General features: G+C 68.8%; 52 protein-coding genes (2 of these 52 running past the window's edge). 27 read left to right on the top strand and 25 right to left on the bottom strand.

The features are described from left to right. A protein-coding gene (gene soxR / locus ACIBK9_RS04705; RefSeq protein ID WP_352362238.1) for a redox-sensitive transcriptional activator SoxR crosses the window boundary here: on the top strand, positions 1–391 show its 3' portion. Its footprint begins 116 nt before the window's first position; the window shows 391 of its 507 coding nt (coding positions 117–507); its start codon lies off the left edge, out of view; the stop codon is at positions 389–391. Here the strand turns inward: soxR and ACIBK9_RS04700 are convergent. Both ACIBK9_RS04700 and ACIBK9_RS04695 read right to left on the bottom strand, forming a co-directional pair. After that, complete coding sequence (locus ACIBK9_RS04700) at positions 357–812, bottom strand: universal stress protein (protein WP_387671756.1); 456 nt, start codon at positions 810–812, stop codon at positions 357–359. The genes soxR and ACIBK9_RS04700 overlap by 35 nt on opposite strands. A 105-nt stretch (positions 813–917) precedes the next feature. Beyond that, on the bottom strand, positions 918–5,048 hold the full coding sequence (locus tag ACIBK9_RS04695; RefSeq protein WP_397155155.1) for a replicative DNA helicase: 4,131 nt from the start codon (positions 5,046–5,048) through the stop codon (positions 918–920). A 284-nt stretch (positions 5,049–5,332) separates the two neighbouring features. On the opposite strand from ACIBK9_RS04695, the gene ACIBK9_RS04690 reads away from it, so the two are divergent. Both ACIBK9_RS04690 and ACIBK9_RS04685 read left to right on the top strand, forming a co-directional pair. Further along, positions 5,333–6,634, top strand: coding sequence for an MATE family efflux transporter (locus ACIBK9_RS04690; protein ID WP_397155153.1), 1,302 nt, complete (start codon positions 5,333–5,335; stop codon positions 6,632–6,634). Positions 6,635–6,756: 122 nt separating this feature from the next. Further along, positions 6,757–8,226 (top strand): APC family permease, encoded by a 1,470-nt coding sequence (locus ACIBK9_RS04685; protein ID WP_397155151.1) that lies wholly within the window; start codon positions 6,757–6,759, stop codon positions 8,224–8,226. On the opposite strand, the gene ACIBK9_RS04680 is transcribed toward ACIBK9_RS04685, so the two are convergent. The 7 genes from ACIBK9_RS04680 to rpsF all read right to left on the bottom strand — a co-directional run bounded on the left by ACIBK9_RS04680 (position 8,223) and on the right by rpsF (position 12,638). After that, the gene (locus ACIBK9_RS04680) at positions 8,223–8,966 is read right to left on the bottom strand and encodes an amino acid ABC transporter ATP-binding protein (protein WP_397155149.1); all 744 of its coding nucleotides are present in this window, start codon (positions 8,964–8,966) and stop codon (positions 8,223–8,225) included. The two genes, ACIBK9_RS04685 and ACIBK9_RS04680, sit on opposite strands and share 4 nt — an antisense overlap. Then, positions 8,963–9,802 carry an amino acid ABC transporter permease gene (locus ACIBK9_RS04675; RefSeq protein WP_397155147.1) on the bottom strand — a complete coding sequence of 280 codons (840 nt, stop codon included), beginning with the start codon at positions 9,800–9,802 and terminating at the stop codon, positions 8,963–8,965. Before ACIBK9_RS04675 ends, ACIBK9_RS04680 begins: the two co-directional genes overlap by 4 nt. Before the next feature lie 17 nt (positions 9,803–9,819). Next, positions 9,820–10,698, bottom strand: a complete 879-nt coding sequence (locus ACIBK9_RS04670) for an ABC transporter substrate-binding protein (RefSeq protein WP_397155145.1) — start codon at positions 10,696–10,698, stop codon at positions 9,820–9,822. A gap of 182 nt (positions 10,699–10,880) precedes the next feature. Further along, positions 10,881–11,327, bottom strand: coding sequence for a 50S ribosomal protein L9 (gene rplI, locus ACIBK9_RS04665; RefSeq protein ID WP_352322940.1), 447 nt, complete (start codon positions 11,325–11,327; stop codon positions 10,881–10,883). Positions 11,328–11,341: 14 nt separating this feature from the next. Continuing rightward, positions 11,342–11,578: a 30S ribosomal protein S18 gene (rpsR, locus tag ACIBK9_RS04660; RefSeq protein ID WP_020543048.1), complete on the bottom strand. Its 237-nt coding sequence runs from the start codon at positions 11,576–11,578 to the stop codon at positions 11,342–11,344. A gap of 63 nt (positions 11,579–11,641) precedes the next feature. Next, on the bottom strand, positions 11,642–12,199 hold the full coding sequence (locus ACIBK9_RS04655; protein WP_352322941.1) for a single-stranded DNA-binding protein: 558 nt from the start codon (positions 12,197–12,199) through the stop codon (positions 11,642–11,644). Positions 12,200–12,347: 148 nt separating this feature from the next. Beyond that, a complete protein-coding gene (gene rpsF / locus ACIBK9_RS04650) occupies positions 12,348–12,638 on the bottom strand; it encodes a 30S ribosomal protein S6 (RefSeq protein WP_026214314.1) in 291 nt (96 codons plus the stop codon). A gap of 266 nt (positions 12,639–12,904) precedes the next feature. Here rpsF and ACIBK9_RS04645 point away from each other — a divergent pair, with 266 nt between their 5' ends. Then, positions 12,905–13,147, top strand: coding sequence for a hypothetical protein (locus tag ACIBK9_RS04645; protein WP_358291234.1), 243 nt, complete (start codon positions 12,905–12,907; stop codon positions 13,145–13,147). 58 nt (positions 13,148–13,205) lie between these two features. Here the strand turns inward: ACIBK9_RS04645 and ACIBK9_RS04640 are convergent, their stop codons facing one another. Next, on the bottom strand, positions 13,206–13,385 hold the full coding sequence (locus ACIBK9_RS04640) for a hypothetical protein (protein ID WP_357973985.1): 180 nt from the start codon (positions 13,383–13,385) through the stop codon (positions 13,206–13,208). 76 nt (positions 13,386–13,461) lie between these two features. Here ACIBK9_RS04640 and ACIBK9_RS04635 point away from each other — a divergent pair, with 76 nt between their 5' ends. Beyond that, the gene (locus ACIBK9_RS04635; RefSeq protein WP_357973988.1) at positions 13,462–14,205 is read left to right on the top strand and encodes a deoxyribonuclease IV; all 744 of its coding nucleotides are present in this window, start codon (positions 13,462–13,464) and stop codon (positions 14,203–14,205) included. Positions 14,206–14,280: 75 nt separating this feature from the next. On the opposite strand, the gene ACIBK9_RS04630 is transcribed toward ACIBK9_RS04635, so the two are convergent. From ACIBK9_RS04630 to ACIBK9_RS04615, 4 genes are all read right to left on the bottom strand, one after another. Next, complete coding sequence (locus ACIBK9_RS04630; RefSeq protein ID WP_397155142.1) at positions 14,281–15,345, bottom strand: mannosyltransferase family protein; 1,065 nt, start codon at positions 15,343–15,345, stop codon at positions 14,281–14,283. Continuing rightward, positions 15,342–16,658 carry a glycosyltransferase family 87 protein gene (locus tag ACIBK9_RS04625; RefSeq protein WP_397155140.1) on the bottom strand — a complete coding sequence of 439 codons (1,317 nt, stop codon included), beginning with the start codon at positions 16,656–16,658 and terminating at the stop codon, positions 15,342–15,344. The genes ACIBK9_RS04630 and ACIBK9_RS04625 overlap by 4 nt, the downstream gene beginning before the upstream one ends. Beyond that, positions 16,655–19,117, bottom strand: a complete 2,463-nt coding sequence (locus tag ACIBK9_RS04620; protein ID WP_397155138.1) for a transglycosylase domain-containing protein — start codon at positions 19,115–19,117, stop codon at positions 16,655–16,657. The genes ACIBK9_RS04625 and ACIBK9_RS04620 overlap by 4 nt, the downstream gene beginning before the upstream one ends. A 228-nt stretch (positions 19,118–19,345) precedes the next feature. Next, entirely contained in the window at positions 19,346–19,732 is a 387-nt protein-coding gene (locus ACIBK9_RS04615; protein WP_352322948.1) for a DUF5318 family protein, read from the bottom strand. 133 nt (positions 19,733–19,865) lie between these two features. Here ACIBK9_RS04615 and ACIBK9_RS04610 point away from each other — a divergent pair, with 133 nt between their 5' ends. After that, a complete protein-coding gene (locus ACIBK9_RS04610) occupies positions 19,866–20,450 on the top strand; it encodes a PadR family transcriptional regulator (RefSeq protein WP_352322949.1) in 585 nt (194 codons plus the stop codon). A 13-nt stretch (positions 20,451–20,463) separates the two neighbouring features. Further along, complete coding sequence (locus ACIBK9_RS04605; protein ID WP_352362269.1) at positions 20,464–21,543, top strand: inositol-3-phosphate synthase; 1,080 nt, start codon at positions 20,464–20,466, stop codon at positions 21,541–21,543. Between the two features lie 26 nt (positions 21,544–21,569). Here the strand turns inward: ACIBK9_RS04605 and idi are convergent, their stop codons facing one another. Next, a complete protein-coding gene (gene idi, locus ACIBK9_RS04600; protein ID WP_387671771.1) occupies positions 21,570–22,154 on the bottom strand; it encodes an isopentenyl-diphosphate Delta-isomerase in 585 nt (194 codons plus the stop codon). Between the two features lie 95 nt (positions 22,155–22,249). Between idi and ACIBK9_RS04595 the strand changes: the two genes are divergently transcribed. Next, on the top strand, positions 22,250–23,539 hold the full coding sequence (locus ACIBK9_RS04595; protein ID WP_397155134.1) for an MFS transporter: 1,290 nt from the start codon (positions 22,250–22,252) through the stop codon (positions 23,537–23,539). Here ACIBK9_RS04595 and ACIBK9_RS04590 read toward each other — a convergent pair. Beyond that, the gene (locus ACIBK9_RS04590) at positions 23,519–24,943 is read right to left on the bottom strand and encodes a CCA tRNA nucleotidyltransferase (RefSeq protein ID WP_397155897.1); all 1,425 of its coding nucleotides are present in this window, start codon (positions 24,941–24,943) and stop codon (positions 23,519–23,521) included. The two genes, ACIBK9_RS04595 and ACIBK9_RS04590, sit on opposite strands and share 21 nt — an antisense overlap. Before the next feature lie 130 nt (positions 24,944–25,073). Here ACIBK9_RS04590 and ACIBK9_RS04585 point away from each other — a divergent pair, with 130 nt between their 5' ends. The 8 genes from ACIBK9_RS04585 (at position 25,074) to trxA (ending at position 33,996) form a co-directional block, all read left to right on the top strand. Next, on the top strand, positions 25,074–25,598 hold the full coding sequence (locus tag ACIBK9_RS04585) for a YbaK/EbsC family protein (RefSeq protein WP_397155132.1): 525 nt from the start codon (positions 25,074–25,076) through the stop codon (positions 25,596–25,598). A gap of 44 nt (positions 25,599–25,642) precedes the next feature. After that, complete coding sequence (locus tag ACIBK9_RS04580; RefSeq protein WP_397155130.1) at positions 25,643–27,751, top strand: DUF6049 family protein; 2,109 nt, start codon at positions 25,643–25,645, stop codon at positions 27,749–27,751. After that, positions 27,748–29,352 carry a murein biosynthesis integral membrane protein MurJ gene (murJ, locus tag ACIBK9_RS04575; RefSeq protein WP_397155128.1) on the top strand — a complete coding sequence of 535 codons (1,605 nt, stop codon included), beginning with the start codon at positions 27,748–27,750 and terminating at the stop codon, positions 29,350–29,352. Before ACIBK9_RS04580 ends, murJ begins: the two co-directional genes overlap by 4 nt. A gap of 230 nt (positions 29,353–29,582) precedes the next feature. Next, the gene (locus ACIBK9_RS04570; RefSeq protein WP_397155126.1) at positions 29,583–31,100 is read left to right on the top strand and encodes a serine/threonine protein kinase; all 1,518 of its coding nucleotides are present in this window, start codon (positions 29,583–29,585) and stop codon (positions 31,098–31,100) included. A 16-nt stretch (positions 31,101–31,116) separates the two neighbouring features. Further along, complete coding sequence (sigM, locus tag ACIBK9_RS04565) at positions 31,117–31,752, top strand: RNA polymerase sigma factor SigM (RefSeq protein WP_352322958.1); 636 nt, start codon at positions 31,117–31,119, stop codon at positions 31,750–31,752. Then, on the top strand, positions 31,742–32,614 hold the full coding sequence (locus tag ACIBK9_RS04560) for an anti-sigma factor family protein (protein WP_397155124.1): 873 nt from the start codon (positions 31,742–31,744) through the stop codon (positions 32,612–32,614). The genes sigM and ACIBK9_RS04560 overlap by 11 nt, the downstream gene beginning before the upstream one ends. A 124-nt stretch (positions 32,615–32,738) precedes the next feature. After that, entirely contained in the window at positions 32,739–33,671 is a 933-nt protein-coding gene (gene trxB, locus ACIBK9_RS04555) for a thioredoxin-disulfide reductase (RefSeq protein ID WP_387671785.1), read from the top strand. A gap of 10 nt (positions 33,672–33,681) precedes the next feature. Then, the gene (trxA, locus tag ACIBK9_RS04550; protein WP_352322961.1) at positions 33,682–33,996 is read left to right on the top strand and encodes a thioredoxin; all 315 of its coding nucleotides are present in this window, start codon (positions 33,682–33,684) and stop codon (positions 33,994–33,996) included. Between the two features lie 77 nt (positions 33,997–34,073). Here the strand turns inward: trxA and ACIBK9_RS04545 are convergent, their stop codons facing one another. Next, positions 34,074–34,691: a GNAT family N-acetyltransferase gene (locus ACIBK9_RS04545; protein WP_364333084.1), complete on the bottom strand. Its 618-nt coding sequence runs from the start codon at positions 34,689–34,691 to the stop codon at positions 34,074–34,076. Between the two features lie 176 nt (positions 34,692–34,867). Here ACIBK9_RS04545 and ACIBK9_RS04540 point away from each other — a divergent pair, with 176 nt between their 5' ends. The 3 genes from ACIBK9_RS04540 to ACIBK9_RS04530 all read left to right on the top strand — a co-directional run bounded on the left by ACIBK9_RS04540 (position 34,868) and on the right by ACIBK9_RS04530 (position 39,478). Further along, positions 34,868–36,193, top strand: coding sequence for a PLP-dependent aminotransferase family protein (locus tag ACIBK9_RS04540; protein ID WP_397155121.1), 1,326 nt, complete (start codon positions 34,868–34,870; stop codon positions 36,191–36,193). Positions 36,194–36,322: 129 nt separating this feature from the next. Next, positions 36,323–37,279, top strand: a complete 957-nt coding sequence (locus ACIBK9_RS04535) for a D-alanine--D-alanine ligase (RefSeq protein WP_352362290.1) — start codon at positions 36,323–36,325, stop codon at positions 37,277–37,279. A 1,152-nt stretch (positions 37,280–38,431) separates the two neighbouring features. Beyond that, positions 38,432–39,478, top strand: a complete 1,047-nt coding sequence (locus ACIBK9_RS04530; RefSeq protein ID WP_397155119.1) for a threonine aldolase family protein — start codon at positions 38,432–38,434, stop codon at positions 39,476–39,478. Between the two features lie 607 nt (positions 39,479–40,085). On the opposite strand, the gene ACIBK9_RS04525 is transcribed toward ACIBK9_RS04530, so the two are convergent. The 8 genes from ACIBK9_RS04525 to rpmH form a co-directional block, all read right to left on the bottom strand. Beyond that, a complete protein-coding gene (locus ACIBK9_RS04525; RefSeq protein ID WP_397155117.1) occupies positions 40,086–41,048 on the bottom strand; it encodes a ParB/RepB/Spo0J family partition protein in 963 nt (320 codons plus the stop codon). A 276-nt stretch (positions 41,049–41,324) separates the two neighbouring features. Further along, entirely contained in the window at positions 41,325–42,293 is a 969-nt protein-coding gene (locus ACIBK9_RS04520; protein ID WP_387671793.1) for a ParA family protein, read from the bottom strand. A gap of 137 nt (positions 42,294–42,430) precedes the next feature. Then, positions 42,431–43,102, bottom strand: a complete 672-nt coding sequence (rsmG, locus tag ACIBK9_RS04515) for a 16S rRNA (guanine(527)-N(7))-methyltransferase RsmG (RefSeq protein WP_352322967.1) — start codon at positions 43,100–43,102, stop codon at positions 42,431–42,433. Positions 43,103–43,647: 545 nt separating this feature from the next. Further along, a complete protein-coding gene (locus ACIBK9_RS04510) occupies positions 43,648–44,136 on the bottom strand; it encodes a R3H domain-containing nucleic acid-binding protein (protein WP_352362298.1) in 489 nt (162 codons plus the stop codon). Positions 44,137–44,156: 20 nt separating this feature from the next. Next, positions 44,157–45,080: a membrane protein insertase YidC gene (yidC, locus tag ACIBK9_RS04505; protein WP_352362300.1), complete on the bottom strand. Its 924-nt coding sequence runs from the start codon at positions 45,078–45,080 to the stop codon at positions 44,157–44,159. Between the two features lie 4 nt (positions 45,081–45,084). Next, the gene (gene yidD, locus ACIBK9_RS04500; RefSeq protein ID WP_352322972.1) at positions 45,085–45,342 is read right to left on the bottom strand and encodes a membrane protein insertion efficiency factor YidD; all 258 of its coding nucleotides are present in this window, start codon (positions 45,340–45,342) and stop codon (positions 45,085–45,087) included. Between the two features lie 17 nt (positions 45,343–45,359). Then, on the bottom strand, positions 45,360–45,701 hold the full coding sequence (gene rnpA, locus ACIBK9_RS04495) for a ribonuclease P protein component (RefSeq protein WP_387671795.1): 342 nt from the start codon (positions 45,699–45,701) through the stop codon (positions 45,360–45,362). Positions 45,702–45,784: 83 nt separating this feature from the next. After that, complete coding sequence (rpmH, locus tag ACIBK9_RS04490) at positions 45,785–45,922, bottom strand: 50S ribosomal protein L34 (RefSeq protein WP_043614899.1); 138 nt, start codon at positions 45,920–45,922, stop codon at positions 45,785–45,787. A gap of 448 nt (positions 45,923–46,370) precedes the next feature. Here rpmH and dnaA point away from each other — a divergent pair, with 448 nt between their 5' ends. The 8 genes from dnaA to ACIBK9_RS04450 all read left to right on the top strand — a co-directional run. Further along, the gene (gene dnaA / locus ACIBK9_RS04485; RefSeq protein WP_357974053.1) at positions 46,371–47,951 is read left to right on the top strand and encodes a chromosomal replication initiator protein DnaA; all 1,581 of its coding nucleotides are present in this window, start codon (positions 46,371–46,373) and stop codon (positions 47,949–47,951) included. Positions 47,952–48,476: 525 nt separating this feature from the next. Then, the gene (dnaN, locus tag ACIBK9_RS04480) at positions 48,477–49,616 is read left to right on the top strand and encodes a DNA polymerase III subunit beta (protein WP_387659418.1); all 1,140 of its coding nucleotides are present in this window, start codon (positions 48,477–48,479) and stop codon (positions 49,614–49,616) included. A 49-nt stretch (positions 49,617–49,665) separates the two neighbouring features. Continuing rightward, on the top strand, positions 49,666–50,607 hold the full coding sequence (gnd, locus tag ACIBK9_RS04475) for a phosphogluconate dehydrogenase (NAD(+)-dependent, decarboxylating) (protein WP_397155112.1): 942 nt from the start codon (positions 49,666–49,668) through the stop codon (positions 50,605–50,607). A 139-nt stretch (positions 50,608–50,746) separates the two neighbouring features. Beyond that, positions 50,747–51,979, top strand: coding sequence for a DNA replication/repair protein RecF (gene recF, locus ACIBK9_RS04470; RefSeq protein WP_358291201.1), 1,233 nt, complete (start codon positions 50,747–50,749; stop codon positions 51,977–51,979). Next, positions 51,969–52,469 (top strand): DciA family protein, encoded by a 501-nt coding sequence (locus ACIBK9_RS04465; RefSeq protein WP_352324557.1) that lies wholly within the window; start codon positions 51,969–51,971, stop codon positions 52,467–52,469. Before recF ends, ACIBK9_RS04465 begins: the two co-directional genes overlap by 11 nt. 302 nt (positions 52,470–52,771) lie before the next feature. Beyond that, positions 52,772–54,715 (top strand): DNA topoisomerase (ATP-hydrolyzing) subunit B, encoded by a 1,944-nt coding sequence (gene gyrB, locus ACIBK9_RS04460; protein WP_387671800.1) that lies wholly within the window; start codon positions 52,772–52,774, stop codon positions 54,713–54,715. Positions 54,716–54,730: 15 nt separating this feature from the next. Beyond that, positions 54,731–57,229, top strand: a complete 2,499-nt coding sequence (gene gyrA, locus ACIBK9_RS04455) for a DNA gyrase subunit A (RefSeq protein WP_358291198.1) — start codon at positions 54,731–54,733, stop codon at positions 57,227–57,229. 3 nt (positions 57,230–57,232) lie between these two features. After that, positions 57,233–57,671: the 5' portion of a DUF3566 domain-containing protein gene (locus ACIBK9_RS04450; protein ID WP_387671803.1), read on the top strand. The gene runs 212 nt beyond the window's last position; only the first 439 of its 651 coding nucleotides appear in the window; its start codon is at positions 57,233–57,235; its stop codon lies off the right edge, out of view.

The raw sequence follows: 57,671 nt of genomic DNA, 5'->3' as shown, positions 1-57,671 counted from the left end.
GGCCGGCAACCAGCGCCGCTACCACCGCGACACGCTGCGCAGAGTCGCCTTCATCCGGCTCTCCCAACGCCTCGGCATCCCCCTCGCCACCATCAAGGACGCGCTCTCCGAGCTGCCCGACGGGCGCACCCCCAACCGGGAGGACTGGGCCAGGCTGTCGGCCGCCTGGCGCGGCGAGCTCGACGACCGCATCGAACAGCTTCAGCGGCTGCGCGACGACCTGACCGACTGCATCGGCTGCGGCTGCCTGTCGCTCGACCGGTGCCCGGTGGCCAACCCCCGCGACCGGCTCGGCGAGGAGGGACCGGGCGCCCGTCGCATGGACACCCGGCTGTCCCCGCCCAAGGTCTGCTGCGTCACGCCTTCGGCTGCGCAACCGGCGGAACGATGAGCGTCGGCCGGTGGGCGTGGTGCAGCACATGGTTGGACACGCTGCCGAGCAGCACCGACCTGACCCCCGCCAGGCCACGCGAACCGGTCACGATGAGCGAGGCGTCCAGCTCGTCGGCCACGTCGACGATCGTCTTCCAGATCGACTCGTTGTCGGCGACCGCGCGGTAGCTCACCTCGGGCAGCCCGGCGGCGGTGGCCAGCTCGGCGCCTTCCTTGGCGTAGTACTCGGCCTGGGCCTGCCCCTCGGTCTCGGTCTCGGGGGAGATCGCCCCCGCCGCCAGCGGGTGCTTCCTGAGCTGCACGAGCAGCGGCTCCCACACGGTGACGACGACGGTCGGCTGGGCGGCCAGGTGCTTGGCGGCGAACTCGATGGCGCTGCGCGAGTCGGCCGAGCCGTCGTAGGCGATCAGGATGGTCATGGCGTTCTCCCCTTTGCTTCAGTCATCGGGTAAAGCGCCCCGATGATCGATCGCCATCCCTTCCGCGCTGTCTGGTTTGTCACACCTTGACCGGGCTTTCACGTCTTAGTGCTGGGCCATGTCCACGAAACGGCTGTAGTGACCCTGGAAGGCCACGGTCACCGTGGCGGTGGGGCCGTTACGGTGCTTGGCCACGATCAGGTCGGCCTCACCGGCCCGGGGGGACTCCCGCTCATAGGCGTCCTCGCGGTGCAACAGGATGACCATGTCGGCGTCCTGTTCGATGCTGTTGTGCACCGCGATGCCGTTGGCGACGAAGTTGTGGGTGCCGAGGACCGTGGCGTCGAACACCGGCTGATCGCCCAGGCTCTCGATCGATGCGACCTCGTCCCAGAACACGTCGTTCGTCGCCAGCATCTCCATGTCGGCGTCGTCGAGGATCGAAGCCACCTTGCCCAGACGTTCCCGGCTCGGCGCGTGCTTCCACAACGTGCTGCCGCAGAACTGGGTGCCGAGCCGGGCGGAGAACTCCCGGTGAGTCATGCCGCGCTCCGACAGCACGCCGCGCACGCGGTCCCAGATCTCGCGGGGAACCGTGTCCAGATTGGTGTTGCCCTTGATCTCCCGCAGCCGGCCCGCGGACGCATCCGCCTGCGCCGACCGCTCGCCGTGCACGCCCACCTCGTCCAGGAACCGCAGCTGGTTCTCGGCACCGTAGACGACCAACTGGTATCCGGGCCTGTGGCCGTCCTTTGGCACCTCCTTCACGCGGGTCATCACGTTGAACCGGAGGAGCAGCCGAGCCACGTCGTCGACCAGCCTGCGGCTCGTCGAGGCGTAGTAGATCCTCGACTGACCGCTCTTCGCGTCCCACCACACACAGCCATCGGTGGCCCACAGGTGCCGCAGGAACAGCGCGATCTGCTTCTTGGACAGGGAGAAGACTCCATCAGGGACGAACTTCTCATGGCTCCGCAACCCGAAGAGCCCCAAGCCGTCCAGCCAGGCGGCGACGGGGTTGCGCCTGCCGTGAGTCAGCCGGTGGGGAGCCGGCAACCTCAAGGTGGTGACCCGTGCGGCAACGTACTCATCGCGGACGGCACTGATCCCGAAGTGCTCGGCCGCCCGCGTCACCGCTGTCAGGCAGGCCTCGTCCGTGCTCGCGTAGCGGATCGGCTGACGCTTGACGAAGGAGCCGTCGCCGATCATGTGCGCGAGCAGCACGATCTCCGCCTCCGGCCACTCCTGGAGGCCCTGCGGGGCCGGAACGTGGCGTGGGACCGCCAGCCGGGACCCGGTGGTCAGCTCACCCAGCGGCCGCCAGCCGTCGTAGGTCAGGAAGGGGTGGTTCGCGGTGGCCTCGATCTCACGTCCGGAGCGCAGACGCAGGCGGAAGACCTCCTTGACCCCGCTCGGGAAGGCGTGTGTCATCGTGCGCGGCACGAGCCGCAGCCGTTCGTCGAGCGACCACACCGGGATGTCGCGCGCGCCGCTCTCCAGCAGTTCGCCGATCGACACCTCGGCGCCGGTGTCGGCGCGCATGACGCGGGTGGCGGCGGTCAGGCAGCCCGACTCGCGAAGGTCGCTGACCGCCGGGCGCTTGTCCGTGCGCTGCTCAGGGCCTCGGTTGAGCTGGGAGATCGCGATGACCGGCACCTCCAGCTCCTTGGCCAGCAGCTTGATCGCACGGGAGATCTCCGAGACCTCGTTCTGGCGGCTCTCGGTCTTCTTCGGCGAGCTCATGAGCTGGAGGTAGTCGATGACCACGAACCGCAGGTCGTTGCGCTGTTTGAGGCGCCGGCACTTGGCCCGGATCTCCATCATCGACATGTTGGGCGAGTCGTCGATGAACAGCGGCGCCTCGGCCACCTCGCTCATCCTGCGCGCGAGGCGGGTCCAGTCGTCGTCGCCCATCATGCCCGAGCGCATCGCGTGCAGGGCGACCCTGGCCTCGGCGGACAGCAGACGCATGGTGATCTCGTTACGGGACATCTCCAGCGAGAAGATGACGGTGGTCATCCCATGCTTGATCGCCGCAGAACGTGCGAAGTCGAGGCCCAACGTGCTGTTGTGGGTGGGAATGCAGGCCCGGCCGGCCAGGTACATGTGATCCGCGTTGTCGACCTCGACGCAGCGCACCGGACGGCTCTCGATCTTCCGCACATCGACGATGTAGCGGACCAGAGTCTTGGGATGGGTGGCGTCGACCTGCCTGGCCGCCTTCCTCGGCAGCCGGAAGAGCTTGTCGGAGGTCGTGAAATTGATCATGTAGCAGGTCGAGCTCTCCTCGGACCTGCCTCTGACCGGCTTGGTACGCATGGTCGCCTTGTAGCCGAGGCTCAGCACCAGCTCGTGCACGTCGGCGGCGAGACTCTTGCTGGTGACGGCGAACTGGATCTGCCCCGCGGCGCTGACGTAACCGTCGGAGTCGAGCAGTCCGGCCAGCAGGGCTCGTCGCTGCCCCTCGGAGGCCCGCAGGTAGCTCGCGGGGATGCGCTTGTCGCCGAGAACGCCCAGAGTACGAAGGATGCCCTGGACGGTGCCGTGTTCGAGATGGCAGGCCTGACACCGCCGCAGCCCGCTTGAGCGGCCGCCGCAGTCGGGACACGTGGGCGCGGCAACCGGCTCGGAGAGCGAACGGGCCCTCGCTCCGCAGTTCCTTCCACAAGTGCGGACCTGCGAGGTCTTGGGCACGAACCCGGCGCCGCACACCACGCATGTCCGCCGGGACGGCGGCGGCTCCGGAAGGGTCAGCTGGTAGGAGATCGAGGAGCCCACGCGGGTGACCCGGACGCCCTCGGCTTCGATGTTCTCGATGATCTCCGGGTCGATGGTCGAGAACCGCGCGGCCGCGCTGTGGCCGTCGCCCAGCCACACGCCGAGCACGTACGGGGACAGCGGAAGCTCGCGCTCCTCCAGCGCGAACGGCGCGGCCACCGCCACCGCGTGGTTGGGCCGCCGGTCGGCGGTCGCGCAGCGGAGGGTGGCGGCGATCTCCTCCGTCGTCACGACGTGCTGGTGCTCCGCGGTGGTGGCGGCGTTCTTCGGCGTGGTGATCCGCGTGTGCAGAGCGCTGTGGAGCTCGCCCGCCCGGTAGGCGGGGGCATGCCAGGAGTAGCTCCTGATCGGGCCGCCCACGGCGGTGAGAACCTTCTCCATGGGGCCCACCTGACGCTGGACGGTGTGGAGGACGTTGCGGAACTCCTCCCCCACGGTCTCAAGGGCCTCGCGATGCGTCACCAGCCTGTCCGGATGTGCGGACGCCGCGTCGCGGGCCTCTTCGACCCGCCGGACCGCCTCCGCCGTCCAGTGGAAGGACGGCAGCGTGCCGGCCGCCTTCCTGGCCGCGCGCGTGGACGTACGCCACTGGTGCTGGGCGTCCGCGACGATCACCGTGCCGTCGCTGAACTCCACCTCGTAACACGGCCTGTCGTGCATCACGTCGGTCGCCGCGACCACCCTGGTCGGCCTGCCGTCGGCTCCGATCAGCTCATCGCCGACCTCGACCTCGCCCATCGTCGTCCAGCCGGTCGGCGTGGGCAGCGGGGTGTCCAGGGCCAGCGCCTTGCCGATGGCCGGGCGGGCGGCCACGACGATCATCTGGCCTGGGTGGAGGCCGTTGGTGAGCTGGTCGAGGTCCTGGAAGCCGGTCGGGACGCCGACCATCTGGCCGCCGCGGCTGCCGATGGCCTCCAGCTCGTCGAGGGCGCCCGGCATGATGTCGGCCAGCGGCGCGTAGTCCTCCGACGTGCGGCGCTCGGTGACCTTGTAGATCTCCGCCTGGGCGCGGTCGACGAGGTCGTCGACCTCCTCGTTCTGGCCGCCGTAGCCGAAGGAGACGATGCGGGTGCCGGCCTCGATGAGGCGGCGCAGGATCGCCTGCTCGCGCACGATCTTGGCGTAGTAGCCGGCGTTGGCGGCCGTGGGGACGACCGCCGTGAGCGTGTGCAGGTAGGCGGCGCCGCCCACCCGGGCCATCTCGCCGCGTTTCTGCAGCTCGTCGAAGACGGTGACGGCGTCGGCGGGCTCGCCGCGGCCGTAGAGGTCGGTGATGACGTCGTAGACCATCTGGTGGGCGGGCCGGTAGAAGTCGTCGGACCGCAGGATCTCGACGACGTCGGCGATGGCGTCCTTCGACAGCAGCATGCCGCCGAGCACCGACTGCTCGGCCTCGATGTTGTGCGGCGGGGTGCGCTCGAAACCGGGGCCTCCGCCGCCCTCTTCGTCAATGCTCACCGCGCCCCCTCGAACAACCTCGCAGGCGGTCGCACCACCCCCACTTGTAGCCGACCGGTGTGACAGTTTCGCTCGTTCGGCGCGTGAGGGCAACGCGGCCTGTGGACAACCCTGTGGGTGAGCTGTGCACTATCGCGCCCAGGGTGTGAAAGCTCTGTGGACGAGCCTGGGGATAACTCTTTCGGATATGCACCGATCATCGTCTGACCTGGGCAAACAGTGTCCACCGACTGTGGAGGAAAGAAAGTTGGCCCGACACGCCGTGTAATGGCCATAATAGACAAATGCCCATTACACCCCGAGACCGGGAGATTCTGCGGCTCGCGCTGCCCGCGTTCGGCGCGCTGGTCGCCGAGCCGCTCTTCCTGCTCGCCGACTACGCCATCGTCGGCCACGGCCTCGGCACCACGGCGGTGGGCGCGCTGGGCGTGGCGGGGGCCGTCCTGGCGACGCTGGTGAACCTCTGCGTCTTCCTGGCGTACGGCACGACGGCGTCCGTGGCGCGGCAGAGCGGCGCCGGCAACCACGGGCGGGCCATGCGCAACGGCGTGGACGGCATCTGGCTCGCCCTGGCCATCGGCGTCGCGCTCATCGCCCTGGGCTGGCCGCTCGCGCCGGCCATGGTGGACCTGTTCGGCGCCGGTCCCGACCAGGCCGCGCTGGCCGTGACGTACCTGCGGATCAGCCTGCTCGGCGCGCCCGGCATGCTGGTCGTGCTGGCCGGCACCGGGGTGCTGCGCGGCCTTCAGGACACCGTCACGCCGCTGGTGGTGGCCGTGGGCTCGTTCGCGCTGAACGCGGCGCTGAACGCCTGGTTCGTGCTCGGGCTGGATTGGGGCATCGCCGGGTCCGCCTGGGGCACCACGCTGGCCCAGACGCTGGGCGCGGCCGTCTACCTGGTCGTGGTGGTCCGGGGCGCGCGACGGCTCGGCACGCCGCTCATGCCCGACCTGGCGGGCGTCCGGCAGGCCGGTACGGCCGGTTTCGCCCTGCTCATCCGTACGGTGTGCCTGCGGATCGTGCTCATCGTGGGCACGGTGGTCGCCACCAGGATGGGCCAGGCCGAACTGGCCGCGTACGCCATCGCCGGCCAGGTGTGGAACCTGATGGCCTTCGCCCTGGACGCGATCGCGATCGCCGGCCAGGCCATCACCGGACGCTCGCTGGGCGCCGGTGACACGGTCGCCACCAGGGCCGCGACCAGGCGGATGATGCAGTGGGGCCTGTGGTCGGGCCTGGCGCTCGGCGTGGTGGTCGTGGCGGCCAGGCCGCTGCTGCCCGGCCTGTTCGGCGCCGACCCGGCCGTGACCGGCGAGCTGCTGGCCGTGTTGTGGCCGGTCGCGCTGTTCCAGCCGATCTGCGGGGTGGTGTTCGTGCTCGACGGCGTGCTCATCGGCGCGGGCGACCAGCGCTACCTGGCCTGGGCCGGGGTGTGGACGACGCTGGCGTACCTGCCGGCGGCGTTCCTGGCCGCCAGGTTCGGCGTGGTCGCGCTCTGGTGCGCGCTCGGGGTGTGGATGATCGCCCGGTTGATCACCCTCGGGCGGCGCGCGGCCGGCACGGCCTGGCTGGTGACCGGCGCGTAGCCGATCCGACCAGCCGCATTACCGCTTCGGACGTTTGGACGCCGGGTCACCGTAATCGTCCTGTGCTTGCCGTTGTCCAAGTGGTGAGACAGAGTGGGCGAGTTCCCTGAGCGGGGTGTTCCGTGTCCACGATTCTTCGACGACTGCCACCGTCAGAGGCGACCGGGTTACGCACCGGCGCCCGGCACAGCCTGTCCGAGGTCTACCGCCCGGCCGACCTCGTCGTTCTCGGTCTCGGTGTGATCATCGGCGCCGGCATCTTCAGCATCGCCGGCGAGCAGGCCCACACCATGGCCGGTCCCGGCGTGATCCTCTCGTTCATGATCGCCGGTATCGCGTGCCTGCTCGCCTGCCTGTGCTACGCCGAGCTGTCGTCCACGATGCCGACGTCGGGCAGCGCCTACACCTTCACGTACGTCATCTTCGGCGAGGTCTGGGCCTGGATCATCGGCTGGGCGCTGATCCTGGAGCTGCAGTTCGCCGCCGCGGTGGTGGCCAGGGCGTGGGCGTCCATCGCGGTCAAGGCGGTCGCCGACTTCGGCGTACGAGTGCCGCAAGGCGTGGACGACGTGCTCGTCCTGGTCATCCTGGTGCTGCTGACGGGCATCGTGGCCCTCGGCGCGCGGGTGGGGCTCCGGGCGCTGTGGATCATGGTGTCGGCCAAGCTGCTGGCCATCGGCGCGGTCATCGTCGTGGGCCTGACCCACATCGACGTGGCCAACTACGGCGACTTCTACGTCGAGCCCAGGGCCCTGCCCGTCCGCCCGCAGACCGTGATCGAGCTCTTCGCCGGGCACGGCATGGCCTTCGGCTGGTTCGGGGTCTTCGCCGCGGCCTCGGCGATCGCGTTCGCCTACATCGGCTTCGACATCGTCGCGACCTCGGCCGAGGAGAGCGTCAACGCGCCGAAGTCCGTGCCCAAGGGCATGATCCGCAGCCTGGTGATCGCCACGGTCATCTATCTGGCGGTCGCGCTGGTCATGGTGGGCATGGTGTCGTACACGAAGATCAGCGGGGACGCGCCGCTGTCCAGCGCGTTCCGGGCCGTGGGCGTGGACTGGATGGTGCACGTCATCGACGCGGGGGCGGTGCTCGGGCTGACCACCGTGATCCTGGTGCTGATCGTGGGTCAGACCCGGGTGCTGTTCTCGATGGCCCGCGACGGGCTGATCCCGCGCGGCCTGGCCACGGTCAGCCGCAGGTACCACACGCCGTCGCGGGTGACGCTGGTGATCGGGTTCATCGCGATCGTGCTGGCCGAGTTCGTCCCGGTGCTCACCATGCAGGAACTGGTCGTCATCGGGACGTTGTTCGCGTTCCTGTTCGTGGCGGCGGGCGTGATCGTGATGCGGCGGCGCATGCCGCACCTGGAACGCGGCTTCCGCGTGCCGCTCTCGCCGCTGCTGCCCGCGCTCTCGCTGGTCGCCACGCTGTGGCTGATGCTCAACCTGCGCCTGCTCACCTGGGCGTGGTTCGTCCTGTGGATGGCCTTCGGCCTGCTGGTCTACCTGCTGTACGGCCGCCGCAACAGCCTGCTGGCCGCCCCGCGGGAGGCCCCGGCCGAACCCGGCCGGGGCCGCCACCGCCGCTAGAGGCGTCCGGATTCGAGCACGCTGCGCAGGAACTCCCTGGTCCGCGGCTGCTCCGGCGCGGCGAAGATCTTCTCCGGCGGACCCTTCTCCACCAGCACCCCGCCGTCGAGGAAGCACACGGTGTCGGAGATGTCGCGGCAGAAGCTCATCTCGTGGGTCGTGAGGATCATCGTCATCCCCGCCTCCTTGAGCTCCCTGACGATCCCCAGCACCTCCACCACCAGCTGGGGGTCGAGCGCCGAGGTGACCTCGTCGAGCAGCATCAGCCTGGGCTGCATGGCCAGCGCCCGGATGACCGCCACCCGCTGCTGCTGCCCGCCCGACAGCTGGTCGGGGTACGCGCCGGCCTTGGCCGCCAGCCCGAACCTGGCCAGCAGCTCGTGCGCCTGCTCCTCGGCCTGTTCCTTGGACGTCCTGAGCACCCGCCGGGGCGCGAGCGTGATGTTGTCGAGCACGCTCATGTGCGGGAACAGGTTGAACGCCTGGAAGACGATGCCGAGCCGCTTGCGCACGTCGTCGACGTCCACGCGGGGGTCGGTGATCTCCTGGCCGTCGAGGTGGATGGCGCCGTCGTCCACGGTCTCCAGCAGGTTCACGCAGCGCAGGAGGGTGGACTTGCCCGACCCGGACGCGCCGATCAGGCTGACGACCTCGTGCGGCTGCACCTCCAGGTCGATCCCGCGCAGCACGCTGTGGCCGTGGAAGTTCTTCCACACCCCTTCGATGGTCAGCAGGCTCATGCGCCCCGCCTCCTGCGCGTACGGGCGGCCAGATGGTCGGTGAACCTGGCCATCGGGATCGTGAGCAGGATGAACACCAGCGAGGCGACCAGGTAGGGGGTGTAGTTGAACTTGCTGGTGGCGATGATCTGGGCCTGCCTGAGCGCCTCCAGCGGCCCGATGGTGGCCACCAGCGCGGTGTCCTTCTGCAGCGAGACGAAGTCGTTGAGCAGCGGCGGCACTACCCGGCGGGTGGCCTGCGGAAGCACCACGAAGCGCATGGCCTTGAAGTGGCTCAGGCCCAGCGAGCGGGCGGCGGCGATCTGGCTCGGATGCACCGACTCGATGCCGGAGCGGAACACCTCGGCCACGTACGCGCCGTACGACAGCGTCAGCGCGATCACGCCCAGCGTCGCCAGATCGGTCGGGATGCCCTGCAACCGCAGCGCGGGCAGCCCGAACCCGACGAGGTAGATGACCAGGATCGTCGGCACGCCGCGGAAGACGTCGGTGTAGAGCGTGGCCAGGGCCCTGATCGGGAAGAACGCGGGCGCGGTGATGCCCCTGGCCAGCGCCACCAGCAGCCCGATGATCAGGATCAGCGGCTCGGCGATCAGGAACATCTTGACGTTGAGCAGGAACCCTTCCAGCACCTTGGGCAGCGCGGCGACGAACCACTCGGGAGAGAAGAACGCCTCCTGGACCCGGGGCCAGCCGGGCGAGTTCGTGACCAGGACGACGACCAGGACGATGAACACGATCGTCGAGGCCGTCGCGATCGAGGCCGAGCGGCGCGCCCGCGACCTGCGGACGCGCTCGCGCTCAAGCTGACGTTGCGAGGGGACGTGCTCGCTCACGGGCTTACTGGTCGGGCTCACGACAGTTCGGGCGCGCCCGCCGCCGAGCCCAGCCACTCCTGCTCGATCTTCGCCAGCTCACCCTTCGACTTCAACGAGTCGACGGCCTTGTCGACGCAGGGCTTGAGCGCGCTGCCCTTCTCCATGACCAGCCCGAACTCCTCCGGCGTGCCGCCGGTCGAGCTGAACTGGCCGACGATCTTGGAGTTCTCCACCTGGGCGGCCGTCACGTAGAACGCGGTGGGCACGTCGACGACGATCGCGTCCACCTGCTTGTTCTTCAGCGCGTTCACGGCGTCGACCTGGTCGTTGTAGACGTTGGGCTCGGCGGACGGCTTGATCACGTCCTTGACGCCGGCCAGCGACGTGGTGCCCACCTGGACGCCGAACTTGGCGTCCTTGAGCTCGGCCACGCTCTTGGCCTCGGCGAACTTGCTGCCCTTGATCGCCACGACGGCCTGCTTGACCGTGTAGTAGCCCTTGCTGAAGTCGACCGCCTTGGCACGGTCGGGGTTGATCGAGACCTGGTTGACGTCGAAGTCGAACTGCTTGGCGCCGGGCGCGAACGCGGAGTCGAACTTGACCGTGCTCCACTCCACCTCGGTCCGGTCGAAGCCGAGCTCACCGGCCACCGCGAACGCCACCGCGCTCTCGAACCCCTGGCCGTTGCTGGGGTCGTCGTCCTTGAACCACGGCTCGTAGGCCGGCTTGTCGGTGCCGACGGTCAGCTTGCCGCCGTTGACGAGCTTGAGCTGGTCCTTGGCGCAGGCGTCGGCCGCCGCGGAGCCGGTCGGGGCGGAACCGGTCGCCGTGGCGGCCGGTTGGTCGGCAGGGGCACATGCGACGGCCCCTACCGCGAGCACACCGATCGCAAGCAGCATCGTGGAACGGGCCATGGCAGAGCCTCCAGGGGGAAACACACACAAAGAACGCAGGCATTCTACGCGGCCCCGATAGGAATTAAGTGCGCAGGTCACCAGGGCAGCCGGTCCCGCAGGGGAACGCGCCACCGTGGCAGCCGGCCCCCGGAACGCGAAAAAGCCCCCCTCCTGACGGAGAGGGGCTTGATCAGCAGTCGTCAGCCGGCCACGACGTCGACGTCGACGGACGCCGACACCTCGGGGTGGAGCTTGACGGTGATCTTGTGCGACCCGACGCTCTTGATCGGGTTGCGGATCTCGATGCGACGGCGGTCGAGGATCGGGCCACCGGCCGCCTTGACGGCGTCGGCGATGTCGCCCGTGGTGATCGAGCCGAACAGCCGGCCCGACTCGCCCGCGCGAGTGGACAGCCGCACGCGCAGGGCGCCGAGCTGGCCAGCGACCTCCTTGGCGGTGCCGAGGTCGCGGATCTCGCGAGCGTCGCGAGCCTTCTTGATGGTCTCGATCTGGCGCTCGGCGCCACGCGTCCAGCGCATGGCGTAGCCGCGCGGGATGAGGTAGTTACGGCCGTAGCCGTCCTTGACCTCGACGACGTCGCCAGGGGCGCCGAGGCCGGAGACCTCGTTGGTGAGGATGAGCTTCATGTCGACAGACCTCCTTAGCGCGCGGTGCTCGTGTAAGGCAGCAGAGCCACCTCACGGGCGTTCTTGATCGCGGTCGCCACGTCGCGCTGGTGCTGGGTGCAGTTGCCCGTCACCCGGCGCGCACGGATCTTGCCGCGGTCGGAGATGAACTTCCGCAGCAGCGCCGTGTCCTTGTAGTCGACGTATGAGATCTTGTCGTGGCAGAACAGGCAAACCTTCTTCTTGGGCTTGCGCAGTGCCGGCTTAGCCATCGTGGTGCTCCTCTCAGAGCCCCGCCTTTCGGGCGGGAATGGACTCGGGCTTATGGACAGGTGTTAGAAAGGCGGTTCGTCGCTGAAGTCGTTGCCGCCGCCGAAGCCGCCGCCCTGGTTGCCGCCACCGCCGCCGCCGAAGCCGCCGCCACCGCCCTGGTAGCCGCCGCCCTGGGGCGGGGCGGGCGAGGCAGAGGCCCACGGGTCGTCGGCGGGACCGCCGCCGAAGCCGCCGCCACCGCCGCCACCCTGGCGGGTGGTGCGGTTGACCTTGGCCGTGGCGTTGCGCAGGGACGGGCCGACCTCGTCGACCTCGACCTCATAGACCGTGCGCTTCTCGCCTTCCTTGGTCTCGTAAGACCGTTGCTTGAGCCGCCCCTGCACGATGACCCGCATGCCGCGCTGGAGGCTCTCGGCGGCGTTCTCCGCCGCCTGCCGCCACACGTTGCAGGTCAGGAAGAGGCTTTCGCCATCCTTCCACTCGTTGGTCTGGCGATCCATGAACCGCGGAGTGGACGCGATGCGGAATCGAGCCACCGCTTGACCCGTCGGGGTGAAGCGCAGCTCCGGGTCGTCGACAAGATTGCCGACGATGGTGATTACGGTGTCGCCTGCTGCCATGGCTAGCGCTCGCCTTCCTGCACGCCTTCGCTTGGGTTACGGCTCAGAGTACGGGTGCTCTCCGACAAAAAGCCGGTGGTCGTCAACAAGAAACCCGCTCGTTGAGCCGCCTCCCGGAGGGACGGCCCGCTTCGCGGCTTTCCTGTGGCTAGTGCACGTCCGGGCGCAGGACCTTGGTGCGCAGAATGCCCTCGTTGAGGTTCATCTGGCGGTCGAGCTCCTTGACCGTCGCGGGCTCCGCGGACAGGTCGATGACGGCGTAGATGCCTTCCGACTTCTTGTCGATGTCGTAGGCGAGACGGCGACGGCCCCAGACGTCGACCTTCTCCACGGTGCCGCCGTCGTTGCGGACCACGGTGAGGAACTGGTCGAGGGACGGCGCGACAGTGCGCTCATCGAGCGAAGGGTCCAGAATGACCATTACTTCGTAACGACGCATGCGGGACTCCAACCTCCTCTGGACTTTTGCGGTCACGACACTCTGCCGTGACAGGAGGACGCTGACGTCAGGCCGCGGCGCCCCATTTCGGCGCCCCGGGGCGATGGGTCACCCATCACAACGCAGCGCTGCCCAGGTTACCAGCCACGAGTAGGTGGGAAGGCCTCTAGGAAACCAAGGGGGTGGCGGCTGTGCCACATGTGCTTCATCCCTCAGAGAGGGAGCGGTTCAGGCTCACGCTCAACACCGACGGACGCTCTCACCCGGTGGAGAACGGCCTGGCGATCGCGACACTGGTGTGCGGGCTCGTGGCGTTCGTCGCCGCGTTCTTCCCCGCCGCCCACGTGATCTCGTCCTGGATCGGCACGCTCGGTTTCGGGACCGGGCTCTACTCGCAGTACATCTCGGTGACCACGCCGCAGCGCTCGGTCAACATCGTCGGCCTGGTGGCCTCGTTCGTGGGGGCCGTGCTCGGCATCGCCCACGGCGGCTTCCTGCCGCATCCTTGACGGGCCTCGTGCCCGGCGAACGGCCCCGGTGACGCCGGGGCCGTCGGGCATATGCGACTCACCTGCCGATGTGCAGGTCGATGCCGAGCAGCACCAGGAACCAGAGGAACACCGCGAGCAGAGCCTCGGCGACGTCCCGGAGGAGACCCGGGGTGATGTAGTCGTAGATCCAGGCGACGTAGATTCCGACGATCACGTAGACCAATAAGATCAGCGCCCGCAGCCGCCAGCGTGTCATGTGCGCTCTCCTCGGGGGTAGGGGGTGCCGGGCGTCTTCCCGGAGGCGGTTCCGCCAAACGGATAAGCTCCTTGACATGGTGCGTATCGGAGCTCACGTCGACCAGGACGATCCCGCCGCTCACGCCGAACGGGTCGGGGCGGAGGTCGTGCAGTTCTTCCTCGGCGACCCGCAGGGCTACGCCAAGCCGGTGCTGCCGGACAAGCCGGTCGAGGGCGTCGACGTCTACATCCACGCCCCCTACCTGATCAACGTCGCCACGACGAACAACCGCATCAGGATCCCCAGCCGCAAGCTGCTCGAACAGCACCTCAAGGCGGCCGCGGGGCTCGGCGCCAAGGGCCTGGTCGTGCACGGCGGCCACGTCAACAAGAGCGACGACCCGCAGGTGGGCTTCGACAACTGGCGCAAGGTGTTCGAGCGCATGGAGTGCCCGATCCCCGTGCTCATCGAGAACACCGCGGGCGGCGGCAATGCCATGGCCCGCAAGCTGGAGCGCATCGCCCGTCTGTGGGACGCGCTCGACGGCTTCGACGTGGGCTTCTGCCTCGACACCTGTCACGCGCACGCAGGCGGCGAGGAGCTGGTCGACCTGGTCGAGCGGGTCAAGGCGATCACCGGCCGGATCGACCTCGTCCACTGCAACGACTCGCGCGACGACTTCGACTCCGGCGCCGACCGGCACGCGAACCTGGGTCAGGGGAAGATCGACCCGGAGCTGATCCTGGCGGTCTGCCGCGCGGCGGGCGCCCCGGTCGTGGTGGAGACGCCGGGCGAGGGCCAGGCCGACGACATCGCGTTCCTGCGCAAGAACCTCTGAACGTCTCCCGGCCGAAAACACACAGCCTGTGGATAACTTCCCTGGATTACCGAGGCGAAGAAACGGGTAGAGATTTCAGCCCGCCCAGGCGCCCGTGAGGAAGCGGGCCGCGTTCAGGTACATGAGCGGCCCGCAGATCACCGCGTACAGCACGATCACCCACGGCTTCCTGGTCGCGACCTTGGCGACCAGGACCCACAGCGGGAACCACAGCAGCAGCGAGCGCGGGATCGACAGGTAGTACGCCGAGGTCATCAGCGCCGCCGCCTGCAACCCGCAGTAGACGGCCTCGCTCCACCTGCGCAGCGCCAGCAGCCACACCAGCACGCCCACCGCCAGCACGGCCCCGGCGATCTCCATGCGGAAGGCCACCGCGAAGTCGTCGGCGCCCATGGCCGAGTTCCACGTCGTGCGCCACGCCTCCCAGGGCCAGACGAAGTCGCGTCCCCAGCCGGCCTCCTGCGCGTGCTTCCACGCCAGCCAGTCGCCCGACCGCCGGTAGTGGTAGAAGGAGTACGCCGCCAGCGGAAGGAACGGCACCGCCAGCCAGCCGGCCCGCCGCCACGACTCCCTGCTCCTGACGAACTCCGCCGCCAGCGCGACCGCCAGGAACAGGCCGGTGATCCGCACGCACGACGCCCCCGCCGCCAGCAGGACGGCCTGCGGCCAGCGTCCGAGCCGGGCGGCCAGCCAGGCGGGGATCGCGAAGGCCAGGAACAGCGACTCGCTGTAGCCCGCCGCCAGGAACACGGCCATCGGGAACAGCAGCAGCGCCAGCACCGCCATCCAGCCGGTCGCGCCCTCGAACTCGGCCAGCCGGGCCAGCGCGACCATGGCCACCGCCCCGGCGACCAGCGAGATCAGCAGCCCGCAGATCGCCCAGTCGGGCACCACGAGATGCACCGCCCGCAGCACGACCGGCAGGCCGGGAAAGAACGCGGGCAGGCCGTCGTCGGGTGGTTTGCCCGGTTCGCCGTCGTAGCCGTACTGGGCGATGGTGACGAACAGGCCGGCGTCCCATTGGCGCCACTTGCCGGCGTACTCGGCCAGGGTCAGGCCGAGCAGCGTCGACACCAGGAGCCCGGCCCGCGATCCGAGCCACAGCAGCAGCGCGTCCCGAGCGGTCGAGCGGGTGATCATCTTGTCTTCAGCACGAACCGGTCGGGGGCGTGGTCGAACACCCCGCCCGCCTGGTCGTCGACGCCGTCCTGGCGCACCACGTCCCGGTCCGGACGCAGGATGTCACGGACGACGAACGCCATCATGATCCCGATGGTGATGACCCGTCCCCAGACGGCGGTGAAGTACGTGTCGTCCCCGATGCCCAGGTCGTCCCTGCTGAGCGGGGGCTGGGCGAGCAGGTAGAGCCAGATCGCCGCGAAGTACCAGACCTCGGCGAACTGCCACAACGCCAGCGGCTTCCACCTGGGCCTGGCCAGCACCGCGAACGGCACCAGCCACAACACGAACTGCGGCGACCACACCTTGTTCGTCATCATGAAAGCGGCCAGGGCGAGGAAGCAGAGCTGCGCCAGCCGGGGCCGGCGCGGCGCGGTGAGCGCGAGCACGGCGATGCCCAGGCAGAGCGCGGCCAGCGTCACCATGCCGAGCGTGCTGACGTCGGCCTCGCCCAGGACCCCCCAGCCCTTGCGCTGGAAGAACAGCCACGGCGAGCCCCAGTCGATCCCGCGTTCCTGGGAGAAGACGTAGAACCGGCGCCAGCCGTCCCAGGCGAAGACCATGAAGGGCACGTTCACAACGAGCCAGGCCCCCGCGGCCGCCCCCGCTGTCACCAGGAACGGCCGCCAGCGCGCGGTCCGCAACGTCAGCAGGAACAGCGCGCCGAGGAACATCAGCGGGTAGAACTTGGTCGCGATCGCCAGCCCGAGCAGCACGCCCGCGAGCACCTGCCGCCTGCGCGCCCAGGCCAGCAGCATGCCCATCGACAGCGCGCCGGCGACCAGGTCCCAGTTGATGTACGCGGCCAGGATCACGGCGGGCGAGATCGCGTACCACAACGCGTCCCACCGGCGGGTGGGCCCGGCCACCGCCGCCATCAGCAGGACGCCGGCCACCAGGCAGACGCCGAGCAGCAGGACCGTGAGGTCGTAGAACCGGACCGCCTGCGCGACCTGGTCGAGCTCCAGCTTCCGCGAGATCCAGGCGATGACCTGCATCACCTCACCGAGCACCACGGGGTACTCGACCTGCTTGTCGAACGGCACGTCGGCGAAGTACGGGTTCTGGGTCGCGAGCTGCCGGTCGAAGTACAGCGGGTAGATGTCGGTGTAACAGAAGTTCGTGTACGTCTGGACCTGGTCGTTCCATCCGCCGGTCCGGCACGGCAGCCGCACGACGTAGCCGAGGACGGCCCCCAGGGCGGCGATCAGCCCCAGGGGCAGGTACGGCACGGCACGCGCCGCCAGCGGGACGCGTGCCTCGGTCGTGGTCACCACTCCTCGTGTCGGGCGTTCATCTGAGATGTGCCGAACGGGCGGGAGTCGGGCGCCTTGCCGCCTCCGCCGCCGCTCAGGATGCCGTGGTCATCGGCCTCGGGGATGCCGGTGTCCTGCTGGGAGTCGTCGGTGACGTCACCGCTGTCGTCGTTGCAGGGCGCGACCTGGCAGTTCTGGTTGCCGTCGTCGAAGGGGTTGCCCGAGCCGTCGTCGAACGGGTTCGTGGCGGTCGGCGTCGGCGTCGGCACCGGGCGCTCCACGATGTTCTCCGGCAGGCCGATGTCGGCCTTCTGCGGGAACTGCTCGATCGGCTTGCCCTCGTGGGCGGCGAGCATGAACCGCCGCCAGGTCGCGGTGGGCGGGCCGGCGCCCTCGAAGCCGAGCGGGGCCTCCGCGGCCGTGGTGTACGGGTGTTCCCGGTTGTACTTCTTGTGCGGCTTGCCGCCGGGAGTCTCCGGGCAGTTGGAGTGCAGAGGCTGGACGGTCTTGCCCGTCTTGGTCACGCACCGCTCGCGGTAGAACCCCACAGCAGCGGAGATCTGCGGCGTGTAACCGACGAACCAGGCTTCCTTCTCGTTGTTGTTGGTGCCGGTCTTGCCGGCCGCGGGCCGGTTGCCGAGCCCCTGGCCGGCGGCAGTGCCGCTCCTCAGCACCTCCTGCATGGCGGTCGTCGCGTCGGCGGCCACCTCCGCGTCGATGACCCTGGTCGAGGTCCGCTGCTCGGGGTAGACGACCTGGCCGTTGAGCTTGACGTCCTGCACCACGTGGTACTTGGTGTACTTGCCGCCGTTGGCGAAGATCGAGTAACCGGCGGCCTGCTCGATCGGCGTCACCAGGGCGCTGCCGATGGCGAACTGGAACTGGTGGTCCTTGACGTCCGCTTCCATGCGCCCCTTGTCGAACCCGGCGCTCTCCACGAGCTCCTTCACATCGTCGAGCTTCCCGGGCAGCTTGTACGCCATCGACACGTACGCGGTGTTGACGGACTGCGCCGTGGCCTTGATCACGTCGACGGCCTGGCCGACGTTGTGGCTGTTGCGGAAACCGCCCTTCTGCTCGCCCGGGATGACCTTCGGCACGGTCTGGTTGCCCGGCACGTAGCTCTTGAGCGAGTAACCGGCCTGCAGCCAGGCCGCCAGCACGTACGGCTTGAACGCCGACGCGGCCTGCTTCGGGGCGTCGAAGGGCTCGTTGAACGGGTCGGTGAGGAAGTTCGAGCCGCCGTAGAAGGCCAGGACGCGGCCGTTCCTCGGGTCGACGGCGGCCAGACCGGCGTGGAACTCCTTCGACATGTTCGCCGTCGTGGCCTCGACGGCCGTCTTGGCGGCCTTCATGAGGTTCTCGTCGAAGGTGGAGGTGATCTGGTAGCCGCCGCTCCTGACCATGTCGGGGGTGAGCTTGCGCTGCTTCAGCTCCTCCAGCACCTGCGTGATCATGTAGCCGCGCAGGCCCGCGTACACTTCCTTGACCTCGCCCTTGTAGACCTTGGGGAACTTCGCCTTCGCCGGCAGGTCGCCGTACTTCTGCGGCCACTGCTCGGCCATGTACTTGATGGTCGTGCTCCACCGATCGCGCAGGCCGGGGTCGTCGGGGCCCCAGCTCGGGCGCTGGATGCGGGCGGCCAGGTAGGCGCCCTGCTCGGGGGTCAGGTCCTTGGCGTGCACGTTCTTGCCGAAGTACGCCTGCGAGGCGGCCTCGACGCCGTAGGCGAGGCCGAAGTTCACGGTGTTGAGGTAGCGGGCGAGGATCTCTTCCTTGGACAGCGACTGGTTGAGCTTGACCGCGACGAAGATCTCCTTGAGCTTGCGCTTGACGGAGACCTCCTGGCTGAGGCCGTCGTAGTAGCCGCGGGCCATCTGCTGGGTGATGGTCGAGGCGCCCTGGAGCTGCTGGCCGGTCGCGGTCATCCACACCGAACGGGCCATGCCCGAGAGGGAGACGCCGGAGTCCTCGTAGAACGTCTTGTTCTCGATGGCGACCGTGGCGTCCTTGACGGTTTGGGCCATCTTGTCGATGGTGACGGTCTGCCGGGGCACGCCGAGCTTGGCGAGGACCTTGCCGTTGCGGTAGTAGAGCGTGCTCTGCTGCGCCACCGCCGACGCCTGCGTGCCCTCGGGCACCGGCGTGAGGTTGTACGCGACCATGATCATGCCGAAGATGCCGGCCGCCAGCACGACCACGCTGGCCACGACGATCTTCCAGCTCGGCACGAACCGGCGCCAGCCGCCGCGCTTCCTGTCCGGCGGGCCGGGCGGCTCGGGCGGCTCGCCCTGCCCGCTCGCCCGGCGCGAGCGCCTGGGCGGCGCGTCGCTGACCATGGTCTCCTGGTTGCTCAGCGAACGCGTGTCCTGCCGGGCCCGGGAGCGGCCGCGCGGCGTCGGCTCCTCGCGCCCCTGGGGTGCCCCGCGCTGGGGCTGCGGCCCGGAGGCGGGGTCGCCGTACGGCTGCGCGGACATCGCGCCCGTCTGCTCGTACGCGGCTTCAGGACGACGCTGCTGCGAGGCACCCCAATCGGAATCGCCGGTTTGGGGAGGAGAACCTGGGGGCACAGAACGGGATGAGTTGGAGCGACGGCGCCTTCCCGGGCGGGCCGTCCCCTCATTCATGCTGTTACTCACACGTCCTCGCATCGTCGTCGGATAAAAACGGCGTATGGGCGTGAGGTGACTCGCCGCCCTCGGTGTTCACGGTTGGCCGACGAGGTCTGGCGGTCCGTTGCCGAGGACGAACGAGACCGTCAGGTGGTTCCAGGAACAACCTTGGCAGACCTCGACGACGTACACCCGGAACTCATCGTAATCATGGGCCATTTCGACAAGCTCTGACGTGGCCTTTGCCTGACCGGCATGCCGTCCCAGCGAATCGCCGAAGACATAGGTCACGTTGGTGACGTTCTCCCTCTCGCACACCGGGCAGAGACGTTCGGTCGGCTCGCCGAACACGCGGGCCGCGCGAAGGAGGTACGGCTGTGCGTCACAGAGGTCCCCGCGCGAGGCACGGCCCACCTCCAGGGAACGGACCGCTGCCCGCTTGGCGAGGCCGTAGTCCACCACCCTCCGCTGTGACCACATGAGCGCCAGACTACGGCGTTTTACCGAATCATCCCAACGGCTTGGCAAATCCTTTGATTGCGGCCTTATAGCGAATCGACGTATCCTCTGGATGTATCGACTCGATACATCGACGCGAGAGGGGGCGGTTCCAGTGGCCAGCGGACAAGGCAGAGTTCTGGAGCTAGCCGTGCTCGGGTCGCTGCACGAACAGCCGCTACACGGCTATGAGCTGCGCAAACGGCTCAACGCCCTGTTGGGCATGTTCCGTGCGTTCTCCTATGGATCGCTGTACCCCTGTCTGCGATCACTACTGGCCCAGGGCCTCATCGTGGAGGAGCAGCCCGCTCCCGCCACGATCGTCGGCGGCCGGTCGAAAATCGTCTACAAGCTCACCGCGGAGGGCAAGGAACGCCTCCAGGAGCTGCTGACCCAGGCCGGCCCGTCAGCCTGGGAGGACGAGAGCTTCGGTGTGCACTTCGCCTTCTTCAGGCACACGGAGGCCGAGGTGCGCCTGCGCATCCTCGAAGGCCGCCGCAGCCGCCTGGAGGAGCGCCTCGACAGCGTGCGCACGGCGCTGGCCCGTACCAGGGAGCGGCTCGACAGCTACACGCTGGAGCTGCAGCGCCATGGGCTCGAGTCGGTCGAACGCGAGGTGCGTTGGCTGAACGAGCTGATCGCCACGGAGCGGCGGGCCTCGGAAGGGCCCGAGAGAGATACCACGTCAACTGATGAGTAAGGGAGCGAGTGCGATGGGTTCGGTTCGCGTGGCCATTGTCGGCGTCGGCAACTGCGCGTCTTCGCTGGTCCAGGGCGTCCACTACTACAAGGATGCGGACCCGGCCGCACGAGTGCCGGGCCTGATGCACGTGAAGTTCGGTGAGTACCACGTAGGTGACGTCGAGTTCGTCGCCGCCTTCGACGTGGACGCCAAGAAGGTCGGCCGCGACCTGTCCGAGGCGATCGTCGCCAGCGAGAACAACACCGTGAAGATCACCGATGTGCCGCCCACGGGGGTGACCGTGCTGCGCGGCCACACCTTCGACGGTCTGGGCGAGTTCTACCGCGAGATCATCGAGGAGTCCGACGAGGAACCCGTCGACGTGGTCAAGGTGCTCCGCGACAACCAGGTCGACGTGCTGGTGTCGTACCTGCCGGTGGGCTCGGAGGAGGCCGACCGTTTCTACGCGCAGTGCGCCATCGACGCCAAGGTGGCGTTCGTCAACGCGCTGCCGGTCTTCATCGCCTCCGACCCCGAGTGGGCCGAGAAGTTCACCGAGGCCGGGGTGCCGATCGTCGGCGACGACATCAAGTCGCAGGTCGGCGCCACCATCACGCACCGCGTGCTGGCCAAGCTGTTCGAGGACCGCGGTGTCGAGCTGCTGCGCACGTACCAGCTCAACTTCGGCGGCAACATGGACTTCATGAACATGCTGGAGCGCAGCCGGCTCCAGTCGAAGAAGATCTCCAAGACGCAGTCGGTCACCTCGCAGATCCCGCACGAGATGGGCAAGGCCGACGTGCACATCGGCCCGTCGGACCACGTGCCGTGGCTCGACGACCGCAAGTGGGCGTACGTGCGCCTGGAGGGCCGCTCGTTCGGCGACACCCCGCTGAACCTGGAGTACAAGCTGGAGGTCTGGGACTCCCCCAACTCGGCCGGCATCATCATCGACGCCGTGCGCGCGGCCAAGATCGCTCTTGACCGGGGCATCGGCGGCCCGATCCTGTCGGCGTCGTCGTACTTCATGAAGTCGCCGCCGGAGCAGTACTCCGACGACGAGGCCCGCGAGTACGTCGAGAAGTTCATCAGGGGCGAGGTCGAGCGCTGACCTGTGGGCCCCTCGCGGCCGCGGCTTCAGCCGCGCGCGGCGGGGGGCAGTTCGTCGTCGGAGGCGGGAGACCAGGTCATCGGGTCGGCGCCCAGCTCGCTGAGCAGCGGCACCTGTTCCCTGCACCACGGTGAGATCGCCAGCAGGCCGCTGCGCACGCCCTCGGCGAACTCCTTCCACGGCATCCAGCGCACCTCGCCCACCTCGTCGGGGTTGGGCGCCACCGGGGTGTCGACCGTGACGCGGTAGACCGGGCACAGCTCGTGCTCGACGATGCCGTTGCCCATGACGGCGCGGTAGGAGAAGCCGGGCAGCATGAGATCGGCGCCGCCGGCGTGCAGGCCCAGCTCGTAGGAGAGCCTGCGGATGACCGCCCGGCCGAGCGGCTCGCCCGGCAGCGGGTGGCCGCAGCAGCTGTTGGTCCAGACGCCGGGCCAGGTGATCTTGTGGCTGGCCCGCCTGGTGAGCAGCACGCGGCCCTCGGGGTCGAAGACGTAGCTGGAGAAGGCTAGATGGAGCGGGGTCTCCCGGCCGTGCACCGACGTCTTGGGCGCGGTGCCGAGCGCGTGCCCCTCGCGGTCGACCAGCACAACGTGTTCCTCAGTGGTCACGCTTTGAAGCGTACGAGATCGCCATGCACGTTCGGAACCCGCCCGGCCACCTCCGGCGCATCCTATGCCGCGGTGCGCCCGGCTAGGCTGACGGGGTGTCATTCGTCGCCGATCTCCGCGTCGTCCTCCAAGGCCGTGACTTCCGACGGCTGTTCGGCACGCGGCTGGTCTCCCAGTTCTCCGACGGGATCTTCCAGTTCGGCGTCACGAACTTCGCCTTCTTCAGCCCCGAGAAGCAGACGACGGCCCTGGCGGTGGCCGCCGGTCTGGCCGTGCTGTTCCTGCCGTACAGCGTGCTCGGGCCGTTCGTCGGGGTGTTCATCGACCGGTGGTCGCGGCGGCAGATCCTGGTCATAGCGCCGTTCGTGCGCGGTGGGCTGCTGCTGGTCGCGGCGGCGCTGGTCGCCTCCGACGCGCCCGATCCCGTCTTCTACGCGGCCGCGCTCGGCGTGCTCGGGGTCAACCGGTTCTTCCTGGCCGCGCTCGGCGCCTCGCTGCCGCACGTGGTGCCGTCCGACCGGCTGATGGCGGCCAACGCGGTGACGCCGACCTGCGGCACCGTGGTCACGTTCGTCGGCGCGGGCGTCGGGTTCCTGCTGCGCGAGGTGCTCGGCGACGGCGACCGGGGCATCGGGCTGCTGCTGGCCGCGTCCGGCGTGATGTTCGGGCTGAGCGCGCTGGTCGCCCGCACGATGGACCGCGCGCTGCTCGGCCCCTCCTACGACCCCGACCAGCCCCAGGCCCGCGAGGCCCTGCGCAACGTGGTCGTGGGCCTGGTCGACGGCGCCCGGCACCTGGCGCGCCACCGCGAGGCGGCCGCGACCATGGGCGCGATGGCCGCCCACCGCTTCCTGTACGGCATGGCCACCGCCCTCGGCATCATCCTCTACCGCTACTACTTCACCGACGGCGACCCCGACGCCGCCCTGCGCGGGATCGGCCTGGTGGTGGCCGCCTCCGGCTTCGGCTACTTCCTCGCGGTGATCATCACCCCGTACGCGACCGAGCGGTTCGGCATCGGCCCCTGGGTGGTCATCGCGTTGTCCTCGGCCGGCGTGCTGGCGGGCGCGCTGGTCCTGCCGTTCCAGACGTGGGGGCTGCCGGTGGCCGGCTTCGTGCTGGGCGTGGCCGGTCAGAGCGTCAAGATCTGCGCCGACACGACCGTCCAGCGCGACGTCGAGGACGCCTATCTCGGCCGTGCCTTCTCGCTCTACGACATGCTCTTCAACGGCATGTACGTGCTGGCCGCCGCGCTCTCGGCGGCGATCCTGCCGCCCAACGGCAAGTCGTACCTGGCCGTCGTGATCATCACGGTGGGCTACCCCCTTGCGGCGCTGGCCTACCGGATGGTCACGACGTCGTCGTCACGCTCCCAGGCCGTTTGACCGCGCCCAGTCGAGCAGCGCCTCGGTGGCCGCCTCCTTGCCGAGCACGCCCTTGTCCAGCCTGAGGTCGAGCAGGAACTTGTACGCCCGGCCCACCACGGGCCCGGGGCCCACGCCGAGCACGGCCTGGATCTCGTTGCCGTCGAGCTCGGGCCGGATCTTGGCCAGCTCCTCCTCCTCGGCGAGCCGGGCGATGCGCTCTTCGAGCTGGTCGTAGGTGCGCGACAGCGCCGCCGCCTTGCGCTTGTTGCGGGTGGTGCAGTCGGCCCTGGTCAGCTTGTGCAGGCGGCCGAGCAGGTGGCCGGCGTCGCGCACGTAGCGGCGCACGGCGCTGTCGGTCCACTCCCCCGTGCCGTAGCCGTGGAAGCGCAGGTGGAGCTCGACCAGCTGGGAGACGTCGGCCACGACGTCCTTGGGGAACCTCAGCTCGGTCATGCGCTTCTTGGTCATCTGCGCGCCGACGACCTCGTGGTGGTGGAACGACACCCGCCCGCCGGCCTCGTGGCGCCGGGTCTTGGGCTTGCCGATGTCGTGCATGATCGCGGCCCAGCGCAGGATCCGGTCGGGCTTGCCGTCCTCCTCCTGGGCGATGGCCTGGTCGAGGACGGTCAGGCTGTGCTCGTAGACGTCCTTGTGCCGGTGGTGCTCGTCGATCTCCAGGCGCAGCTTGGGCAGCTCGGGCAGCACGTGCGCGGCCAGGCCCGTCTCCACCAGCAGGCGCAGGCCCTCGCGCGGGTTGGCGCCGCAGAGCAGCTTGTCGAGCTCGTCGCGGATGCGCTCGGCCGAGACGATCTCGATGCGCTCGGCCATCGCGGTCATCGCCGCCAGGGCGGCCCGGTCGACGCCGAAGCCGAGCTGGGAGGCGAACCGGGCGGCCCTGAGCATGCGCAGCGGGTCGTCGGCGAACGAGCGCTCGGGGGTGCCGGGCGTGCGCAGCCGCTTGGCGCGCAGGTCGTCGAGGCCGCCGTAGGGGTCGACGAACTCGTGGCCGGGCAGGCGCACCGCCATCGCGTTGACCGCGAAGTCGCGCCGCTCCAGGTCGGCCTCCAGCGTCTCGCCGTAGGCGACCTCGGGCTTGCGCGACTTGGGGTCGTAGGACTCGCTCCGGTACGTGGTGATCTCGATCAGCCAGTTGCCCTTGCGCAGGCCGACGGTGCCGAAGTCGATGCCGATCGTCCACACGGAGTCGGCCCAGTCCCTGACGACGTCGAGCACCCTGTGGGGGTTGGCGTCGGTGGTCAGGTCGAGGTCGTTGCCGACGCGGCCCAGCAGGATGTCGCGCACGGGGCCGCCGACGAGGGCCAGCTCGTGGCCGTGGTCGGCGAACAGGCGGCCGAGCTCGTCGGCCACCGGTGCGATCTTGCGGAACAGGTCGTGCATCGCCCGCTGCTGGCTGTCGGTCATTGTTGAGTCGGACAAACCCTGTCGGTCCTTCGATTCCGGAACATATCCCCCGAGCCACATCAGGTCCGGGTTACCTTCGGTCTGGGGACCGTCGGGGGCCATGGAACAGGGCGAGACGGAGGAGGACTTCATGAAGGACGCCCTCGCGATCCACCGCTGGCTCCTCGCACACCAGGTCCATCATGAGATCGTACGCCTTCCGCGCCCCATGACTTGCGCGGAGGAACTGCCGGAGACGGTCCGCGCGGAGCCCGGGCGGTGCGTCGTGGTCACCGTGTTCGACGTCGCCACCAGGATCGGCAGCGAGGTCGTCGTCGCCGTCGTCGCCACCGCGGCGAACCCGCCCCAGCCCGGCGTCGTCGGGGGCCTGCTGGGCGCCCGCCAGGTGCGGCCGGCGCCGGCCTTCCTGGTCAACTCGGCCACCGACTACACCGACGGGCTCGTCTGCCCGCTGCTGCTGCCGGAGTCGCTTCCGGTGCTCATCGACGACCGGCTCGTCGCCGACGACATGGCGGTCTTCACCGCCACCGGCGAACGGCACACCGCGCTCTGTCTTCGTGCGCTCGACCTGCTGAATCTCCTGACCGGCAAGACCGTCGACCTGCGTACGCCCCGACCACGGGGAACACGCGAGGCGGTCGCGCCGCGGCACTGAACCCGTACCATTGCGGGCGTGCGCCGTCGTACCCCAGCTCTGGCATGCGTGTGATCCGTAAGATCGCGCTGCTCGCCGTGATGTCCGTCGCGTCGCTCGCCCCCATGGTGGCGGCGGCGCCGAACTCTGCTGCCACGGTGGAGGCGGCGCGGGAGACGCTCTCGGTCTCCATCACGTCGATCACGCCACAGTTCACCACCAGCCCGACCGACGAGATCAAGTTCACCGGCACGGTCCGCAACGACACCGGAACCGCGCTCGGCCCCCTCCGCGTACGCCTGCGCTACACGAGCGAGCGTTTCTACGACCGCGCCTCCATGGCGGCGTACCAGATCGACCAGAACAACGCCACGCTGCCCGGAAACGTCTCCCGCACCTCGGCCATGGACATCCCGGCCCTGGCCGTCGGCGGGCAGGCCACCTGGACGTTCACGGCGACCCCGATCCAGCTCGGCTACCGCGCCTTCGGCGTCTACCGGATCGCCGTCGACGTCTCCCAGAACGAAGTGCCGATCTCGGCGCAGCGCACGTTCCTCACCTATGCCCCGCCCACCACGCCGAAGCTGCCGCGCAACAAGCTGGCCGTCGCCCTGCCCGTCATCGACCAGCCCCACCGCGGCTCCGACGAGACGCTGTTCGTCGACGACAAGCTGAGCCAGTCGCTCAGCGGCAAGGGCCGCCTGGCCGACCTGGCCCGCATCGCGCAGGCGGCGCCGAAGAGCGTCACCTGGTTCGTCGAGCCGTCGCTGCTCGACGACCTGAAGGCGATGACCAAGGGCTACCACGTCAGGACCAAGAACGGCACAGAAGGCAAACCGGCCAACGACACCGCCGGCACCTGGCTGTCCACCATGAGCACGGCGCTGGCCTCCTCCCCCGTCATCGCCACCCCCTACGGCGATCCCGACGTGGCGGCCCTGGCCCATCAGGGGCTCGACGCGCAGCCCGGCCGGGCGATCGAGCTCGGCGGCCAGACCGCACGGGCGCTGCTCAACCGCAACGCCCAGACCTCGATCAACTGGCCGCCCGCGGGCGTGCTCGACGCCGACGCGCTCGACCTGCTCTCGGTCAGCCCCGGCAAGGTCACCACCGTCCTGCTCAACTCCACCAACCTGCCGCCGCAGCCGCCCGTCACCCACACGCCCGACGCCGCCGCCACGCTCGACAGCGTCGCCGGCCCGATCAAGGCGCTGGTCGCCGACGCCGAGCTGAGCCGGCTGTTCGAGCCGACCGCGCCCACGACGGTCCTGCTCAGCTCGCAGCGCTTCATCGCCGAGACCGCGATGATCGCCGCCGAGACCGGGCAGGTCGAGCCGCGGTCGCTGGTGGTCGCGCCGTCGCGCCGCTGGGACCCCAACCCGACGCTGGTCACCAGCCTGCTGAAGACCGCCGGCAAGCTGCCGTGGCTCTCACTGACCAAGCTCGACTCGATCAAGCCGAGCAAGACGGCCACGCCGCGGGCCGGGCTCACCTACACCGAGCAGGACCGCAAGGAGGAGCTGAGCGCCAAGTACCTGGCCCCCGTCAAGGAGGTCGCCACGCAGGCGCAGCTCACCGCCTCCGTCACCGCCTCGGTCGCCGGCACCAGGACGCCCTCGGCCTTCGACGCCGCGGTGCTCAGGCTCACCTCCTCGGCCTGGCGCAACAACACCCGCGCCGGCCGCGCGGTGACCAAGCTCGTCGGCACGGCCGTGGACGAGCGCATCGACAAGATCCAGGTGACCGACGCACCGCGCACGCTCGCCGGCAGCAACGGCGTGGTGCCCATCAGCGTGAAGAACTCGCTGGACAAGCCGATCACCCTCTACATCGACGTCAAGTCCAACAACCCCGGGCGGCTGCAGATCAAGCCGCTCCCGCCGGAGCCGCTGGTCATCGACGGCAACCTGAGCGGCACGCGCCAAGTGACGATGACCGCCACCACCAGCGGCGACGCCACCGTCACCGTGCAGCTGCGCACGATCGACGGCCTGCCCTACGGCAAGCCGGAACGACTGACCATCCGCACCACCGGCTACACCGGCATCGCCCTGGTCATCGTGGGCGCCGCGCTGACGGTGATGCTCGCCGCCGTCGTGACGCGGATCCTGCGCCGCCGGTCCGAGCGACGGCTCGCGCGAGCGGGCAAATCCCGGGAGAGTGAGACCGTATGAGCCGCATGCTGCGGGCCAGCGCCATCATGGCGGCGGGCACGATGGTGTCCAGGGTCACCGGGTTCGCCCGCACGATGGTGCTGGCCTACGCCATCGGCACCGCGGCGCTGGGCGACTCCTACAACGCGGCCTACGCGATCCCGTACAGCATCCTCGACCTGCTGCTGCTCGGCGTGCTGAGCAGCGTCGTGGTGCCGATGATCGTCCGGGCGCAGCAGCACGACGCCGACGGCGGCCGGGCCTACGAGCAGCGCCTGCTGACGCTGGCCACCGCCGTGCTGGTCGTGGTGGCCGTGGTGGCCGTGCTCGGCGCGCCGCTGCTCATCGACCTGTACACCGACTGGGACCGCGGCAGCATCAAGTTCGAGACCGGGGTCATGCTGGCCCGGTTCATCCTGCCGCAGCTCGCCTTCTTCGGCATCGGCGCGGTCGCCGGCGCCATCCTGAACACCCGCGACCGCTACGGCGCCCCCATGTGGGCGCCGGTGCTCAACAACCTGGTCGTCATCTGCGTGTTCGTGGCCTACGCCGTGGTCGGCAGCGGGTCCGACATCGAGGCGGTCACCACCGGCGACCTCGCGCTGCTCGGTCTCGGCACCACGGCGGGCATCGTCGCCCAGGCGGTGGTGCTGATCGTCGCGCTCAAGCGGGTGGGGTTCTCGTTCGTGCCGCGCTTCGACGTGCGCAACGCCCGGCTGGGCGAGATGGGCCGGGCCGGGGTCTGGACCATCGGCTACGTGGTGGTCACCCAGCTCGGGTTCATGCTGACGACCAACCTGGCCAGCTCGGCGGGCAACGAGGTGGCCGGCCACGGCATCAGCCCGTACACGCTGGCGTTCCAGCTCTTCCAGCTTCCGTACGGGATCATCGGCGTGTCGGTGATCACGGCGATGCTGCCCCGGATGAGCCGGGCGGTGGGCGAGGGCCGGCTCGACGACGTGCGCAGCGAGTTCGGGTCGAGCGTGCGGCTCATCTGCTCGCTCATGGTGCCGGTCTCGCTGCTGCTGATGGTGCTCGGCCCGGCGATCACCGTGCCGATCTACGGCCACGGCGCCAACAGCGTCGCCGACGCCGTCTACATCGGGAACGTGTTGCAGGTCTACGGCCTGGCGCTGGTGCCGTTCGCGGTGTTCCAGCTCCTGCTGCGGGTGTTCTACAGCTTCGGCGACACCCGTACTCCGGTGTTCGTGGGGGCCGGCACGACCGCGGTCAACGCGCTGCTCATGGTGATCTTCTTCGTGCTGCTGCCCGCCCGCTACGCGGTGATGGGCCTGGCGCTGGCGTACGCCGTCGCGTACGGGCTGGGCGCGGTCCTGGCCTGGACGCTGGCCAGCCGCCGCGTCCAGGGCCTGGGCGGCTGGACCATCGGCACGGCGCTGACCAGGATGTACCTGGCCTCGCTGCCCACGGCCGTGCTGGGGCTGCTCACGGTCTGGGTGGTCACTCAGCTGTTCGGTGGTCTCGGTTTCGTCAACTCGCTGATTGTCCTGGCCGTGGGTGGTGGGCTGGGACTGTTGCTCTATCTCGCCGTCGCCCACAGGATGCGCATAGCGGAGGTCAACTCACTCGTTGGTATGGTCGCCAGACGCGTAGGTCGGTAGTAATTGGGAAATCCGGCATATGGACGGACTTGACCACGACGGCTGACGAGTTTCCCGTTGGCAAAGAACGCGGGCGGAATCGACTCGGCACTACCATGGTGCCCGACACGCGCGAATGGAAGCAGGAGGGGCGTGGGCGGATCCACCCGGCATAGCGTGCCTACGTGGGACACCACCACGCAGGTGAGTCGAGTCATGAGCACGCCCGATCGGCCTAGCGGAGAGAGCCTGTGAGCACGTCGGCCGTGGAACCCGGCACCCGACTGGCCGAGCGCTTCCGGCTGGAGGACCGCGTCAGCGAGTCCGACGGCGCGACCCTGTGGAAGGCGATCGACGAGATCCTCGCGCGCCCGGTGGCGGTGCACACGTTCGATCCGGACTTCCCGCGCGTGCACGAGGTCGTCACCGCCGCCCGTGCCGCGAGCCGGCTCACCGACCCGCGTCTGACGCAGGTGTTCGACGCCGGCGAGGACGACAAGCACTCCTACGTGGTCAGCGAGTGGGTCACCGGCGAGACGCTGACCGACCTGCTCGCCGCCGGCCCGCTGGAGCCCGAGCGCGCGGCCGGTCTGGTGGCCGAGGCCGCCGAGGCGCTGGCGCACGCCCACGAGGCCAAGCTCTACCACCTGTGCCTGCGCCCGTCCCACCTGGTCTGGACGACGGGCAACACGGTCAAGGTGCTCGGCGTGGCCGTCGACGCCGCGCTGTCCGGGCTCACCACCGACCAGCCCGCCCTCGACGACGCCGAAGGGCTGGGCAGGCTGCTGTACGCCGGCCTGACCGGCCACTGGCCCGGCGACGAGGAGGAGGGCGGCCTGCCCGCCGCTCCCATGATCGACGGGCACTTCTGCTCGCCGCGGCAGGTCACCGCCGGCGTCCCCAACTACCTGGACACCGTCACGGTCCGCGCCTGCCTTCCCGAGTCGCGCAAGGGCCAGGGTGCGCTGTCGAGCCCGTCCGAGGTCGCCGAGGCGCTGGCCGACGTGGCCCGGCCCATGCCGATCGCCATCTCCTACCCCTCGACGCCGGCGGTCGCCTCCGCCTCGCACACCGAGGGCCTCGACGTCGCCCACCGGCAGCAGCGCACCATGCCGCCACCGCCGCCCGTGCCGCGCCGGCCGCCCAGCCAGGGCGGCGGCAGCGTGCTCAACCGGGTGCTGATGACGCTGGTGGTGCTGCTGGTCATCGCCGCCGTGGGCGTCGGCGCCTGGACGATCGGCCGCAGCCTCGGCAGCCCCGCCACCCCCGAGGCGTCGGTCAGCCCGACCACCGGCAAGTCCTCCGCCTCGGCCTCGGCCCAGGCCGTCAAGGCCGACAAGGCCAAGGGCTTCGACCCGCTCGGCGACGACGGCGACGAGAAGTCCGACATCGCCGAGCTGGCCATCGACGGCAAGCCCAGCACGGCCTGGACGACCCAGAGCTACGGCAACGCCGAGCTGGGAAACCTCAAGAAGGGCGTCGGCCTGCTGCTCGACATGGGCAAGTCCATGCAGATCAGCGACGTGGTGGCTACGCTGGGCAAGGCCGGCGGCGCGAGCGTCGAGCTGAAGGTCGGCGACTCCCCCGAGCTCGGCTCGCTCAAGACCGTGGCGACCGAGAAGAGCGCCTCGGGCAAGACCACCCTGACCCCCGACGACCCGGCAAGCGGTCGGTACGTTTTGATCTGGTTTACGCGCGTTCCGGCAGATGCGGGCCAGTTTCGTGGCACCATCTATGAAGTAGTGGTGCATTCTCCCGGATCGGCATAAATCAGGAATCTCTCTTGTGAACTCCCCACCCGAGACACCCTCACCAGCGGAGCGGCCGGCGATCACAGACGCCGAGCTGCTCACCGCGCACATCAACGGGGATCCACACGCGTTCAGCGAGATCGTCAAAAGGCACCGTGACCGCATGTGGGCGGTGGCGCTGCGTACTCTCGGTGACCCTGACGAGGCGGCGGACGCCGTTCAGGACGCGTTCGTCTCCGCATATCGCAAGGCCGCCTCGTTCCGAGGTGAGGCGGCCGTCACCACCTGGCTCCACCGCATCGTCGTCAACGCCTGCCTCGACCGGATGCGGCGCAAGTCCGTCCGTCCGGTGGCCGACGACGAACTGATCGAGGCCGCCGAGCGGGACAGCCCGCTCCCCGACCAGACCGTCGAGCGCGAGGTCTCGATGGAGGTTTCGGCCGCTCTGAAACTGCTGCCCGCCGACCAGCGGGCGGCTCTCGTGCTCGTGGACATGATGGGGTATTCCGTCGAAGACGCAGCTCAGGTGCTTCAGGTGCCCAGCGGCACCGTGAAGAGCAGATGCGCGCGGGGTCGCGCGAAACTTGCCCCAATTCTTTCGCATCTGCGGAACCGTTCGGACCTCAATCGCGTCTCATCCGCGAAGGGAGCAGAACTTCGTGACGGGTGATACGCACTACGATCTTGAGGTCCTGGCCGAGCTGGCAGAGGATCTCTTGGACGCCGCGACGGCACGCCGGGTCCGCGAGCATCTCGCGGTCTGCGACCCCTGTGGGGAGCTGCTGGCAGACCTGGCGGCGGTTCGCGAGGTGCTCGCGGCGACCCCAACACCGGCCATGCCGATGGGCGTCGCACTGCGCATCGACAAGGCGCTGGCCGCCGAGGCGGAGTCCCGCCGCGGGGGCGTCGACCTCGTGGAGGCACCGGACTGGGACAGGCTCATGCGGGACTCCCCGTGGGAGCAGCCGGCGGCGGAGACGCCCGAGCCGGTACGTCTCGGGGTGGTCTCCGACGACGGCACGATCGTCCCGGCCCGGACCAGGTCGGTACGGCGGCGCAGGTGGGCCATGCCCGCCGTGGCGGCGTCGGCGGCGGCCGCGGTGGTGGTCGGCACGCTGGCGGTCTCGGGCGGGTTGCTGGCCGGCGGGGACGGACCGGGCGGTTCGTCCGGGCCCACGGTGGCGCAGCCCGCGACGCCGTCGAAGCCCCACCAGCGGGCGAGGGCCTACGCGCTGACCGACAGCAACTACAACTACAGCGACCGGGAGCTGCGCCAGCCGCTGCTCGGGTACTTCGGCGCCGCTCCGGCCCTCGAAGGCCCCACGGACACCGCCAGGGTCGACCGATGCGTCGGCAAGGTGGCCGCCCGTTCGAAGCTGAAGACGTTCGCGGTCGACCAGGGCCAGTACAACGGCCAGGAGGCGCTGATCGTGGCCTCCTGGAAGGACCAGGCCGCCAAGAAGCTGCGCATCGACATCGTCGACCCGTTCAACTGCAAGAACCTGCGCAAGCCCACATTGGGCCGCTGGTAATCGAAAGCCCACGTCAGAGCCCGCTTCGGCGGGCTCTTTCGTTTCGCGGGCAGGGCCGGGAATCAGCGCGGCCTAGGATCTGTTGAGCCCGAAGCAAACAGCAGACGAGGAAGGCGTGGGAGCGTTGAGCGACGTTCGTAACGTGATCATCATTGGGTCGGGCCCTGCGGGCTACACCGCGGCCGTCTACTCCGCGCGCGCCGAACTCAAGCCGCTGGTCTTCGAGGGCTCCGTGACGGCGGGCGGTGCGCTCATGAACACCACCGACGTGGAGAACTTCCCCGGTTTCCCCGACGGCATCATGGGCCCCGACCTGATGGACAACCTGCGCAAGCAGGCCGAGCGCTTCGGCGCCGAGCTGGTGGCCGACGACGTGGTCGAGGTCGACCTGGAGGCCAACCCCAAGGTCGTCAAGACCCACACCGACACCTACTACGCCAAGTCGGTGATCCTGGCCATGGGCTCGGGCTACCGCGAGCTCGGCCTGGAGAACGAGAAGCGCCTGTCCGGCCACGGCGTGTCCTGGTGCGCCACCTGCGACGGCTTCTTCTTCCGCAACAAGGACATCGTGGTCGTGGGCGGCGGCGACACCGCCATGGAGGAGGCGACGTTCCTGACCCGGTTCGGGCGCATGGTGACGGTCGTCCACCGCCGTGACGAGCTGCGCGCCAGCAAGATCATGCAGGAGCGCGCGTTCGCCAACGAGAAGATCCGGTTCGTCTGGGACTCCGAGGTCGTCGACGTGCTCGGCGACACCAAGGTCGAGGCGGTCAAGCTGCGCAACGTCAAGACCGGCGAGGAGTGCGAGCTGGCGACCGACGCGCTTTTCCTGGCCATCGGTCACGACCCGCGCACCGACCTGGTCAAGGGCCAGGTCGAGCTCGACGACGACGGGTACATCAAGGTCGCCTCGCCGTCGACCGCCACCAACATCGACGGCGTGTTCGCGGCCGGCGACGTCGTCGACCACACCTACCGCCAGGCCATCACCGCGGCCGGCACCGGCTGTGCCGCCTCGCTCGACTCCGAGCGCTGGCTGGCCAACAACGAGAAGTAAGGAGCGCCCCGTGAAGGCAGTTACCGACGCCACGTTCGAGACCGAGGTCCTCAAGAGCGACAAGCCCGTGCTTGTCGACTTCTGGGCCGAGTGGTGCGGCCCGTGCCGTCAGGTCGCGCCCATCCTGCAGGAGATCGCGAACGAGCACGGCGACAAGCTTGAGATCGTCAAGCTGAACATCGACGAGAACCCCGAGGTTCCCCGCCAGTACGGCGTGCTCCAGATCCCCACGATGAACGTCTACAAGGGGGGCGAGGTCGTGAAGCAGATCATCGGCGCCAAGCCGAAGGCCATGCTGCTCCGCGAGCTCGACGGCATCATCTAGTCGCCCTCATGTGAGAGCCCCCTGCGGCGGTGCCCGCGGGGGGCTTTCGTTTGCCCTTCTTCGGCCCCCAAGAGCCGTCAGACGGGACGAAGGGCGCGCTCCGGGCTCATGGACCCCAGAAGGCGTTCGAGGGCCACCTCGACGTCCTCACGCCACGAGATGGCGCTCTTCAACTCCAAACGCAGGCGCGGAAACCGCAAATGCGGTCGAACCGTCTTAAAACCCACAGAAAGCAAGTATTCAGCAGGAACTACACAACTAGGCTCTTCCCACTTCAAGTCGCCGAACGCCTCGATGGCTTTCACCCCGCGCCGGGTCAGATCCTTCGCCACGCCCTGGATCAGCATCCGGCCCAGCCCGCCGCCCGAGAACTCGGGGATGATGTGGGCCGTCATCAGCAGCACCGCGTCGGCGCTCACCGGCGAGGTGGGGAAGGCCAGCGACCGCGGGCTGTAGAGCGGCGGGCTGTAGAGGACGAACCCGGCCGGAACCCCGTCGACGTAGGCGATTTTCCCGCAGCTCCCCCATTCCAGCAGCGTGCCGGAGATCCAGGCCTCCTTCTCCAGCCCGGAGTCGCCGGAATGGATGGCACGCTCGCCGCTGACGGGATCGAGCTCCCAGAACACGCAACGCCGGCAGCGGCGTGGCAGATCTTCGAGATTGTCCAGGGTTATGTTGACCAGCCGGCGCGACAACTACGGCCCCTATCGTCGACCCAGAAAAGCGCGCGAAAACCGCGTCCGTTGGTGGCATGGTAGCTCAGTGAAGATGCAGCCAGCGGATACCACGACGGTCGAGCCCGGTCACGAAGGACATGTCCGACTGGCGTAATCTGGTATTTCGGTCCGATATGACACCTAGGAGGTGGGCCGTGACGGAAGAGCTGGATCACGGTCAGACACCCGCGACCCAAGGGTCGCGCATCGACGCCTACGTCGACCGGTATGCCGCGCGAGCTACCGGGATGGTCGCCTCCGAGATCCGAGCTCTCTTCGCCGTCGCGTCGAGACCCGAGGTGGTCTCGCTCGCCGGCGGCATGCCGTACGTCACGGCGCTCCCCCTCGACATGGTCGGCGAGCTGGTCTCCGACCTGGTCACCACGCGCGGCACGGTCGCGCTGCAGTACGGTTCCGGCCAGGGTGACCCGCACCTGCGCGAGCAGATCTGCGAGGTCATGCGGCTGGAGGGGATCGAGGCCGGGGCGAACGACGTCGTCGTCACCGTCGGTTCACAGCAGGCGCTCGATCTGATCACCCGGATCTTCATCGACCCGGGCGACGTCGTGCTCGCCGAAGGCCCCTCGTACGTCGGGGCCCTGGGGACGTTCTCCGCCTACCAGGCCAAAGTGGTCCACATCGCCATGGACGATCAGGGCATCGTGCCCGAATCGCTGGCGCAGACCATCTACGCGCTGGAGACCGCCGGAGCTCCCGTCAAGTTCCTCTACACGATCCCGACCTTCCAGAACCCGGCCGGCGTCACGCTCAACCTGGCCAGGCGGCAGCAGGTGCTCGACATCTGCCAGCGTGCCGGCATCCTCATCATCGAGGACAACCCGTACGGGCTGCTCGGCTTCGACGGCGAGCCCATGCGCGCCCTGCGCGCCGACAACCCCGACGGCGTGGTCTACCTGGGGTCGTTCTCCAAGACGCTCGCCCCCGGCTTCCGCGTCGGCTGGGCGCTCGCGCCGCACGCCATCCGCGACAAGCTGATCCTGGCCATGGAGTCGGCCGTGCTGTCGCACTCGGTGTTCACGCAGCTCGCCGTGGGCCAATTCCTGGCCACCCAGCCGTGGCGGGAGCAGATCAAGTCCTTCAAGGAGCTCTACCGCGAGCGGCGCGACTCCATGCTGGACTCCCTGGAGGCCCTGATGCCGCCCGAGGTCACCTGGACCCGGCCGGCCGGCGGCTTCTTCGTCTGGGCGACCCTGCCAGAAGGGCTCGACTCCAAGGCGATCCTGCCGCGGGCCGTGGCCGAGCGGGTGGCGTTCGTGCCCGGCACCGGGTTCTTCTCCGACGGCAGCGGCGCCCGGCACATGCGACTGTCCTACTGCTTCCCCGAGCCCGACCGCATCCGCGAAGGCGTCCGGCGCCTGTCCGGGGTGATCGAGCAGGAGATGCAGCTCCGGGACATGTTCGGCACCGGCTCCGGTCCCGAGCGGGCCGGCGTTGACACGCCGGGGCCCGAACTGGCCTAGCTTTCCCCGGTACGGCCGGCGCTCCCCGGGGACGGGGACGCCGGCCGTACTCGTGTGCGGGCCGCACCTACACCATTCGCCGCCAGCCGCCGGTACGGTTGGACGCGTACGATCAGCGGAGGAGATGTGATGAGCGATCTGGGCCACGTGCTCGTGCTGGCCGGGGGCCTCTCCTATGAGCGGGAGGTGTCCCTGCGCTCCGGCCGCCGGGTGAGCGAGGTGCTGCGCGCCACGGGCATCGACGTGGAGGCCCGCGACACCGACGCCTCCCTCGTGCCCGCCATCCTCGCCGACCCGCCCGAGGCTGTGTTCGTCACCCTCCACGGCGGCGCGGGCGAGGACGGCGCGATCCGTTCCGTGCTCGAACTGCTCGACGTGCCCTACGTCGGCGCCGGCCCCGACGCCTGCCGCGTGGCCTTCGACAAGCCCACCGCCAAGGCCGTCGTACGCTCGGTCGGCCTGCGCACCCCCGAGTCCGTCACCCTCCCCAGGGAGACCTTCCACGACCTCGGCGCCACCGTCGTGCTCGGCCGCATCATCGACCGGCTCGGCCTTCCCCTGTTCGTCAAGCCCGCCCGCGGCGGCTCGGCGCTCGGCGCGTCCATCGTCCGCACGGCCGAAGAGCTGCCCGCCGCCATGGTCGGCTGCTTCGCCTACGGCGACACCGCCCTCATCGAGCGGTACGTCGAGGGCGTCGAGGTGTCGGTCTCGGTCGTCGACCTCGGCGAGGGGCCGGTGGCGCTGCCCGCCGTGGAGATCGTCCCCGACGCCGGCGTCTACGACTACGCCGCCCGTTACACCGCCGGGCACACCGAGTTCTTCGCCCCCGCCCGCCTCTCCGCGGCCGCCGCCGAAGCCTGCGCCCGGATGGCCGTGACGGCGCACACGGCGTTGGGGCTGCGGGACATCTCCCGCACCGACCTGATCGTGGACGCGTCCGACGACCCGCACTTCCTTGAGGTGAACGTGGCGCCGGGGATGACGGAGACGTCGCTGCTGCCGATGGCGGCGGAGGCAGCGGGGCGCGATCTCGGCGACCTCTGCCGCACCCTCCTCCAAAACGCCGCCCACCGCCCTCGCCCCTAACCCCTCTCCTGGCCCACTCCTCCCAGGGCAGCTGTTCTCCTCGGCCGCGCGGCAACGGTTCTCCTTCACCGCCGCAGCAACTGTTTGTCTCCACCGCGCAGCAACTGTTCGTCTCCGCCGCGCGGCTGCTGCCTTCTTGTCGTGGCGCGGGGCCACCCGTTGCCCGCGGCCCGACAGCCCCCTTGGTCCGTCAGGCGATGACCGCTCCCGTCTTCGCGTGGCGGCTGCTCCCTCACCCCTCGTGCTGCGCCGCCCGTTGTCCGCCGCACAACAGCCCCATATCCGTCAGGCACCTACCGCTCCCGTCCCGCCGCGCGCCTGCCGCTCCCTCGCCCCTTGCACGACGGCCTCCCCTCGTCCACCAGGCGACCACCGCTCACTTCTCCACACGGCTCCCGCTCTCCCGGTCCCCCGCGCCATGCCTCCCGTAATCCGCCACACAACAGCTCTCTTCGTCCGCCAGGCGACCACTGCCCTCGTCTCCTGAACAGCTGTCCCCTCATCCCCGCGCGGCTGCTGCCCTCTTGTCGCGCCGCTAGCGCCGCCCGTTACCCGCCGCACGACAGCCCCTCCCTTCCGCCAGGCGACTACCGCTCGCGTCTCCCACACGGCTGCCGCTCTCTTGTCCCCCACGCGGCGCCTCCCGCAATTCGCCGCACGACAACTCTCTTCGTCCGCCAGGCGACCACCGCTCGCGTGCTCCGCATGATGCTGCTCCTGCCATCTCGCGCGCCGAACTGACGGCGCCTTCTTGAAGGCCTGCTTCCCTTGTGCTCTACTGCGCCGGAGCCGCATGCCTCGGCCTCACCGCTCTTTCCTCCCCTCCCCACAGGCCGCCCCACTCCCCGACGGGACGGCCCCGCCTTCCTTTCGATGCCTCGACAGGTTGCGGCCGCTAACTCATGGACAGCAGCCGTGGATCCTTTGGCGGACACCGTCGACCTCCCAGCCGTGCCAACCGCCGCCATGCCGCACAGACGACTGGTCGCACCCGCACTGCTCCAGATCCCCCGACAACGGCCACCGGATGAACATCAGCGCGACGCCGACGGGAGACATCACCGCCAACGACTCACGAGGCATCCGCGAGAACCACCCCGGCGGCCCCGCCCCTCACAGCCTCCGCCCAAGCGCCTTGCATAGCCTTACGGTGTGCCGATCAATCCCGCCCACCCGAAGAGCTTCGCCAGCGACAACCACGCCGGCGTGCACCCAGACATCCTCAACGCCATGACCGCCGCCAACCAGGGAGACGCCCCCGCCTACGGCGACGACACCTGGACCTCGACCTTCGAGCACAGAATCAAGGAAACGTTCGGCCCCACAGCGGAAGGCTTCGCCGTACTCAACGGAGCCGGCGCCAACATGGTCGGCCTGGCTCTCATGCTCGGCCGCTACGACGCCGTCCTCTGCGCCGACACCGCCCACATCGCCACCCACGAAACGGGCGCCACGGAACGCCTCCTGGGCGTGAAGCTCCGAACCATCCCCACCCCTCAGGGCAAGCTCCACCCGGACGACATCAAGGCCCACCTCCACCTCATCGGCCAGCACCACGAACCCCAACCGGCGGTCGTCTCCATCTCCCAGGTGACCGAGCTGGGCACCTGCTACTCCCCCGCCGAGATCGCCGCCCTGGCCGAAACGGCCCACGCCTCCGGCCTACGCCTCCACGTGGACGGCGCCCGCCTCGCCAACGCCGCCGCCCACCTGGACTGCTCCCTGAAAGCCATCACCACGGACGTAGGCGTGGACGTCTTCAGCTTCGGCGGCACCAAGAACGGCGCCATGGCCGCCGAAGCGGTGGTCGTCCTGGACCCGTCCCTGACAGACGCGGTCCCCTACCTTCGCCGCCAGTCGCTGCAGCTGGCCTCCAAGATGCGCTTCGTCTCAGCCCAGCTTTCCGCTCTCCTGGCCGACGACCTCTGGCACCGCAACGCGTCCCACGCCAACCAGATGGCACTCCGTCTGGCGGACGGCCTCGCGGACGTCCCCGGCGTCGCCCTCGCCTACCCCGTGGAGTCCAACGCCGTCTTCGCCACCCTCCCCCACGCGATCTCTGAATCCCTCCTGCAGAACTACCTCTTCCACTACTGGGACGAGATCGCCGGCACGGTCCGCTGGATGACCGCCTTCGACACCACCGAAGAACATGTGGACGATTTCCTGGCCGCCCTCCACAAGGCAGCCACCCCGTAGCCCTTCTCTGGCACCGTTTCACGTGAAACACCGCCACCCGCCACGCTCCCCCGGCCGGAGTCCCGCAGACGTTTCACGTGAAACACGTCCACTCACCCATCCAGGAACGGATGCCTAGGACGTGGGACGTGAAGGGCCGCCCCCCGAGGCCCGACCCGATAAGAGGTCGAGGCTGAACAAAACCCGCCAGGCGCGACCCCAGCCACGGGACTCCGACGCGAATGGGGCTGCCGAGCAATCACCACACGGCACTAAGCGAGCTACGCAAGAGCCGGGCAAACCAAGGAGCCGAAGAACCAACCCGGCGGGGCGAACCGAGAAGCCGAGGCACTACGTGAGTCGGAGAGCCGCGCAAGCCAGAGAGCCGCGCAAGCCGGAGCGAGCTGGAGAGACCCCAAGGCCGCAGCCCGGCCAGCCATCGTGCTCGCCCCGCATGCCGCACCCACGACGCAGCCCTGCGGACACACCCACAACACGAAGAAGGACCGACACAGGCGAACAGGTGCGAGAAGAGAGGAGAGAGGAGAACTGAAGAGAAGAGAAAGCGAAGAACGAAGGAAGGGGTTTCACGTGAAAGAGCGAGTGGTTTCACGTGAAACAGGCAAGGTCAGTCCTCGCGCTCCCGCATCGCCCGTGCCGCCTCAGGCGCCATCGTCCCGATGATGCGCTCAAGGTCGTCGATCGTCGCGAACTCCACCACGATCCGCCCCTTACGCCGCCCCAAGTCGACCTTGACCTTCGTCTCGAAGTGGTCGGAGAGCCGGTCCGCCAGATGGGTCAGCCCAGGAGCCGTAGGCTTGGGCGCCTGCCGCTCACGCGGCGCCTTCTGAGCGGCCTTCGCGCTGCCCATGGCGACGATCTCCTCCACCGCCCTCACGGACAGCAGCTCCGCCACGATGCGCTTGGCCAACTCAACCTGCTCCTCCGAACTGCTCAGGCCGAGCAGTGCGCGAGCGTGCCCGGCGCTGATGGTGCCGGCGGCCACGCGGAGCTGAACCTCCGGCGGGAGGTTGAGCAGCCGGAGCGTGTTGGTGATGTGGGATCGAGAGCGCCCCACCTTGCTGGCCAGCTGCTCATGGGTCGCTTGGAAGTCGTCCAGCAACTGCTGGTAGGCCGCCGCCTCTTCCAGAGCGTTCAGCTGCTCGCGCTGGAGGTTCTCGATGAGCGCGTCCCGGAGGAGATCGGTGTCCTGGGTGTTCCGGACGATCGCCGGGACCGGGTCAAGACCGACCTGCTGGCACGCCCGCCAGCGCCGCTCCCCCATGATCAGCTCGTACTGGCCGCCACCCACGGAGCGCACCACGATCGGCTGCAGAAGGCCGACCTCGCGGATGGAGTCGGCGAGCTCCTGGAGGCGCTCGTCGTCGAACACCTCACGCGGCTGACGAGGGTTGGGCACGATCGCGGTCAGCGCGACCTCTTTGAAGTACGCTCCAGCGATCGGCTTCGGGCCTGCCTCGACCGTGGAGCCGTTCGAGGGAGCGGGCGCCGTACCCGGGCCGTCAACGATGGGTCCGGTCGGGATGAGCGCCCCGAGTCCCTTGCCCAATCCCCGCCGCTGCTGACTCACTGCGTCTCCTCATCCAGCCGGTCGATTCCGGTCACTCCAGGAGAGGTTACCGTTGCGGGCCCAGCGGGGTGCCCCCACGCCACACACAGTCCCGTGGGATTTACGCCGACACGGTTACAAATCTGCCCAACTCACGACTCGCGCCGAACGAGACCGCTCACCGCCGGCGTCGAGCGCCGACGTCCACCCCGCCGACCCCGCGCAGGCACACCGGAGCACGGGCATGACAACCCACCCCCTCAGGCCGTGCCTGAGAGACCCGCGAGAGACCAGCCGTCAGGCCACGGTGGCGCGGTGGGCGATCTCCCGGGCCGCGTCCATGTAGGCCATCGCGCCGCTCGACCCCGGATCGTACGTCATGACCGACTGCCCATAGCTGGGCGCCTCCGACAGGCGGACGCTGCGCGGAATGACTGTCTTCAGCACCGTCTCCCCGAAGTGCGACCGCACCTCGTCGGCGACCTGCGAAGCCAGCCGGGTACGCCCGTCGTACATCGTCAGGACGATCGTGGAGAGCCGCAGAGCCGGGTTGAGGTGCGCCTTGATGAGGTCGACGTTTCTGAGGAGCTGACCCAGCCCCTCCAGCGCGTAGTACTCGCACTGGATCGGGATCATGACCTCCTCCGCCGCGACCAAGGCGTTGACCGTCAGCAGGCCGAGGGACGGCGGACAGTCGATGACGATGTAGTCGAACTCCGCCTCGTACGCCGCCAGTGCCCGCCGAAGCCGGGCCTCCCGCGCCACCAGCGAGACGAGCTCGATCTCCGCGCCGGCCAGGTCGATCGTGGCGGGCGCGCAGTAGAGGTTCGGCATCTCGGGGACCTGCTTGACGATCTCCACCATGGGCAGATCGTCGACGAGCACCTGGTACACATCCGGTACGTCACCACGATGCTCGGTGGCCAGCGCCGTCGAGGCGTTGCCCTGCGGGTCGAGGTCCACCACGAGGACGCGCTGGCCGTGCATCGACAGGGCCGCGGCAATGTTCACCGAGGTGGTGGTCTTGCCGACGCCGCCCTTCTGATTGGCCACCGCGATCACTCTGCACTTCGCCGGCCGAGGCCAGGAGTTGTCGCCGTCGCCGCTGGTGCCACCCCTCTGGGCGGCGGCGGGCTGCTCGGTGGCTGGCTGAGGGGCGGCCGGTTGGGTGGTGGCAGGTGTTTCACGTGAAACCACTGAACTGAGCGCCTCTCGTACCAACGGCGAATCACCGGGGTTCAGGGGGGTCTGGGTCACGTTGGCCATCCTTTCAACCAGTGGTGTGCCGGTGCCGGGAATTTGCTGTTGCGACACGCCCATTTCGGGCCATCCAACCCCGGTTGGGCTCTCGGACAGACGGCTGTCCGGCCAGCCAAGACCGCAAGACGCGACTGGCACAACCGTCACCTCCTTCGTCGCCGCCTGGCTCGCTCCGGCGCGCGACCCGCTACCACCCGAACCAATGTTGCAGGCGGCTCGACCTTACCGTGCCCGACGGTCACAAGCTCGGCCGTTCGGGCCCCGCAGGCCCGCAATTGGGACTCCGCCTCGGCGAGCTCGCCGGCGGCTCGCTCCCCCTTCATGGCTATCAGCTCGCCGCCCTCACGCAGAAGAGGCATGGCCCATTTCAGCAGCCGGTCGAGTGGCGCGACCGCCCGAGCACTGGCGACGTCGAACTCCCGCTCCCCCGCCAGATCCTCGGCCCGCCCACGCAGCACCTCGACGTTGTCCAGCTTGAGCGCCTCGACGCACTCCTCCAGGAACACCGTACGGCGAAGCAACGGCTCCAGCAGCGTGACCTCGATGTCCTGGCGGACGATGGCCAGCACCAGCCCCGGCAGCCCCGCCCCCGAGCCGATGTCCACCAGCCGCACCTCCGGCGGCACGGCCTCGGCGACCACGGCGCAGTTGAGCAGGTGGCGATCCCAGATACGCGGCACCTCACGCGGCCCCAGCAAGCCCCGGACGACGCCCGGGCCCGCCAGCAGCGCGGCGAACGCGTTCGCACGGTCCCATGCCTCCCCGGCGAAGACGTCCCGCGCTATGTCCGGCGGCGCCGGAAGCTCTTCGCTCACTGGATGCTGGCCCTTTCTCAGTCTCAGGTGGTGTTCGTACTCAGGTTGCCTGCTCGGCGGTGATGCCGGTGGGCGTTCGACGGTGGGTGTCTCGACGTTCTAGGGGCGGTGTCCACCCAAGGCTAGATGTGAGATCACACTGGAAGACTAGCGGGCTGGCATGTGGGTGACGGTCGAGCACGCCGCCGCGCGCCCCTCCCGATCCACCCTCGACACCAAATCCCCTACAGACGACATAGAGCGCATATCACCCGAAATAAACACTCAAAGGCACTTTTCGGGACGAACAACAAGGCCAGCGCACAAAACCGCGCGCTCCCCCGCTAACAGCGCCGAACTCCAACGCCAGCGCACAAAGACGCTGGACAACTCCCCAACAACAAGAAACAGGGATCGATCCGCACAAGCACGGAGGCCAGCCCGTAAACCTGCCAGCGGCCCACATAGGCCCCGCACCCCGTACGTACAGCTATAGATACGGAAACGGCCGCCCATCAGCGCACCCAAGCGCCGACAGACGGCCGAACCGACTCACCATGCACGTTTCAGGCGGGAAGGACCACCACGTACCGCTGCGGCTCCTCACCCTCGGACTCGCTGCGCAGCCCGGCGGCCGCCACCGCGTCGTGGACGATCTTCCGCTCGAACGGCGTCATCGGGTGCAGCGCCTTCGGCTCACCCTTGTCCTTGACCTGGTTGGCGACCTCGGTGCCGAGCTTGCTCAGCTCGGCCCGGCGCCGCTCGCGGTAGCCGGCGACGTCGAGCATGAGCCGCGACCGCTCCCCGGTCTGCCGGTGGACGGCCAGCCGGGTCAGCTCCTGCAGCGCCTCCAGGACCTCGCCGGCGGGCCCGACCAGCTCGTTGCCCTTGAGCCCCACGACGGAGACCATGGCGCGGTCGCCCTCGACGTCCATGTCGATGTCGCCGTCGATGTCGGCGATGTCGAGAAGGCCCTCGACGTAGTCGGCAGCGATCTCGCCTTCCTGCTCAAGCGCGTTGAGATCAGGAGCCTTCTCCTGCTCGGCCTCGGTCATGGCCGGCCTCTCCTTCGTGTTCAAGACTTCTTGCTGCCGGTGCGCTTGCTGCGGGACTGGCGGCTGGGCTGCTGCCTAATGATCTTAGGCTCCGGCGGGGCGGGAGGGGCCTCCTCTTCCGGAGTGGTCTTGCGCATCTTTGCCACCAGGCCGGGCTTGGGCGTCACGGGGATGGCGTTGCCCTTGGCGTCGAACTGCGGCATCGGGTGCCGGCTGTAGAACCAGTGCTGCTGGCCCAGCGTCCACAGGTTGGTGGTGACCCAGTAGAGGATCAGGCCCAGCGGGAAGTTGAGGCTGAAGAAGGCGAACAGCGGCGAGATGTACATCAGGATCTTCTGCTGCTGCGCCATGGGGTTGTCCGGCATCTGCGCCATCGAGCGGGTCACGCTCTGCCGGACGGTGAGGAACGTGGTGAGCGAGCTGATCGCCACGAAGAAGCCGATGACGACCTTCTGGGCGATGTCAGGGGCCTCGAAGAACGTGGCGGGCAGGGGAGCGTTGATGATCAGCGCGTGCTTGGCGCTGTCGACCAGCTCCTGCGACATGCCGAACTTGGCCTGGTCGGCGGCGATGGCCCGCAGCACGGTGAACATCGAGATGAAGATCGGGAACTGCGCCACGACGGGGAGGCAGCCACCGAGGGGGTTGGCGCCCGCGCCCTGGTACAGCGCCATGACCTCCTGGTTCATGCGCTGCTTGTCGTTCTTGTAGCGCTTGCGGAGCTCCTGGACCTTCGGTGCCAGCTCCTGCATCTTCCGCGACGACCGCATCTGCTTGAGGAACAGCGGGAAGATGAGGATCCGCATGCAGACGGTCAGCGTGACGATGGTCAGCGCCCAGGTCAACCCGCTGTTGGGGTCGAGGAAAGTGCTGTAGACCTGGTGGATCCAGGTGATGACTTGGGCGACGGCCGTGTACAGCCAATTGAGCCAGGACAGCTCCACCGAGCTAGCTCCCTTGCGTTTCGTGGGACCGGACCGGGCGTGGGGGCACCGGGTCTATACCTCCGGGATGGAATGGGTGGCACCGCCCGATGCGCCGGACAGTCAGCCATGTGCCGCGCAATGCCCCATGTACGGCAATCGCCTCGAGCCCATACGCGCTGCACGACGGGTAGAACCGGCAGCGTGGACCGAGCATCGGGCTGATGAACGCCCGGTAGAACCGAATGGGGATGATCAGCGCCCGGGCGGCGAGGCCCGGCATCCCTTGCGGCTGCTCCGTCATCTGTGTCCACCCGTCGAGGACTCGCGCCGCCTGAGCAAACGATCCAGCGCGGCGTCGAGATCGGCGGCCAGTTGCTCGACGCACGCGGACGCGGCCGGTGGATTGGCGCGTACCACCAGCAGGCTACCTCGCGGCAGCCGGTCGAGACGGTCGCGCATCAGGTGTCGGAGCCGTCGTTTGACCTTGTTCCGGGTCACCGCGCCACCAACGGCCTTGCTCACCACGAAACCAACCAGAGGTGTCTCTTCCCCAGAAAGGTTGAGATGCACCACCAAAGTGGGGCGTCCGGCGCGTTTGCCGCGTCGGACCGCCGCTTCGAACTCGTCCCCGCGTCGCATGCGGGATTGACGGGACAGCACCGTATACGCCTAACGCCCGTCGGCGAGGTACACCGACGGGCCGGACTTCGGGCGCGGGTCGATCAGGCCGACAGCTTCTCGCGGCCCTTACGGCGACGGGCGGCGAGGATGGCGCGACCGGCCCGGGTGCGCATCCGCAGCCGGAAGCCGTGGGTCTTCGCGCGACGACGGTTGTTCGGCTGGAAAGTACGCTTGCTCACGGGTGGGCTCCAGGCTTGAAGGTGCGCCCAGGGGCGCTTATACACACATGACTGGCCTGCCGTGGGAGCGAGGGCACGCGAAATAGCCGTCGCGTGGCAAGCCGACCGTCGTACGTTACGGGCCAACGGCGTCCCAGGTCAAACTGAACGGGTTATCCACTGATCCACAGGCGACTTTTCCACCGCCGGGCCCACGTCCACAGTTTGTGCATCCAGGTGCCACTACGCTGTGGACAACGTCTTGAACACAGCTGTGCACATGGATACTGTCGGCCCTTCTGGACCACCGGAAACACCGTGCACAGCCTGTGGATCTCCTGTGGAGGACCTGGGTACGAAGCCCTGCCGCCACGCTGTGGACGAAGGGGTCGCCGACCGCTCGGGGCGACCACGGTCATGTGGATAAACGATCGCGGGGGGCCGCGAGAGGAAGGAGGGGAGCCGCACCATGAGTGGTGTCGACCTCGGCACGGTATGGGCGAGGGCCCTGGGCAACTTCCTCAACGAGAACGTGCCCATCCAGCAGCGCACCTGGCTGTCGATGGTCCGTCCGATCGCTCTCGCGGACGACACGATCGTGCTCGGCGTCCCCAACGACTTCCTCAAGGACCTCATCGAGGGCAAGTTGCGCCCGCTGGTGGCCCACGCGCTGTCCCAGGAACTGGGGATGACGATGCGGCTGGCCGTGATGATCGACACCACGGCTCCGGAACAGCCTTTGCCGGACGCCCATCAACAGCCTGTGAATGTGCCTTATCCCCAGAGTGTGGATAGCCAGCCGCGTTACACACAGCCGGTGCAACCCCAGCACTACCAGGCATCCGAGCCCCCGCAGTTCTATTCTCCACAGCCCGAGCAGCCTCCGGCGTCCACCGAATATCCACAGCCTTCGTTCTCTTTTGAACAGGTGCAGCCGTACACACCGCCTGTGGAGAAAGCGCCGGAGCCGGCGCCGAATCGCTGGGAAGCGAAGAGCAACAAGCCCAGCGAGCCGGCCAGACTCAACCAGAAGTACACATTTGAGACATTCGTCATCGGCGCCAGCAACCGGTTCGCGCACGCCGCGGCCGTGGCGGTGGCCGAATCCCCCGCGAAGGCGTACAACCCGCTCTTCATTTACGGCGACTCCGGCCTGGGGAAGACCCACCTGCTGCACGCGATCGGGCATTACGCGCAGAGCCTGTACGACGGCGCCCGGGTGAGATACGTGAGCTCGGAGGAGTTCACCAACGACTTCATCAACAGCATCCGCGACCACAAGGCCGACGGCTTCCGCGGCCGCTACCGCGCGATCGACATCCTGCTTGTGGACGACATCCAGTTCCTGGAGGGCAAGGAGCAGACGCAGGAGGAGTTCTTCCACACCTTCAACACCCTGCACAACGCCAACAAGCAGATCGTCATCTCCAGCGACCGCGCGCCCAAGCAGCTCATCACGCTGGAGGACCGGCTGCGCAACCGGTTCGAGTGGGGCCTGATCACCGACGTCCAGCCGCCCGAGCTGGAGACCCGCATCGCGATCCTGCGGAAGAAGGCCATCCAGGAGGGCCTGGCCGCGCCGCCCGAGGTGCTGGAGTACATCGCGAGCCGGATCTCCACCAACATCCGCGAGCTGGAGGGCGCCCTGATCAGGGTGACCGCGTTCGCCAGCCTCAACAGGCAGGGTGTGGACCTGCAGCTCGCCGAGGTCGTGCTGAAGGACCTGATCACCTCGGAGTCCGACACCGAGATCACGATCGCGGCCATCATGACCGAGACCGCCAACTACTTCGGTATCAGCATCGAAGACCTGTGCGGCACCTCGCGCAGCCGCGCGCTCGTCAACGCCCGGCAGATCGCCATGTACCTGGCGCGCGAGCTGACCGAGCTGTCGCTGCCGAAGATCGGCCAGCAGTTCGGCGGTCGCGACCACACCACCGTGATGCACGCCGAGCGCAAGATCCGGTCGCTCATCGCCGAGCGCAGGTCGATGTACAACCAGGTCAACGAGCTGACAATGCGTATCAAACAGAGCAAGCGTGGATCTTGATGCTCGTGCACAGCCTGTGGAAAACACTGTGGACCAGCGGAAACGCAAAATCGGCGCGTCGGTACGACCGCCAATGCCGGGAAAAATCCACCCACAAGGGCTGGGGACGAATCTGGGGACATCCTGAGGAGAACCTGGGGATGACTCGTGGATAACGTGTGGACGGCCTGTGAACAGTCGATCTGGGACTCCAGAAGGCCCCCTCTTACCCCGTGGACAACCTGTGGAAACCTCGTGGATAACCGGTGGATGAACACCCCATGATCTGGGGACGGCCTGTGGGCGACGAATCTCCATCCCCAGGCGGCGAAGTTTCCCCCAGGCGTCACCCACACCCTCGGTGGATGAAAACAGGGGCACTGAGCTGCGAGGACATCAGTTGTCCACAGTTCCCACAGCCCCTAGTGTGATGACCTCTTATCTCTCTTACTAAGAAAATCAAAGACCCATAGAGGGGTTCTCCCCGAACCGCGGTGCGGGAGAGTGAACACTTGAATCAACGACGAACCCAGGAGGCTGATCACCGTGATGTTCCGAATCGAGCGAGACGTCCTCGCTGAGGCGGTGGCATGGACGGCACGCAGTCTCCCGGCGCGCCCGTCGGTGCCCGTGCTCGCCGGCATGCGCCTGGAGGTGACGGAGGGCCAGCAGCTCAAGCTGTCGGGGTTCGACTACGAGGTCTCCGCCGAGGTCACGCTCGAACTCCACACCGGTGAGGCGGGCGTCGTCCTGGTCTCGGGCAAGCTGCTCGCCGAGATCACGCGCGCGCTTCCCGCACAGCCTGTGGACTTCGTGGTGGAAGGCGCCAAGGCCGTCGTCACGTGCGGCAGCGCCCGGTTCACCCTGCTGACCATGCCTGTGGAGGACTACCCGTCGCTCCCGGCCATGCCGCCGGCCGCCGGGCGGGTGGGCAGCGACGTGTTCGCCTCCGCCGTCAGCCAGGTCGCCGTCGCGGCGGGCCGGGACGACACGCTGCCGATGCTCACGGGCGTGCGCATGGAGATCGAGGGCGACACCGTCACCCTCGCCGCCACCGACCGCTACCGGCTCGCCGTGCGCGAGCTCAAGTGGCAGCCGGGCCAGCCCGACTTCGCCGCGATCGCGATGATCCCCGGCAAGACGCTCGCCGACACCGCCAAGGCCCTCGGCACCACCGGCGCCGAGGTGGAGATCGCGCTCAGCTCGGCCGGCGGCACCGGCGAGGGCATGATCGGCTTCTCCAGCGCGGGCCGGCGCACCACGACGCGGCTGCTCGACCCCGAGTTCCCCAAGTACCGCTCGCTGCTGCCCACGGAGTTCTCCGCGCGCGCCGACCTGTCCACAGGCCCGTTCGTCGAGGCGGTCAAGCGCGTGGCCCTGGTCGCCGAGCGCAACACCCCCGTACGCCTGGCGTTCAAGAGCGGCGAGGTCGTGCTGGAGGCCGGCAGCGGCGACGAGGCGCAGGCCGTCGAGGCACTGCCTGTGGATTACGAGGGCGAGGAGATGAACATCGCCTTCAACCACCAGTTCCTGCTGGAGGGGCTCGGCGCGATCGACTCCGACGTGGCGCGCCTGCAGATGACGACCTCGACCAAACCGGCCATCCTCACAGGGGGCAAGCCTGTGGACGAAGGCGCAGGTACGGACTACCGTTACCTGATCATGCCCATCCGCCTGTCGGGCTGATCCCGTCATCGGGGATGATGGAAGCCTGACAAGGGGGTAGAGGAGCGTCATGCAGATCGGCATGGTGGGACTGGGCAAGATGGGCGGCAACATGGCCGAGCGGCTGCGCCGCGGCGGCCAGGAGGTGGTCGGTTACGACCGCGACCCCGGCATCAGCGACGTGGGCAGCCTGAAGGAGCTGGTCGAACGGCTGTCCGCGCCGCGCGCGGTCTGGGTCATGGTTCCCGCGGGCAAGCCCACCCAGCAGACGATCGACGAGCTCGGCGAGCTGCTCGACGAGGGCGACATCGTCGTCGACGGCGGCAATTCACACTATGTGGACGACCAGAAGCACGCCGCCGAGCTGCGCGAGAAGGGCATCGGCTTCGTCGACTGCGGCGTGAGCGGCGGCGTGTGGGGGCTCCAGAACGGCTACGCCCTCATGTGCGGCGGCGAGCAGGCCGACGTCGACCGGCTCATGCCGATCTTCGAGACGCTCAAGCCCGAGGGCGAGGACGGCTTCGTCCACGCCGGTGACGTCGGCGCCGGCCACTTCGCGAAGATGGTCCACAACGGCATCGAGTACGGCATGATGCAGGCGTTCGCGGAGGGCTGGGAGCTTCTGGAGGCGTCCGACGTCGTCAAGGACGTCAGGGGCTCCTTCAGCAGCTGGCGCACCGGCACCGTCATCCGCTCCTGGCTGCTCGACCTGATGGTGCGGGCGCTCGACGACGACGAGCACCTCGACCAGCTCCGCGGTTACGCCCAGGACTCCGGCGAGGGCCGCTGGACGGTCCAGGCGGCCGTCGACCACGCCGTGCCGCTGCCGGTGATCACCGCCGCCCTGTACGCGCGGTTCGCCTCGCGCCAGGACGACTCCCCCGCGATGAAGGTCGTCGCCGCGCTGCGCAACCAGTTCGGCGGCCACGCGATCACCTCGACCGAGGGCAGCACCGGCAAGGGCGCCGACTCGCCCGGCGCCGACGTGGCCCCGCCGCGCGAAGCCGAGTAACCCGGCTGAGCAGCCCAGCCGGGGTCCGGCCGGTCGGGCCGGCCGGTGGTCCACAGGCCGGCCGTGGAAGCCCGAGGTTTTCCACAGGACGGCAAGCCGGTGACACGGGCGGCCCCCGCGGCGGACTAACCTTCGTGGGGTGCATGTCGCCCACCTCTCGCTGACCGACTTCAGGTCCTACGCGTCCGTGGAGCTCGGTCTGGAACCGGGCGTCACGGCTCTCGTCGGGCCCAACGGCCAGGGCAAGACCAACCTGGTCGAGGCCCTCGGCTATGTCGCGACGCACTCCAGCCACCGCGTGGCCAACGACGCGCCGCTGGTGCGGCAGGGGGCCGCGCGGGCCATCGTGCGCTGCGCCGTCCACAGGGACGACCGGCGGGCGCTGGTGGAGCTGGAGATCAACCCGGGCAAGGCCAATCGGGCGCGGCTCAACCGCTCCCCCGTGTCCAGGCCGCGCGACGTCATCGGGCTGCTGCGCACGGTGCTGTTCGCGCCGGAGGACCTGGCGCTGTCCAAGGGCGACCCGTCGGAGCGCCGCCGTTTCCTCGACGACCTGCTCGTGGCCAGGGCCCCGAGGTTCGCCGGGGTCCGGGCCGACTACGACCGGGTGCTGAAGCAGCGCGGCGCCCTGCTGCGCACGGCCGCGCAGGCCCGCAGAGGCAGCAGGAGCGGCCGGCGGGCCGAGAGTGACACCGCGTTCGCCGCCGCGGGCGCCGGCGACGTCCTGAGCACGCTGGAGGTGTGGGACGCCCACCTCGCCAGGCACGGCGCGGAGCTGTTGCGGGCGCGGCTGGAGCTCATCGAGGCGCTGCGCCCGCTGGTGGCCGGGGCCTACGCCGCGCTGGCCCCCACGAGCGCCCCCGCGACGCTGGCCTACCGCAGCACGTTGTCCACAGGTGGGGACGGCGCGGAGGACGAAGTCGCCGGTGAGCGGGGATCTCCCGATGCGCAGACGTTATCCACAGACTTGGGGAAAACCCTTGAACAGCAGCTCCGCGACCGGCTCACGGAGGTCCGCCAGGCTGAGCTGGAACGGGGCGTCACCCTGGTCGGCCCACACCGCGACGACCTGATCCTGGGCCTCGGCGACCTGCCCGCCCGCGGCTACGCCAGCCACGGCGAGTCGTGGTCGTTCGCGCTGGCGCTGCGGCTGGCCGCCTACGACCTGCTGCGGGCCGACGGCGGCGACCCGGTGCTGATCCTCGACGACGTGTTCGCCGAGCTCGACAGCCAGCGCCGGCGCAGGCTGGCCGAGATCGTCGCGCCGGCCGAACAGGTGCTGATCACCGCCGCCGTGCCCGACGACGTGCCGAAGGAGCTGGCGGGGGCCCGTTTCGACGTCGCTGAGGGGAGCGTGACCCGTGTCCGATGAGCAGCACAACGCGGCGGCCAGGGGGGCCGCCATGGCGAGGGAGAAGCTCGCGCAGGCGAAGGCCGACGCGGCCAAGCGCGGCCAGCTCCCGCGCCGCGAGCCCAGGCGCAAGGCCGGCCCGCGCAGGGAGGCCGGCGATCCCCAGCTCTTCGGCCGGGCCATCGCCGACCTGCTGGCCGACCGCGGCTGGGAGCGCTCGGCGGCCGTCGGCGCGGTGTTCGGCCGGTGGAAGGAGATCGTCGGCCCCGACCTGGCCGCCCACACCCGGCCGGAGTCCTTCGACGAGGGCGAGGTGCTCATCGCGGCCGATTCCACGGCCTGGGCGACGCAGGTCAGGCTGCTCGCGCGCACCCTCATCCGCAGGCTCAACGAGGAGCTGGGTGACGGTTCCGTGACAAAGGTCAAGGTCAGGGGGCCGCAGAACGCGCCCCGGCCCACAGGGGGTTTGCGGGTGACCGGAAGTAGAGGGCCCGGCGACACCTATGGTTAGGCGCCGGGGGCGATCAGACAGCCGCAGACGCGATAAGCCCCCTTTCCGAAGGGGGGATGCTTGAGTGGGGGGCAAATCGAGCTAGGGCGCATCACAGGCGCGTGTATTGCCACCACGGGCTCCGGGAAGCGGTAGAATGAAAAAGGATTCCGGACACGTCCGCTTGCGTGTCACCCCGGCAGTAAGCCGACTCCCCCGGGTGACCGCGCATCGGGGCACTCACGACGGTGACGGGCACGGTAGGGGCAGCATGAAGTTGACGGCCTCCCCCGCCGCGTGTCCGCGGCAGGAGGATTTCGCAGTTGTCCTACGACGCTAGCTCAATCACCGTACTCGAAGGACTTGAGGCGGTTCGCAAACGCCCGGGTATGTATATCGGCTCCACCGGTGAGCGCGGCCTGCACCACCTCGTCTACGAGATCGTGGACAACGCGGTGGACGAGGCGCTGGCCGGTTTCGCCACCAGGATCGACATCTCGCTGCTGGCCGACGGCGGCGTGCGCGTCGTCGACAACGGCCGCGGCATCCCCACGGGCATCCACCCTGTGGAGAAGCGCTCGGCCGTCGAGGTCGTGCTGACCACGCTCCACGCGGGCGGCAAGTTCGACAGCCAGTCCTACGCGGTCTCCGGCGGCCTGCACGGCGTCGGCTCGGCCGTCGTCAACGCGCTGTCCACCGCCATGGACGTCGAGGTCAAGCAGAACGGCCACTACTGGCGGCAGCGCTACGAGCACTCCAAGCCCACCGCGCCGCTGGCCCAGGGCGAGGAGACCGACGAGACCGGCACGACGATCACGTTCTGGCCCGATCCCGACGTCTTCGAGACCACCACCTGGAACTACGAGACGCTCTCGCGCCGGTTCCAGGAGACGGCCTTCCTCAACAAGGGCCTGACGATCACGTTCACCGACGAGCGGCCCGACCACGTCAACGGCGAGCCCCACACGGTCGAATACCACTACGAGGGCGGCCTGGCCGACTTCGTCAAGCACCTCAACGCCAAGAAGGAGGCGGCGCACGCGTCGATCGTCTCCTTCGAGGAGGAGGGCGACGGCATCGCGGTCGACATCGCCATGCAGTGGAACAACTCCTACTCGGAGTCGGTCTACACGTTCGCCAACATGATCAACACGGCTGAGGGCGGCACCCACGAGGAGGGCTTCCGCGCGGCGCTGACGACCATCGTCAACCGCTACGCGCGCGAGCAGAAGTTCCTCAAGGAGGGCAAGGACGACAACCTCTCCGGCGAGGACGTCCGCGAGGGCCTGACCGCGATCATCTCGGTCAAGCTGTCCGACCCGCAGTTCGAGGGCCAGACCAAGACCAAGCTGGGCAACACCGAGGCCAAGTCGTTCGTGCAGAAGGCCTGCAACGACCACCTGCGCGACTGGTTCGAGCGCAACCCCGGCGAGGCCAAGGACATCATCAACAAGTCGCTGCAGGCCAGCCGCGCCCGCCTGGCGGCCCGCCAGGCCCGCGACCTGACCCGGCGCAAGTCGCTCCTGGAGTCCGGCAGCGGCCTTCCCGGCAAGCTGGCCGACTGCCAGTGGAACGACCCGGAGAAGTGCGAGCTGTTCATCGTCGAGGGCGACTCGGCCGGCGGCTCGGCCAAGGGCGGCCGCGACTCGCGCTTCCAGGCGATCCTGCCCATCCGCGGCAAGATCCTCAACGTCGAGAAGGCGCGGATCGACAAGGTCCTGAAGAACAACGAGGTCCAGGCGCTCATCACCGCCCTGGGCACCGGCGTGCACGACGAGTTCGACATCGCCAAGCTGCGTTACCACAAGGTGATCCTGATGGCCGACGCCGACGTCGACGGCCAGCACATCAACACCCTGCTGCTGACGCTGCTGTTCAGGTTCATGCGGCCGCTGATCGAGGCCGGGCACGTCTACCTGTCGTGCCCGCCGCTCTACAAGATCAAGTGGGACCGGAAGGGCGAGGACGCCTCCTACGCCTACTCCGACGCCGAGCGCGACGCGGTCATCAACGACGGCATCGCGCAGGGCAAGGCAGACCCGCGCCCGCGGGACAACGTCCAGCGGTTCAAGGGCCTCGGCGAGATGAACGCCGGCCAGCTCTGGGAGACCACCATGAACCCGGCGACGCGACTGCTGCGCCTGGTCACGCTCGACGACGCGGCCCAGGCCGACGACCTGTTCAGCGTGCTCATGGGCGAGGACGTCGAGGCGCGGCGCGACTTCATCATCCGCAACGCGCGCGACGTTCGCTTCCTCGACGTTTAAGAAGGACCTAAACCTGTGACGGACGTGAACACCACTCCCCCGGCTGACCGCATCGAACCGGTGGACATCCAGTCCGAGATGCAGCGCAGTTACATGGACTACGCGATGTCCGTCATCGTGTCCAGGGCGCTGCCTGACGTGCGCGACGGTCTCAAGCCGGTGCACCGGCGGGTGCTCTACGCGATGTACGACGGTGGCTACCGTCCCGACCGCGGCTACTTCAAGTGCGCCCGCGTCGTCGGCGACGTGATGGGCACCTACCATCCCCACGGCGACACCTCGATCTACGACGCGCTGGTCCGCCTGGCCCAGCCGTGGTCGTTGCGCTATCCCCTGGTCGACGGGCAGGGCAACTTCGGCTCGCCGGGCAACGACCCGGCGGCCGCGATGCGGTACACCGAGTGCAAGCTCGCGCCCATCGCCATGGAGATGCTGCGCGACATCGACAAGGACACCGTCGACTTCCGCCCGAACTACGACGGCAAGTCGCAGGAGCCCGACGTCCTGCCGGCGCGGTTCCCGCAGCTGCTGGTCAACGGCTCGGGCGGCATCGCGGTCGGCATGGCCACCAACATCCCGCCGCACAACCTGCGCGAGGTCTCGGCCGCCGTCCGGTGGTACCTGGAGAACCCCGAGGCCGACGACGAGGAGCTGCTGGAAGCCTCGATCAGGCTGGTCAAGGGGCCCGACTTCCCGACCAAGGCGCTGATCGTCGGACGCCGGGGCATCGAGGACGCGTACCGCACCGGGCGCGGCTCGATCACCATGCGCGCGGTCGTCGAGGTCGAGGAGGACAAGGGCCGGCAGGCGCTCGTCGTCACCGAGCTGCCGTACCAGGTCAACCCGGACAACCTGGCGTTGAAGATCGCCGAGCTGGTGCGCGAGGGCAAGCTCTCGGGCATCGCCGACGTACGCGACGAGAGCTCCTCGCGGGTCGGGCAGCGCCTGGTGATCGTGCTCAAGCGCGACGCGGTCGCCAAGGTCGTGCTCAACAACCTGTACAAGCACACCCAGCTCCAGGACACCTTCGGCGCCAACATGCTGGCGCTGGTCGACGGCGTGCCGCGCACGCTGCGGCTCGACCAGTTCATCCGCCACTACGTGGCCCACCAGGTCGAGGTCATCGTCCGCCGGACGCGTTACCTGCTGCGCAAGGCCGAGGAGCGCGCGCACATCCTGCGCGGGCTGCTGAGGGCCCTTGAGCGGCTCGACGACGTCATCGCCCTCATCCGGGCCTCGGAGTCGGCCTCGCACGCCCAGCAGGGCCTCATGGGGCTCCTGGAGATCGACGAGATCCAGGCGCAGGCCATCCTGGACATGCAGCTGCGCAAGCTGGCCGCCCTGGAGCGGCAGGCCATCCAGGACGAGTACGACGGCCTGATGGCCCAGATCGCCGAGTACAACTCGATCCTGGCCAGCGAGGCCCGCCAGCGCGAGATCATCGGCGACGAGCTGACCGAGGTCGTCAACCGTTACGGCGACGAGCGCAAGACCGAGATCATCGCCTACGACGGCGACATGTCGATCGAGGACCTCATCGCCGAGGAGGAGATCGTCGTCACGATCACCCGCGGCGGTTATGCCAAGCGCACCCGTACCGACCTCTACCGGGCGCAGAAGCGGGGCGGCAAGGGCGTGCGCGGCGCCCAGCTGCGCCAGGACGACATCGTCGACCACTTCTTCGTCACCACGACGCACCACTGGCTGCTGTTCTTCACGAACAAGGGCCGGGTGTACCGGGTCAAGGCGTACGAGCTGCCTGATGCCGGGCGTGACGCCCGTGGCATGCATCTCGCGAACCTTTTGGCCATGCAGCCCGACGAAACAGTCATGGAAGTTCTCGACCTCCGCGACTACGACGTCGCCCCCTACCTGGTGCTCGCCACGCGCAGCGGCCTGGTCAAGAAGACGCGCCTGTCCGAGTACGACTCCCCCAGGTCGGGCGGTCTGATCGCGATCAACCTGCGCGAGGACGACGAGGTCATCGGCGCCCGCCTGGTCTCCGAGACCGACGATCTGCTGCTCGTCTCCAAGGGCGCGCAGTCGATCAGGTTCACCGCCTCCGACGAGGCGCTGCGGCCCATGGGCCGCGCGACCAGCGGTGTCATCGGCATGAGGTTCCTCGAAGGAGACGAACTTCTCGCCATGAATCGGATCGCCGACGGTCAAGATGTGCTTATCGCCACGAAGGCTGGGTACGCAAAACGGACGCCAGTGGAGCAGTATCCAGTTCAAGGACGTGGCGGTAGGGGCGTGCTGACTGCGAAAATCGTGAGTTCCCGTGGCAAGCTGGTCGGAGCCGTCATGGTCAACCCAGAGGACGAGGTCTTCGCGATCACGTCCGCCGGCGGGGTGATCCGGACGAGTGCCGGCGAGATCAAGCAGTCCGGCCGCCAGACCATGGGAGTGCGATTGATGAACCTCGCCGAAGGCGACAGCGTGGTTGCCCTCGCCCGGAACGCGGAGTCGATGGAGACTCCGGTGGAGAATGAGGAAGACGGGGGAGGAGAGTAAATCATGAGCGCCCAGGGTGGCACCGCCAGAGCCCAGGCGGCGTCGGGTAACGGACAGCAGCCGAAGAAGTCCACTGAGCCGGAAATCTTCAATTCGGTCGACGGCGAGCAGGACAGGACGCCCGCGAAGGGCGCCGCCGCTCAGCCCCGCTCCAAGGACGAGCCGCAGGCGGAGGGCAACGAGACGGTGCGCCTCCGTCCGTCGCTCACCAGTGAGGCACCTCCGCCCGTCGAGATGCCCAAGAAGAAGTCGTCGAACAACGCGGGGTCCAGGCTGCCCCGCAAGGCACACCTGGTGTTGCGCCGCATCGAGCCGTGGTCGGCCATGAAGTTCAGCTTCGTGGTGTCCCTGGTCTGCTTCGTGGTGCTCTTCGTGGCAGTGGCCGTCCTGTACGGCGTGCTGTCGGCCCTGGGGGTGTTCGACTCACTCGTCGACCTGGTCA

Origin of the sequence: Nonomuraea sp. NPDC050227 (assembly GCF_044459705.1) — a bacterium.
GTDB lineage: Bacteria > Actinomycetota > Actinomycetes > Streptosporangiales > Streptosporangiaceae > Nonomuraea.
This window is presented reverse-complemented; position numbering and strand designations above follow the sequence as displayed.

Coding starts and splice junctions, on each gene's coding strand:
- rplI (WP_352322940.1), bottom strand. CDS start 11,327: ATGAAGCTCATCCTCACCAACGAGGTCTCCGGCCTCGGCGCCCCTGGC.
- ACIBK9_RS04700 (WP_387671756.1), bottom strand. CDS start 812: ATGACCATCCTGATCGCCTACGACGGCTCGGCCGACTCGCGCAGCGCC.
- gnd (WP_397155112.1), top strand. CDS start 49,666: ATGCAGATCGGCATGGTGGGACTGGGCAAGATGGGCGGCAACATGGCC.
- ACIBK9_RS04620 (WP_397155138.1), bottom strand. CDS start 19,117: ATGTCCGCGCAGCCGTACGGCGACCCCGCCTCCGGGCCGCAGCCCCAG.
- ACIBK9_RS04640 (WP_357973985.1), bottom strand. CDS start 13,385: ATGACACGCTGGCGGCTGCGGGCGCTGATCTTATTGGTCTACGTGATC.
- ACIBK9_RS04605 (WP_352362269.1), top strand. CDS start 20,464: ATGGGTTCGGTTCGCGTGGCCATTGTCGGCGTCGGCAACTGCGCGTCT.
- rnpA (WP_387671795.1), bottom strand. CDS start 45,701: ATGCGACGCGGGGACGAGTTCGAAGCGGCGGTCCGACGCGGCAAACGC.
- ACIBK9_RS04635 (WP_357973988.1), top strand. CDS start 13,462: ATGGTGCGTATCGGAGCTCACGTCGACCAGGACGATCCCGCCGCTCAC.
- ACIBK9_RS04590 (WP_397155897.1), bottom strand. CDS start 24,943: ATGACCGACAGCCAGCAGCGGGCGATGCACGACCTGTTCCGCAAGATC.
- rpsF (WP_026214314.1), bottom strand. CDS start 12,638: ATGCGTCGTTACGAAGTAATGGTCATTCTGGACCCTTCGCTCGATGAG.
- ACIBK9_RS04510 (WP_352362298.1), bottom strand. CDS start 44,136: ATGACCGAGGCCGAGCAGGAGAAGGCTCCTGATCTCAACGCGCTTGAG.
- ACIBK9_RS04615 (WP_352322948.1), bottom strand. CDS start 19,732: ATGTGGTCACAGCGGAGGGTGGTGGACTACGGCCTCGCCAAGCGGGCA.
- ACIBK9_RS04580 (WP_397155130.1), top strand. CDS start 25,643: ATGCGTGTGATCCGTAAGATCGCGCTGCTCGCCGTGATGTCCGTCGCG.
- murJ (WP_397155128.1), top strand. CDS start 27,748: ATGAGCCGCATGCTGCGGGCCAGCGCCATCATGGCGGCGGGCACGATG.
- dnaA (WP_357974053.1), top strand. CDS start 46,371: ATGAGTGGTGTCGACCTCGGCACGGTATGGGCGAGGGCCCTGGGCAAC.
- ACIBK9_RS04670 (WP_397155145.1), bottom strand. CDS start 10,698: ATGGCCCGTTCCACGATGCTGCTTGCGATCGGTGTGCTCGCGGTAGGG.
- ACIBK9_RS04655 (WP_352322941.1), bottom strand. CDS start 12,199: ATGGCAGCAGGCGACACCGTAATCACCATCGTCGGCAATCTTGTCGAC.
- ACIBK9_RS04690 (WP_397155153.1), top strand. CDS start 5,333: ATGCCCATTACACCCCGAGACCGGGAGATTCTGCGGCTCGCGCTGCCC.
- yidD (WP_352322972.1), bottom strand. CDS start 45,342: ATGCCGGGCCTCGCCGCCCGGGCGCTGATCATCCCCATTCGGTTCTAC.
- rpsR (WP_020543048.1), bottom strand. CDS start 11,578: ATGGCTAAGCCGGCACTGCGCAAGCCCAAGAAGAAGGTTTGCCTGTTC.
- ACIBK9_RS04535 (WP_352362290.1), top strand. CDS start 36,323: ATGAGCGATCTGGGCCACGTGCTCGTGCTGGCCGGGGGCCTCTCCTAT.
- ACIBK9_RS04585 (WP_397155132.1), top strand. CDS start 25,074: ATGAAGGACGCCCTCGCGATCCACCGCTGGCTCCTCGCACACCAGGTC.
- ACIBK9_RS04680 (WP_397155149.1), bottom strand. CDS start 8,966: ATGAGCCTGCTGACCATCGAAGGGGTGTGGAAGAACTTCCACGGCCAC.
- ACIBK9_RS04520 (WP_387671793.1), bottom strand. CDS start 42,293: ATGGCCAACGTGACCCAGACCCCCCTGAACCCCGGTGATTCGCCGTTG.
- ACIBK9_RS04630 (WP_397155142.1), bottom strand. CDS start 15,345: ATGATCACCCGCTCGACCGCTCGGGACGCGCTGCTGCTGTGGCTCGGA.